This window comes from Finegoldia sp. P2-F-LR (assembly GCF_052932265.1).
Window position 1 is genome coordinate 173015 of record NZ_JBRFJF010000001.1, and the last position, 57671, is coordinate 230685.

Below are 57671 nucleotides of genomic sequence, written 5' to 3' on the forward strand. Positions count from 1 at the left end.
ATCTCTGTGGTTGATTTGTATAAGCCTGTCATCATTTGGAGCCCTAAACTAAATCCCATAGATTTTATCAGCTCAGAAGATGTTTTAACACACTGACTATCGTGACATCTTAAATTCGAATCTAATACACTATCTACCATTGACTGAACGCCTAACTCTATAGTTTCTACTTTAAATTCCTTAAGAATATTTAAAATGTGTTTATCAATATAATCAGGTCTTGTGGAAAGTCTAATCGATCGAACTTTACCGTCTTCAATGAATTCATTTGCTATTTTTAAATAGTCTATCATAGCTGTTTCTTCAATTCCTGTAAAAGATCCACCATAAAAAGCTATCTGAATATCTTCTTGACTTTTATTAGGAAAATTTGCAAGTTGATTTCTTATTTCACTTCTTATTTCATCTTTTTTAACAACTTCGATATAATTTGTAATTTTGCGTTGATTACAGAAAATGCAATCATTTGGACATCCTAAATGAGGAATGAACAATGATACAATGTAATTTTTCTTACTCATTTATTACCCTTAATTTAATCAAGGCGTTTCTTGCAGCATCTTGTTCTGCATGTTTTTTTGAAGATCCAAATCCAGATCCTATAACCAAGTTACCTTCATAAACATCAACATAGAATTTCTTGTCGTGATCTGGGCCTTCTTCTTTAACAATCTTGTACTTTAATTTATCTCTTGAATTTTTTTGATTATTTTCCTGTAACATAGTCTTATAGTCAATAAAACTAGACTTTGTTTCTATTTCAGCTATGAATAGACTTTTAAACTTATTTTCTACAATTTTAAAAGCCGATTCATAACCAGAATCCAAATATATTGCACCAAAAACTGCTTCGAAAGTGTCAGCAAGTACACTAGGTTTTTCGCTGCCACCTGAAATAAATTCACCATGACCCATCATTAAATATTTTCCTAATTCTAAATACTTGGCCATATTTGAGAAAGATTTTTCACATACCATTTGACTTCTAATCTTTGTCATAGCACCTTCTTTTAACGAAGATTTACTATTATACAAGAAGTCACTAACAATTAGATCCAAGACTGAATCTCCTAAAAATTCCAATCTTTCGTTTGAAATATCTTTATATGATTTGTTTTCATTTCCGTATGAGCTATGAAAAAAAGCCAGGTTTAACAGATTAATATCTGTAAACCTGTAATCTAATTTTTCTTCTAGTTCATGTAGTTTTTCAATTCTAGATTTGTCCACAACTATTTCCCTTGTGCCCTTTCAATTTCATTAACTACATCTTCTACATTTTTCAATGCTGATAGCTTTTCGTCATCAAGTTCAATATCAAATTCTTCTTCTACATCCATTACAATTTCCAATAATCGTACTGAATCTGCTTTAAGATCTTCTACAAATCTTGTTTTTTCGTCTATATCGTCTTTATTAAATTCATTTTTTAAGCCTTCAACAACTTTTTCATAAATTTCTTTATTCATTTACTAACTCCTTTTTTAATTTATCAGTAACATCTTCTTCAATGAATTTTACCAGAGTTAAAATTCCAGACATAATAGCGTCTCTATTAGATGACCCATGAGCTTTAAACACTGGCTTCTTCGTTCCTAGAAATGGTGCAGATCCAACACTGTTATAATCAATACCTGTACTCATTGATTTAATCATAGGAATAATAGCTTGTTGAGATTTTTCATCAAGCTTAGATAATTTTGACTTAGCTAAAGTTTTAATAAACTCAACGGAACCTTCAATTGTTTTCAGAAGAATATTTCCTGAAAAACCATCAGTTACCACGACATCAAAATCACCTTTCAAAACATCTCTTGCTTCAACATTACCTTTAAAATAAGGATATTTTGACAAACTCTTGTATGTTTCTAATCTTAATGAATCTCCCTTATGTTCTTCGACTCCAATATTTAATAGACCTACTTTGCAATCCTCTTTTCCTAAAATATTTTTGGAATATACATATCCCATTTTTGCAAATTGTTCTAATAACTCAGAAGTGACATCAACATTAGCGCCAACATCTAACACTACCACATCACCTTTTAAGCTAGGTACTGTAACCATTAAACAAGGTCTAGATACATTATCAAGCCTTTTTGTTATAAGTGTAGCTCCTGTCAATAAGGCGCCAGTTGATCCTGTCGATAAGAAACCATCGTAATCCTCGTTCAATAAATCAAAACATTTTCTCATACTGGAATCTTTTTTCGATCTTATCGCTTTCGTTGGTGATTCATTATTTTCAATGGTTTCTGTAGCATTTACAAAATCTATTTTGTCTTCAAATCTTTTATTTACAATATTTCTATTTTCTTCTTCATTTCCTACTATTGTCAAGTTAAAATCTTTTTTTTCAAGAGCCATTATAGCTCCTTCTATTAATTCTGATGCTCCTTTATCGGAACCCAAAGTATCTAATAAAATTTTCATACTTCACCTCTAGTATATTCTATCACAATATTGTATGTTATAACATAAAACAAATAAAAAAGCCGCTTAATAATAATTAAACGGCTCTCTTTTTCATTAATTTTGTTCTGAATTATCTACAACTTGTTTTCCATCGTAATACCCACATTCTTTACATACTCTGTGAGGTAATTTTGGAGATCCACAATTAGGACATGTAGTTATAGTAACTCTTGGTAATTTATACGAAGAAGCTCTTCTTTTATCTCTTCTAGTTTTAGAAGTTTTTCTCTTTGGTACTGCCATGCTACACCTCCTTAAGGACTTTAGTCCTTAAAATTTATACAAACAACGTAGTTAATTATAATATAATAATGTTAAGTTGTCAATAAAAATATTATTATTTTGCTAAGTCTAAAGTGTCTCTAGCAATCATTAATTCTTCATTAGTTGGAACAACATAAACTTTAACTTTTGAATCATCAGCTGAGATTAAAGCTTCTTCACGAGTGTTGTTCTTTTCAAGGTCTAATTTAACGCCTAATTCTTCAAATGTATTTAAGATTTCTTTTCTCATTGATGAAGAGTTTTCCCCGATACCACCAGCGAAGCAAATTGCATCAACATGACCTAATTCAGCCATATATCCACCGATATATCTCTTAACTCTTTCAATAAACATATCCAATGCTAATTGAGCTCTGTCATTTCCTTTTTCAGCTTCTTCTTCAAGATCTCTAAAGTCAGAACTAATTCCTGAAACTCCTAATACACCAGATTTTTTATTCAAAATTTGGTTCATTTCATCAGCTGAATATCCTTTTTCATTCATTAAGAATGTCATTACAGTAGGATCCAAATCTCCACTTCTAGTTCCCATTAAAAGTCCTTCCAATGGTGTAAGTCCCATTGATGTATCGTAGCATTTTCCGTCTTTAACAGCTGCTATAGATGAACCATTACCTAAGTGAACTGTAATAATATTGATATCTTCTTTATCTAATAATTGTTGAGTTCTTAAAGTAATATATCTGTGGCTTGTTCCGTGGAAGCCGAATTTTCTTAATCTGTAATCTTCATAGTATTCGTAAGGAATAGCATACATAAATGTTTTAGCTGGCATTGTTTGGTGGAAAGCAGTATCGAATACAGCGATATTTTTCTTTCCTGGAGCTAATTTTTCACATGCTTCAATTCCCATTAAGTTAGCTGGGTTGTGAAGCGGACCAAATTTGATAAATTCTCTAATCTTATCTTTTACTTTATCGTCAATAATGCAAGATTCTGTTAATTTATCTCCACCGTGTAGCACTCTGTGACCAATAGCAGATACTTCGTCTAAACTCTTGATAACACCATATTTTTCATCTAATAAAGCATCGAAAACATGGTTAATAGCTTCAGTGTGATCTTTCATTGGTTCTTCTACTACTAATTTTTCTCCATTAACTTTATGAGTTAATTTAGAACCTTCAATTCCAATTCTTTCTACTAATCCTTTACATAATACACTTTCATCAGTCATATCAAATAATTGATATTTTAATGAAGAACTACCACAATTGATTACTAATACTTTCATTTTTTCCTCCTAATTTTTACCTAATTTACTTTCTTTTCCATGAATCAATCTATTTATATTGGATCTATGCTTGAATAATGATATTATTCCTAGCAAAATATAAATTAAACCAATGTAAAAGTCTTTTCTAATGTAAATTAATCCATAAATAACAGCTGAAACACATCCTATTATGCTTCCCAATGAAACATATTTAGTTATAAGTACAACTATTAAAAACAATATTAATAAAAATAAAACTTGTAAAGGTTGGGCAAACAATAAAACACCGAAAGATGTCGCAATGCCTTTGCCACCTTTAAAATTATAAATAACTGGTAATATATGTCCTACTACACATAAAAGCCCACATACTAGTATACCTAAACTGCTGAAAAATTTAAAGCCCAAATATGCACACAATAATCCTTTTAAGAAATCTATCAAAAAAGTTGCCAAACCAAAGTTCACTCCATAAACTCTTAAAGCATTGGTTGCACCTGCATTTTTGCTTCCATAATTTCTTATATCCTGTTTATAAATCAACTTAGAAAGCATAATAGAACCACTTATATTACCTATGAAATAACATATTATTCCAAGGACGATTAAATATAAATAATTCACTATTTTCCCCTTGTCTTAAATTCAAATTGCAAAGGAACACCTTCAAAGCTAAAGTTTTCCCTTAGCTGATTTTCGATATATCTTTGGTATGAAAAATGCATCAAATCATTTCTATTTATAAACACCAAAAATTTTGGTGGTCTGGCTTCTATCTGAGTAATATAAAAGATTTTCAAACGAACACCTTTATCTGATGGTGGTGGATTTAATAAAACCGCTTTTGATATTACATCATTTAAAACACCTGTGCTAATTCTCATAGAATAATTATTATCTACTTTTTCGATTTCAGTAAACAAAGTATCGATTCTTTTATTTTCTTTTACACTTATGAACACGATAGGAACATACATTACAAATCCCAATTTAGTTCTGATATCTTTTTTGAAATCATTCATAGTGTTAGTTTGTTTTTCGACAAGATCCCATTTATTCACAAGAATAATCATAGCTTTGCCTTGATCATGAGCATATCCTAAGATTTTTGTATCTTGCTCGCTGACACCTTCAGTGGCATCTATCATTAGAACGCAAATATCAGACCTATCAATTGCTGACAAAGTCCTTACAACAGAATATCTCTCGACTTCTGTGTCAATCTTTTTTCTTTTTCTTAGACCTGCTGTATCTATAAATATATACTCATTTCCCTTGTAATTAATCTTAGAGTCTATGGCATCTCTCGTCGTTCCTGCAATATCAGTAACTATCATTCTTTCTTCGTTTAACAAGTTATTAATCAAAGAACTTTTACCAACATTTGGTTTTCCAATTAGACAAACTTTTGTAATATCCTCATCAGATTCTGTATTTGAATTATCATCAAATTTTGAAACAACAGCTTCTAGTAAATCTCCAAGCCCCATAGAATTTGAAGCACTTATAGGAAATATTTCATAAAATCCAAGATTATAAAAATCATACACATTGTCCTGTTGTTTTATATGATCAATCTTATTTACAACTAAAATTACGCTTTTTTTCGTTCTTCTAAGCATATCGGCAACTTCCATATCAATTGGAGTGATACCTTGTTTACCGTCAACCATAAACAAAATAACATCTGCAGTTTCAATAGCAAGTTCTGTTTGTTTTTTAATATTTTTAGTAATGATTTCATTACTTTTTGGTTCCAAACCACCTGTATCTACAACTGTAAAATATTTATTTTGCCACTCAGCTTCCATATACAATCTATCTCTTGTAACCCCTGGATCATCTTGAGTGATGGCGATTCTTTTTTTGATTAATTTATTGAATAATGTAGATTTTCCTACATTAGCTCTTCCTACAATAGCAACAACTGGTTTTGCCATGTTATCACCTCATTTCTCTATAAATGATACCATAAAATGTGTCAAATATACAATATTTCATCAAAAAAACAAAGCTAATACTAAACTTTTGTCTAGTATTAGCTTAAAATTTATCTATTGATTGGGAATTTTTTCATCAATTCTACAACGTCTTTTTTTATTTCTTCAGCAGGTCTACGTTTCTTTAATGCGTCTAACATAAATTCTGCTACTTTTGCAGCTTGTGCTTCTTTTAATCCTCTAGTTGTAATAGCTGGTGTACCAATTCTGATACCACTAGTTACAAATGGTGTTTCTGGATCATTCGGAATAGTGTTCTTGTTAGTTGTAATATTAACTTCACTTAATAACGCTTCTGCTTCTTTACCTGTCATTTCAAAGCTTCTGCAGTCGATTAATAATAAGTGGTTATCTGTACCACCAGAAACTAATCTTACATCGTTATCTAAGAAGACTTTTTCCATTGCTTTTGCATTCTTCAAAATTTGATGAGTGTATTCTTTAAATTCTGGTTGTAAGTCTTCTTTGAAACATACTGCTTTTGCTGCAATAATGTGTTCTAATGGACCACCTTGGAATCCTGGGAATACTGATTTGTCTAATAATTTTTTGTGTTCTTCCTTACAAAGTATAGCTCCACCTCTTGGTCCTCTTAATGTTTTATGTGTAGTTGTAGTTACAAAATCTGCATAAGGAACTGGACTTGGATGATCTCCAGTAGCAACTAAACCTGCTATGTGAGCCATATCTACCATTAAATAAGCTCCAACTTCATCTGCAATTTCTCTAAATTTTTTGAAATCTATAATTCTTGGATATGCAGAAGCACCAGCAACGATTAATTTTGGTTTGTGTTTTAAAGCTAATTCACGAACGTTTTCATAATCAATTGTTTCAGTTTCAGGATCTACACCGTAATCTACAAAATTATAATATTTACCAGACATATTTACTGGTGATCCATGAGTTAAGTGTCCACCTTCTGTTAATCTCATACCTAATACTGTATCTCCAGGTTTTAAAACTGCAACATATACAGCAATATTAGCATTTGCTCCACAGTGAGGTTGAACGTTAGCATGATCTGCATTAAATAATTCTTTTAATCTATCTATAGCTAATTGTTCTATTTTATCAACATGTTCACAACCGCCGTAATATCTTTTTCCAGGATATCCTTCAGCATACTTGTTAGTTAACTCAGTACCCATAGTTTCAAGTACTGCTTTTGAAACAAAGTTTTCTGAAGCTATCAACTCGATATGTTCTTCTTGTCTTTTGATTTCATCATTTAGATGTCCAAATACCTCTGGGTCAAAATTTTCTAAATTTTGTCTACAATTATTCATACAAACCTCCAATTATTTTCGTGATATGAACTAGGTCCTTATCAACAAATTTTTTATCTATAAATTTTACAATTATATAGCCAATTAATAATCCTACAAGTCCTATACCAAAAGATGCTAATTCAAAATTTCCTATTTTATTTTCCAAAATAGAATATGATGATATAAGAGCAATTAGGAAAAATGTTAAAGGCACTAAATACAACAATGCTGTATATTTAAGCATTGAAGAATCGTCACCTGAAATTTGCACTCTATCTCCTACCTTAGCACTTATATAGTTTGCACATTCTATAACTTGCGTTTGATGTTCACAACCTGAACATTTACTACAACCTTCACCACCGCAAGCTCCTTTTCTAGTAATTAGAACAGATGCTTTAGTGGATTCGGTTTTTATAACCATTCCTTCTTTTGCCAAAATATTACCTCAATTCTTTAATAACATACGATGCAATCATAAGTCCGACACATGAAGGTACAAAGCTTATACTTGCCGGAGCATTTCTTCCATTTGAAGATAGAACTTCTCCTGACCTTTGTTCATCAGACCAAATGCATGTAAGTTTGTCAACGTTTCTTCTTTTTAACTCTTTTCTCATTACTTTAGCCATTGGACAAGTGTGGGTCTTTTTAATATCCGTAATTCTAAAAAGAAAAGGATTTAGTTTCGATCCCGCACCCATAGAACTTATCAACTTAATATCGTTTTTATAACAATACTCAGCCAAATCTAGCTTCGCTGATATTAAATCAATAGCGTCTATAACATAATTATAATCTTTAAGATTAAATAAATCAACAGTAGAATTATCAAACTTTTCCCTAAATTTAATAACTTTGCAATTCGGATTAATTCTGTGAATTCTTTTTTCAAATTCATCTACCTTATAATTTCCAACAGTATCTTCCAAAGCTATAATTTGGCGATTGATGTTTGTTATATCGATAGTATCATAATCTACTATTGCTAATGTTCCTACTCCACATCTAACCAAAGCTTCTATTACAAAACCTCCAACTCCACCGCAGCCAATAACAGCTACTTTGGAGTTGATGATATTTTCTAGGTCATTTTCGCCTATTAGAAGTTTTGTTCTTTCAAATCTTTTATCCATACTAATCTAATTTGATGTGAATTTCTTTAAGTTGTTTCTCGTCAACATTTGATGGAGCACCAGTTAATAAATCTGTAGCAGATTGTGTTTTAGGGAATGCTATAACATCTTTGATATTATCAGTTCCAACTAATAACATCATAAGTCGATCCATACCATACGCTAATCCACCATGTGGAGGTGTTCCATAGTTAAAAGCTTCTACAAAGAAACCAAATTTGTTTTCAATCATTTCTTCAGTTAATTCTAATGCTTCGAACATTTTCTTTTGTAAATCAGAATTGTTAATTCTTATAGAGCCTCCACCAATTTCATCTCCATTACATACAATATCGTAAGCTTTAGCTCTTACTTTTTCCTTGTCAGTTAACAAATATTGAATGTCTTCTTCTTTTGGCATTGTAAATGGGTGATGCATTGCTACAAATCTGTTTTCTTCTTCGTCGAATTCAAATAATGGGAAATCAACTATCCAAACAAATTCGAATGTATCATTGTCAACCAAATTCATATCTCTTGCAATTTTGTTTCTTAATGCACTTAATCCATTAAATACAACATCATTTTTGTCTGCTAGTACAAATATTAAAGCATTTTCGTCTTCTTTTGTAGATTCAATTATTGAATTCATTTCTTCATCAGATAAGAATTTTTTAATTGAAGATTGAATTTCTCCATCGTGAACTCTTATCCAACTTAAACCTTTAGCACCGTATTCTTTTACAAATTTTTCTAATTTGTCAATTTTTTTACGTGAGTATTCACTTTCATAATTACCAATATTGATACATCTAACGCTCTTGTTTTTATCATTACAACTTGAGAATACTTTGAATTCTGAATCTTTTACTAATTCAGTGATATTTTTCAATTCAAATCCAAATCTCAAATCTGGCTTGTCGCATCCATATCTTTCCATAGCTTCTGCGTAAGTCATTCTCTTAATAGGAGTTGGAATATCAATTCCTCTAATTTCTTTGAAAAGTTTTTTAATCAAGCCTTCATTCAATGTCATTACATCTTCTTGATCAACAAAACTCATTTCCATATCCACTTGAGTGAATTCCGGTTGTCTATTCGCTCTCAAATCTTCATCTCTGAAACATTTAACGATTTGGTAGTATCTGTCCATTCCGCTAATCATAAGAAGTTGCTTCATTAACTGTGGTGATTGTGGCAGTGCGTAGAAACTGTGTTCATTTACTCTACTAGCAACCAAATAATCTCTAGCTCCTTCTGGAGTTGGCTTTCCTAAAAAAGGAGTTTCAATTTCATAAAATCCATTTTCATCTAAATAATCACGAATTAATTTATTAGTTTTGGCTCTTAATTTTAAATTATTTTGTAATTTAGGTTTTCTTAAATCCAAATATCTGTACTTTAACCTAACAGCTTCTTGAGCATTATCATCATCTTTAATGTAAATTGGTGGAACATTCGCTGTATCCAAAACAATTAGTTCACTAGCTATAACTTCAATTTCTCCAGTAGGAATGTTGTTGTTTTTTGATTCTCTTTCTCTAACATCACCTTTTACACATAAAACATATTCGCTTTTAACATCTTTTGCTTTATCGAAAATCTCTTTGTTATCATCCTTTATAGCTATTTGAGTTATTCCTGTGTTATCTCTCAAATCTATAAAGATAAGAGATCCTAAATTTCTCTCTTTTTGAACCCATCCCATAAGAATGACTTCTTTGTTTACATCACTTAATCTCAACTCCCCACACATGTGAGTACGTCTAAGATTTCCCATACTATTCATAAAAAACCTCCTAAAATATAAAAACCCGTCCTTATGATAAGGGACGAGTTAAATCGCGGTACCACCCTAATTAGGTAAACCTCACTTTAATTTATAACGCTATTAAGCGGAAAATTCGACTCAAAAATGTCTGCAATTACTATGAATAATAAGTCACACCAACCCTTATCTCTCTGAAAATCAATCATAATGCGCTCTTTTTATCTTTGTCTTTATAACAAAATTATATTCAAAAAACTTTCAATTGTCAAACCATCTATTTTTTTCTTCTGTTCTTATAAAAAGCGATAATTTCGTTTAGTTCATCGACCTTAAAAATTAAGATACAACTCAAATAACTAATTCCTGCAACAAATATAGACATCATTAATGATAATGTATTTGAAAATCTTATATTTGTCATTTTAAATGTAATGTAAGCTAAAGCTCCCATTATCAACGATGAAATCAACATCTTAAAAATATTTACAAATGATGATTTTGTAGAGCTAAAATCCCCAATTTTTTTGTGTAATCTCATTATTATCATTATTGCTCCAATTAGATTTGCAAAACTTGTTGCTACTGCTAATCCTACTAAGCCAAAAATTCTTGATAAAATAATATTTCCTATTATATTTATAGCAACCATAATAACAGAATTAATTGTAGGAGTTTTTGTATCATTCATTGCATAGAATGATTTCGACAAAATATCTCTGATAGCAGTTCCTATGATTCCCAAAGCGTAGAAGAACATACAAACTGATGTCATATCAACATCATTCATTGTGAAAGCTCCCCTAAAGAATAGCATCTTAGTAATAGGATAAGATAATACCAAAAGTCCTATTGTCGCTGGGATTACTAAAATACAAATCATAGACATTGATTTCATTATGCTATCTTTCATTTTATTCAAATCATTAGCGATAAAATTTCTAGACAATTCAGGATACACAATTACAGAAATATTTGCTATAACAATACCAGTTACAAATTCAATAAGCCTTGATGCATAATTTAGAATTGGAATACCATTAGCTGAAACTGTAGATGCTATCGACTTATCTACCATAACATTGATTTGATTTACCGATACTCCTAAAATTATCGGAATTGATAAAAGAACAATCATCTTTACATTTTTATCTGAAAAATCTAAAATCTTATGATATTTAAAATTCTTTCTTTTCGTTATAAATATGTAAGGCAAATATTGGAGTGCATTTCCCAATAGCAAACCAATTCCAACTATCATATTATTATCGTATTTATTGGAAATGACAAGAGCAAGTATAATGAAGAAATTCATTATAAAACCTTGTAAATTTTGAACTACAAAATGATTATTCGCATTCAAATATCCCTTGAATACACATGACATTATGGACGGTATCATTGACAATAAAGTCAATCGCATGAATTTTATAGTTAATTCTTTTGTATATCCAGTAAATCCTGGAGCGAAAATTTTAATTACAGATGGTGTAAAAATCTCAAGTATTACTATTAATGCTAATATTGTAATAACAACTATATTGTTGATATTTGATGTAAAAACATCGCCTTCTTCCTTTCCCTTTTCGTGTACTATTCTATTGTATATAGGAATAAAAGAAGTTGAAATTCCCGCTGAAAATAAACTTACTATTGTAATCGGCAGTATTTGTGAAACCAAAAACGCGTTAGCAACCGGTCCATTTGTAGGAAAAAAATATGCCAGTGTAGTTTCTCTTACTAATCCTAAGACTTTTGATAGTAGTGTAATTATCATCAGTATAATTGCAGTCTTTTTCATAAGTATCTCCTGTTTATATTTAAAAAATATGTTGGTTGTGATATTATTTATACTATAGATAATAACACAGGTCTAACGATAATTAAAGGTGATAAGATGAATATAAAGTTATTGGTAAAAAAAATGGATGAATTGGTTGACTCTTCGGACATAAAAATAATAAACGATATCGACAATATATCGTTAAATTGTATTTCCGATCAGAAAAACACACTATCCATAATGGAATATGGCAAAAATATTATGTGTCCTAAAAATTCTAATATTCTTTTTTTGAAAGCAGAAGATGAAATTATAGAAAACGAGAACGCAAATATTATTTATTCAAAAGAAGATGATATTTTCAAAGTTTACGAAATTGTGAATGGATTTTTGCGAGAGCATTCCGAGTTCTATAATAGAATTTATAATACAATTTCAAACCGTGAGGCCGTTAATAATTTGCTTTTAATCATAAAAGATTATTTTGATGTAAATGTATGCCTGTTGAACTCAAACAAAAAGTTGTTGCTAAATACATTTGATTTTTCAACTATAAAAAAGATTTATCCGTTGGAAATAAAAAAGAAAAGCTTGAGTAAATTGTACGGATATCTCGCTTTTGAAACTATTGAAGATGAATATGAATTTGAATTCAGAAAAATTTCCAAAATAATTTCAACATATATTTATAACAATGTAAATGGGCTGATAAATTCAAAAGAAGACATATACAGCACTATTAAGAATTTGATTTCTGGAAATATTACAGAAAAAGACGAAGAAAATATCGCAAATATAGGTTGGAAAACAGATGACAATTACGATATTAATGTAATAAAAATTGAAGGTGGTTTATTCAAATACCAAGACATGTTTTCACATGGTAACAGATTTGTTTTGGATTATCCAATGTATATGTATTCTGTATTGCAAGAAGGATACCTTGTGTTATTAACTAATAATAAAATTAAAGATGTTTCATCAGTAAAGACAAACTTAAACTTTTTTACTGAAAAATACGACTTAAAAAGCATTAAATTATCACTAAAAAACAACCTCTTCAATTTGAAAAAAGCTTATGATTTATCTAGAAGAATTTTAGAAAACAATATAGAATTAACTGAAAACCTAAACGATAATTGCTGTAAAATCATCTATGATTTGGTATGCTTGGATTCTGAAATAGTAATATTAGTTCCAGAATTCATCTATAAACTAAAATATGACGATATAAATAATGGCACAGACCTTCTCAGAACATTATACTTTTATCTTGTAGAAGAACGCTCATTGATTAAAGCATCTCAAAGACTGAATGTACACAGAAACTCCATTGTTTATAGAATAAACAAAATTAATGAATTGGTAGATATTAATTTGGATTGTTACAAAGCAAGAAAAAACATAATAAGCGCTTTGGAAATCATCGACCGATTGGACAATACGCTTAAAATAACAGAAGAAGACATTTAATTGTCTTCTTCTATTTTTTGCAATAATTGCATTGCCATATTAAAAATATCTTCGTGTACATCGTCATAAGAAACCAAAGTTGACAATGTGTCTTTTGCTTTTGCAACTCTATTTGAGTTTAGTTCAATAACTGCCTTATTGTACAATAAAATCTCATTGTCTTTATGAATTTTAAGCCCACGACTTAAAACCTGAATTGATTTTTCAAAATCATAATCGTTGAAATAAGCCACAGACATATCATTATACAAATCAACGTGATCAAATCCCATGCTTTCAGCTTTTTCAAAATATTCTATAGCTTTATCCAAATCATTCAAATTCAAGTAACATTTACCCATTAAATAAACAATTCTGGAAGTTTTTTCAAGTTCTTGGAAAATTTCAAGTGCTTTTTGTGGTTTCGAATTGATTAAAGTAGTCGCAAAATCCAAATCTCTTAAAGGCTTTATATCCTCCATTAAACGTTCAACTTCATTTATCACAATTAATACTCTTTTTTCATCGTAATCATTAGGTGAAGTTGCCATCTTATGAGTATTTTTTAAGTAATCATAAGCTTTTATATAATTATGATTTAGTAATTCTAGATTTGCAAGTTCTACATAATTTAAGAAGAAATCAGGAAAATTCAAAACATTTTCATTTAACACTCTGAAAGCTTCTTCGATAAAAATACTAGAATTAAACTCATCTTCAAACGCCATTAATCTCAAACAATACGCATAATAATACGCATTATCTGCAATATCCGATTTTAATATATCATTTGTTCTAAAATAAATAACGGCTTCTTTTGGGTTTGAAATCTTTTCAACTCCCATAGATATTATTGATTTTTCAATATCAGGAAAAATATTGTACATAATATCTGTGTAGTTTACACAGTATTTGAATGATCTATCGTAAGCTATGTTATAAATCATGCCTTTAATTATTAATTCCAAATCAAAATTTTTGACGAAATCATTGTTCTTGACTCCATCTAACAAATCTTTCTCTAAAACAGGTAGTGGAATATCTTTATCAATGTAATCATTTGATTCTAATAAATTCACATACACCAACTGGTCCATAAATTTACTGAAATATTCGTCAATCTTATTAATCATTTATTTCTCCCCCGTTTCTAAAATTCTGTACAAATTAGCCCTATACAACATGAACAACGAAATGAACATCAAAAGCAATCCAAATTTTAAAATCGACACAACTTCATTTGACATTATAAAGTCTTCAAATGTGTAATTCTTCATAATCAAATTATACAAAATTGCAAAAATCGCAACATTAGGTATATTCCATGTTAAAAAATTTTTAAAATTAAATTTTAATGATGTGCAAATCGATTTATAAAATTCTTCGTCAATCATGTAAAGTGTCTCCACTAAAGGATTAAATATTAATAAAAGAACAATTACTGCTCCCTCGTATTTTTTTAAGAAAAAATACAACAACAATAAAATTCCTCCATTAAAAGCGACCTTTAACATTAATTTGGGAATAGTAATCGGTTCTATTTGATAGTTATCTCTTGTATGAACCGAAATACTAAGCATATTTAAAAGGATACTCAACAGAAATGTAACCAAAACCGCTATTATCACACTAGATATTTCTTTAGATACAGATAATCTAAACAAAATATTATTCGACATATTTAACGATAATTTCATTACAATCATTGATGCAAAAATCAACGGAAAATATTTAATTGTATGTGCGGTTCTTGTAAAAGAATTTTTGATTATTTCTATAAATGAGTCCATTATTCTCCCTACATTCTAACTGGTGCTTCAATGCCTAACAAGCTCAAAGATAATTTCAAGCATTTGTTAACAGAATAAGTTAAATACAATCTTTGATATTTTAGTTCATCTTCTACAGTGTTGATTGGACAATTTGCATAAAATTTATTGAATAGTTTTGCTAATTCTACCGTATAACGTGTCAAGAAAGAAGGTTCGTATTTTTCAGTAGCATTTAATAAAACTTCTTCAAATTTTGATAAGTGTTTTACAATGTCGATTTCTGTATCGTCAACTAATAAATCAAATTTGCTATTGTCTTTTAATTCAAATTCTCCCTTGTCTAATATAGAACAGCTTCTTGCAAATGTATATTGTGTATATGGTCCAGTTTCTCCATCAAAATTCAAAACTTGATCCCAATCAAACGTATAATCTTTTATTCTATTATTGAATAAATCTTGGAATATTACAGCTCCAACACCAACTTGTTTTGCCACTTCTTCTTTATTTTCAAGATTAGGATTTCTTTCTTCTATGATTGATTTTGTTTTATCAATAGCTCTATTTAAAACATCTTCTAGGAAAATAACTTTACCTTCTCTCGTTTTCATAGATCCATCTTTCATGCTAACCATACCAAAAGAAACATGTTCGCAATCATTCCACCAATCAAATCCCATTTTTTTCAAAACGGCTCTTAATTGTTCAAAATGAAGTTTTTGTTGACTAGCAACAACGTATACATTTTTATAAAAATCGTAAGTTTTTTTACGATACATTGCAGTAGCAATATCTCTTGTTAAGTATGTTGAGGAACCATTTGATTTTTTTATTAAAACAGGTGGCAAGTTTTCATCATCCAAATTGATTATCATTGCACCATCAGATTCTTCTAGTAAATTTTTCTTATCTATAGCTTCTAATGCATCTCCAATAAATTGTGAGTGGAATGATTCACCATTAAAATTGTCAAACTCAACTCCTAGTAAATCATAAACTCTTTGGAATTCTTTTAGAGAAATTTCTCTAAACCATGACCATAATTTTACAGCTGTAGGATCTTTTTTTTCTAATTTATCGAACCAATCGCGTGCCTCATCCATGTAAGTTTCATCTTCTTTTGCGATTTTATTGTATTTTACATAAAGATTTAAAAGTTCTTTAATTGGATCGGCATTTATTTTATCTTCGTCACCCCATTTTAAATAGGCTGATATCATCATACCAAATTGAGTTCCATAATCACCAATGTAATTAACACCTGTTGTATTAAACCCTTGATATTTCATTATGTTTCTGATGGCATTTCCTATTACAGTGGAGCGTAAATGTCCAATATGAAATGGCTTTGCTATATTTGTAGAAGAAAAGTCAAACACAACATTTTTCCCAACGCCGATATGACTACTTCCAAAATCATCTTTAACAGCTTCTGTTAGAACACTTTCTACTAATTTTGAATTATCTACAAAAAAGTTTACGTAAGGACCTACATTTGCAATTTTATTGATATTTTCATTGTTAAATTCTTTTTTTGCTAACTCTTCTGCGATTAAATTAGGTGCTTTTCTGAAAGTTTTTGCTAATTTAAACACTGGAAACGCATAATCACCCATATCACTGTTTGGTGGAATTTCGATTAAATCTGATATTTCTTTTTCAGTTAGACCAGTGTCAAATCCAAGTATAATTTCTTTTACTTCTTCTTTAAAATTTATCATTTTAATCCCCTTATTTTAAATAAATGAAAGTAGCTCCAAGCCCGCCTTCATTGTAACCTGCATCTTCTATCTTTTTGATTCTTTTATCACTTCTTAGGTATTCTCTGATACCTTTTCTGAGCATACCAGTTCCTTTTCCGTGAATTATATTCACTTTTTTCAAACCGACAATTACACAGTCATCAATGTATTTGTCAAGTTCGTATATCGCTTCTTCGATATTCTTACCACGCAAATCAATTTCGCTTTTTATATCAGAATTAGCTTTATTTTTTATAATACTTTTAATGCTCTTTGATGATTGAATCACTTCTTGTTCTTTAATTTTCTTCAAGTTCTTAACATTGGCATTTATCTTTAAGATACCCACTTGAACCAATAAATCACCTTTTTTATCAGGCTCTGAAACAATAGTACCTTGTTGGTCAATTCCTAAGATTTCGACTTCATCTCCTAATTGAAGATTTTGTTTCTTAGAAGTTTCGTTCAATAGTTTTTTACTGGAACTCTTTTTAATTCTTTTATTAAATTTACTTTCAACATCATTAGCTACTGTTCTGGCATCAGATTCTTTCTCTAAGAATTTTAATTTATTGATAAGCTCACGTGATTCTTCCTTAGCTTGAATATAAATTTCATTTGCGTTTTCTTTTGCTTCATTAATTATTCGTTCTTTTTCTATTTTTGTCTTTTCAAGTTCTTTTTCGTATCTGTCACGAAGTTTCAATAAATCTTCTTTAAGTTCTAATTGTTTTCTTTTATCTTCGTCAATTTGTTTCTTTTCAGATTCAATATCTGATAAAACATCCTCAAAATCTTTGTCTTCTTGAGACAAGATTTCCTTTGCATTATTAATTATATCATCATCAAGACCAAGTCTTCTAGAAATTTCAAATGCATTTGATTTACCAGGAATTCCAATTCGCAATCTATAAGTTGGTGATAAAGTATTTACATCAAATTCTACTGAACCATTTTTTACGTATCTTTCTGTCAATGCAAATATTTTAAGTTGAGAATAGTGAGTTGTAGCAATTGTTCTTATAGATTTGTCTAAGAAAATTCTCAAAATTGCAATTGCTAGTGCTGCTCCTTCTGTTGGATCTGTCCCAGCTCCAAGCTCGTCGAATAAAACAAGAGAATTAAATGTAATATTATTTACAATGTGTACAATATTTTTCATATGAGCTGAAAAAGTAGACAAAGATTGTTCTATACTTTGTTCATCACCAATATCTGTGAAGATATTGTCGAAAATTGCTACTTCCGAATTTTCATCTACGGGAATTAAAATTCCAGACTGTGCCATTAAAGTTATCAGACCTACTGTTTTAAGTGTTACAGTTTTACCACCAGTATTAGGTCCAGTTATTACCAATGTATTATAATCATCACCAAGATAAATACTTATAGGCACAACTTTTTTCTTGTCCAATAAAGGATGTCTTGCATTTTTGAAATTAAAATATCCAATGGTGTTTAGTTTGGGATTTGTCGCATCAATTTCTATCGCATATTTTGCTTTAGCGAATATGAAATCTAATCTTGATAAAACATCCTGATCCACAAAAATAGAATCCTTAGCATCATAAACTCTATCAGAAATTTCTTTCAAAATTCTTATTATTTCTTCTCTTTCTTCTGCTTCAAGCATTCTCAATTCATTGTTTAATTCTACAACCTCCATCGGTTCGATGTATACTGTTTGACCCGAAGAAGAATGGTCGTGTACGATTCCTTTAAAAGATGATTTATGTGAAACTTTTACAGGAATTACATATCTATCATCTCTCATAGTTACGATGTTTTCTTGTAATGCTTGATCATTAGAAGATAAAATACTGTTAATTTTATCTCTAATATTTTCTGTCTTTTGCCTTTTAGTTTGTCTAATTCTAGCGAGATTTCTACTAGCATTATCGCTAATTTCATCTTCGGAAATTATTGCATTATTTATAGTTGCTACTAAATCGGGCTCTTCCACCAAAGAATCCATCATTGCCATAATCATAGGGTAATTTTCGTGATTTTCGTCAGATTCTCCAGCGTATCTTTTTATATCGTGAACGCTACTTAAGATTTGGCCGATTTTCAACAAAACTTCTGGAACTATGTATCCACCCTTTGATACATGCATTATACTTGCTTTAACATTTATAATCTCATATATAGGAGGATTAGAAAATTTGTAAATCATACTCATAGCTTCATAAGTTTCATCCAAACTTTGTCTGATTTCATCCTCATTTATCATAGGTTCCAATTTATTGGCTATACTTTTGCCCAATTTAGATTTGCAAAGTTTTTCAATTTTATTTTTTATTTCGTTGTATTCAAGTGTGTTTAATGTCTTTTTATCCATTTATAAAATTCCTTTTTTAAAATGAAATTCATTAGATTTTCCAGTTGCATATTTGTTTTTTCTAATTGAATATAAGTTGAAATCTATATCATTCTCATCTATCTTAATTCTATCACAAGAATAAATTAAAGAGTAATCGTCCATTCTTACAACCTTATATTTAGAAAAATCTCCTTCAATATAACAATCATTAAACTTACAGAACTCACAATTTTCCCCATTACATTTTATTATGCTCGAAAAAGGACAATAAATAGTAATCATATTAACTAAGTTTTCTTCAACAACCAATTCATAATTGTAATTTGAATTTTCTACAATTTCTTTAATTTCAGATTTGTTTAATTCAACGGATAAAGTTATTACATCTACTCCCAAATCATTTAAAACTTTTGCTGATAAAGTATTAAATACATTCATCTGATAGTCACTAACAACAAAATCAGCTCTAATATCCCTAGCTATAATAATATCTCCAATATTATTGATTAAAAGTTTGGATACATTATTTTCTCTGCACCTTTTTATAAACTTATCCGTTTTTTCTTGATTCAAAAATCTTGGAACTCTCACGATGTATTCTGATGAAATTTTATCGCTGTAACCATCCACTTCATCTACATTAACTGTTTTATAACTTGAATTATTAATTCTATTTTTTTCTATTAGTTTATCTAAATTTTTCAGATCAACATTTTTTTGTTTTCTATGATTAAAATCAGCTTTTTCGTTCAAATAGAATTCTATGAAATCTCTTCTTATCTGATTTATCTGACTTTTCGATAAAAATAATCCATCATCTAGAATAATCTCCAATTTATTAATGTTTACTGGATAGTTTCCTGTTTTTAGTACTTGATTACGAATAAAATCGTCATCTATTGGCTTATTTTTTGCGTCATCGCAAATTATATTAGTGTTATATTTTAGTCCATTAACAGATATTTGAATAGGTTGAAATTTTTTACAAATAAACTTGACTTGTAAATTAAATTTCACATTTTTTTCTTCATTTGATTCATCAACTATTTTAATGTGACTAACTCGTTTTACATCAGAATTTTCAAGAGCATCACCTATGTTTTTAAATGAAGTTATGCTATTTTTCGTATAATTTTCAGTTAATGTCAACGGAAAAGTATTTTTCCCGTTAGAAAGTATTAAAATATCTTTCTTAAATACATCTTCTGTAAATTTTATTTTTCCTTTTCCTAAAACTTTTCTACTGTGTTGCCTTTAATTTGATTTTTTCTACCAAGTTCAACGTAATTGTATCCATTTGTATTATTGATTAATCCTTTTGTAAATCCACGATTTTTAACTTCGTCTAAATAATAATCGTTTTTACCATTGTCTAATTTTTCTCTGTAAGATTTTACAATAGAGTACACATATTCCTTGGATTTCATTCTTCCTTCGATTTTCAAACTATCACAGTATTTTGCGATTTCGTCAACATTATCAATAGTACACAAATCTTTTGGACTGAGGTAAGACAGCTTTGAATTAATAGTTTCGTTGGCTAAAATAATCTTGTAATCCTTCCTACAAGGTTGAGCACATCTTCCTCTATTTGCACTTCTATCACCATTTAATGAACTCATCAAGCATTGCCCCGATTGGCACACGCATAATGATCCATGAATGAAAACTTCTATTTCAATGTCACAGTTTTTCCTAATATTTTTTAATTCTTCTAAATCAGTTTCCCTAGCCAATACAATTCTTTTGAAACCAAGTTCTTTGGCAATTAATGCCCCATTCAAATTATTAATGTTCATCTGAGTAGATGCATGTAAATCCAAATCAGGAAATAACTTGTTTACAAGATATGCCAGACCAATATCTTGCACAATTAGTGCATCAATATCGATGTTATATAATCTGTTTACATAATCAATTGCCTTGTAAATTTCTGATTGTTTTATAAGAGTGTTTAATGTTACATAAACCTTAACGTTTCTTAAATGGCAGTATTTTACAACTTCCTTAACATCTTCTACAGTAAAATTTTCAGCATAAGCCCTTGCGGAAAATTCTTTTGTTCCAAGATAAATGGCATCAGTTCCCGCACGGACACTTGCTTTTACCATGTCCCAATTTCCGCAAGGAGCTAATATTTCACTAATCAATGATTTCATCTCTTTGATAATCCATTAAAATATTTTCTAGCTTATTTTTTTCAAAAGCTAATTTATTATATTCGTCTTTTAAATCTTTGTATTTTTGAGATATATCATCATTTTCTGTTTCGTAAAATTCAATTTGTTTTTTCAAATCTTCCGTAGTTTTATTCTCTTTTTTGAGTTTTGTATTTAAATCTGATGCTTTTTGTTCATATTGCGCTTTGATTTCGTTAGCGTATTTTTCAGCTTTTTTCTTTATATCTTCTTTTTCCTTTTCAGAATTTTCTTTAATTTCATTGTATTGTTTAGTCATTTGTTTTAAGTTTGTTTCTTTAATAACCAAATTTTGATATAATTTTTCGCAATCAGATTTTAAGTTAGAATAATCCTTGATAATCGGATCATTCTCTTTTTTGTATTCATTTAATTCAGTTGTTAAATTATCGTGAGTTTCTGCCAAATTCATAAGAGCTAAGATAGTTGCATTCAAAGTCGTTAATTTTGAATTTCTGTTTTTACAATCTGCAATATCCTTGTTAATTTTTTCAACTATCTTATCTGTTTCTTCTCTAGATTTTTCAGTAACAATATTGTAAGTTGAACCTTGAATTACAACTTGTAATTTGTTCATATACATTCCTACTTTCTCAATGTTGCATTGAATTTTTGTTCTAATGAATTTAATATTTCTTCTTGTATTTTTTCAATAGTTTTGTCTTTTAATGTTTCATCTTTTGATTGATATATAATTCTGTATGCTAAGCTCTTCTTATCATTATCAACATGTTCACCTTTATATTCATCAAATAAGTAAACATCCTTGATGATACCATTAGAGTGATTTAGAATTTCTTTTTCAATTTCAATACTTTCCAATTCTCTATCCACCACAAGAGCTATATCTCTTTCAATTGAAGGATATTTACTAATTAGTGAGTAAAGCTTTTTGAAATCCATATGTTTAATTAATTCTGTAAAATGAATTTCTCCAACATAAACTCTATTATCAAAGTCAAAGTTGTCTCTTACTTCATAACTTATTTCACCAAATGTTGCGATCAATTCACCATTTACCAATATATCAGCGCACCTACCGCTGTGATAAGTTTTATTATCTTTGTTTTTTACGATTTCATAATTATCAATTCCCAATTCGTTAAATAATGCCAAAATCATAGATCTAACATCGTAGAAATCATAATCTCCATACATTCCCAAAGCTAATTTTTTAGTTTCAATCCTTTCGTTTCCAACCAAGTGGAAAGTATTGCCCAATTCATATACGCAAATATCTTTGATTTTATTTTTATAATTCTTAGATAGTATATCCAAAATATTTGGTATAATTGTGGATCTCATCACAGAGAAATCTTCTCCTAGTGGATTGATTAGTTTGATCAATTTATCATCATCCATTTCAACCATTGCTTTAGAATAGGATTTTGGGCTGATGAATGAATAAGACAACACTTCAAAAGTATTCATAGAATACAAAGCTTTTTTCGTATTATCTATGGCAATTCTTTCTTCGCTCTTAACACCTCTCTTTAGTTTTCCGATAAGAGGTTTAGCGCCAATTTTCTCAAATGTGTAAATTCTTCCAACTTCCTCAATTAAATCTTGATAAATTGAAACGTCTTGTCTGTGGAATGGAACTTTAACTTTGATTCTCTCGTCGTCTTCTGACACAATTTTAAATTCCAATAATTGTAATATATTTTTAATTTCTTCATTTGAAATATCTGATCCTAATAAATCATTGCATTTTTTGTAAGATAGCTCTACATCTTCTAATTTTTCTTTACATGTAATCACATCTATAGAATTATTAATCACAGTGGCATTTGTAATATCTTCAATTAATTTACAAACTCTCAATGATGCTAAATCACATAATTGTTGGCTTACACCCTTTTCAAATCTTGTGGAGGCATCAGTTCTTAAAGATAATCTTCTTGATGAAAGTCTAATTGTATCGCTATCAAAACTTGCAGCTTCAATAAGCACATTTGTAGTATCTAATGTTATCTCTGAATCAAAACCACCCATAATTCCAGCGATACCTAATGAGTTTTCACCGTCACAAATTATTATATCATCTGATAATTCACGTTCAACATCGTCTAGTGTTGTAAATTTTTGTGAACCAGATTCTTTTACTATAATTTTCTTATCTGCGATTTTATCCAAATCGTAGGCGTGAATTGGTTGACCAGTTTCCAACATTACAAAATTTGTAATATCAACAATATTGTTAATAGGTCTAATTCCAGATTGAATAAGTCTATTTTTTAGCCATTGTGGACTATCTCCTATTTTTACATTTTTTACAACTCTTGCTACATAACGTGTGCACTTGTTAGTTTGAATATCAACAGAATTTACGTAATCATTGATATCTTCATCAAAGTTTTTGATTTCAATAGAAGGATATTTGATTTTTTTGCCAAAAGATGCAGCATATTCTCTTGCCATTCCTAAAACGGATAAGCAATCCGGTCTGTTTGGTGTGATTTCAAACTCAATTATAGGTTCATTAATTTCAAGTGCATTAGTAACAGTTTCGCCAATTTCGTTTTCAGATAAAACAGCGATTCCATCTTTGGAGTTTTTATCTACAACTGAAGTTTCAAATCCCATTTCTTCAAAACTTGTCAACATTCCAGGGCTCATAATTCCTTTAAGATCAGCTTCTTTTAAAACAATATCTCCAGGAAGAGTTGCCCCTACCTGTGCATAACAAACAAACATATCTTCTTTGATGTTTTTTGCACCTGTTACTACTTCTATTTCTGAATTGCCAGTATCTAACGTGACTATGGATAATCTATCTGCATTTGGATGCTTATCAATTTTCTTTATTTGAGATACAATTAATTTATCGTTTAAATATTTACTTTTATCTATAACCGATTCAACGTGACTTCCTGTTTCTGAAAGTCTATCTGTAATAGTTTTTATCGATTCGTCTACATCGACGTAATCTTTAAGCCAATTAATAGGTAATAACATATTTCCTCCTAGAATTGTTCCAAAAATCTCTTATCGTTATCGTACAACAATCTTATATTGTCGATTTTGTGTTTTACCATTGTAATCCTGTCAACTCCCATACCAAATGCAAATCCAGTATAAACTTCAGGATCTATTCCACAATTTCTTAAAACATTAGGATGAACCATTCCACATCCTAAAAGCTCCATGCTCCAACCTGTATCATTGCAACTTGGGCATCCTTCGCCTTTACAATCGAAGCAAGTGACATCTACTTCCATTGAAGGTTCTGTAAATGGAAAATAATGTGGTCTAAATCTTGTTTCTATTTCTTCTCCAAATAAGTTTTTGATGAAAATATTGATTGTATCCATTAAGTTAGCCATAGTAACGCCTTTATCCACAACCAATCCTTCGATTTGATGGAACATTGGTGAATGTGTATCATCTACATCATCAAATCTAAAAGTTCTTCCCGCAGAAACCATTCTAATAGGTGGTTTTTGAGCTTTCATTGTTCGGATTTGTACACTTGATGTGTGTGGTCTAAGTACAGTTTTATCATCCAAATAAAAAGTATCAGATAAAGATCTTGAAGGATGATATTTTGGTGAATTTAATAAATCGAATGTATTTTCCACTGTATCAATTTCAGGACCATCCACAATATCAAATCCCATTGTTTGGAATAAATTTTCCAATTGGATTATTGTTTCATTAAGTGGATGTCTGTGAGAGATTTCTCTGACACCTCTATTTGCAGTTACATCTATTTCTTCTTCTTTTAATTTTATCTTTTTTTGTTCTTGTTTTAATTGTTCAAATTTATTGGACAATAATTCTTCAATTTCAGATCTAACTTCATTTGCTAATTGTCCCATAATCGGTCTTTCTTCTTTAGAAAGTTTACCCATATTTCTTAGAACAAGTGTCAAATCACCTTTTTTACCAAGAACTTTTACTCTAATATCTTCTAAAGATTTTAAATCACTGGCATTATCGATTAAACCAACAGTTTCTTCTTTAATTTTCAAAATTTCTTCTTTCATTATTTTCTCCTTAAACAATAAAAAAATCCCTCATCCCCTATGGGACGAAAGATTGTATTTCCGCGGTACCACCCAAATTATGATAACATCACTCGCAAGCTTAACGCACTCTACACGGCTATATTAGCAACTTCAAAGCGAACCAACAAAATTCGATAAATATGTCACACCAAACCATATCTCTCTTTGTATCTAGTTTTGTATTTTCTTCTTCAACATTTTTAATTATTGTATAATATAACTACTAATTTGTCAATTTTGATAGGTAAAACATGCTCAAACTAGCAGCTATGGAAGCATTTAATGATTCGGTTACATTGTCCATAGGAATTATTAAAAATTCATCAGCGTATTTTTTTATTTCATTACTAATTCCATTTGCTTCATTTCCAATTATTAAAACATGTTTTTCTTTGTCCTTAACCTCAAGAATACTTTTAGAATTTTTCTCCAAAGATGTCTCATAAATTTTAAATCCATTTGATTTATAATTCTCTAAGACACCTATACTTTCATAAGAAATATTTATTCTGAATAAGCTACCCATAGCACTTCTAATAGTTTTCAAATTATAAATATCGCAACTATTGTCAGATAAAATAATTTTATTATAATCAAAAGCTTCCGCGCTTCTTATTATTGTTCCCAAATTTCCTGGATCGTTTATACATTCAAGAAATAGAATTTTATCTGTATCCTTATCTTTGTTCTCTATAAAATCAACTACACAAATTATACCTTCAGGATTGTTCATTTCGCTGAGACTGTTGAAAGTTTTTGAATCAAAACATACACAGCCATCAATAATTTCTTCCCCTTCTCTTAGTATTATTTGCTTGATATTTAAATTTGATTTAATCGCTTCTTCATAAAGCTTATAACCTTCTATTATAAATTCGTTACACTTGTACCTATATTTTTTCTTATAAAGTGATTTTACGTGTTTGTATATTTTATTTGAAGTAGAGGTTATCATCTTTGTCACCCGTCTCAGTAATTTTGTCCAAATCTTTATTTGATCCAATTACTATCAAGTAATCTTCAAACTTTACTGTATATTCTGGTGAAGGGTTGATATTCATTTCTCCATTATTCTTAACAGCAACTACGTTAATACCGTATTTACTTCTAATACCAATATCAATGAAGTTCTTTCCTATCCATTCTTTTTTTGGGGTAATCTCTGCAATTGAATAATCATCTGTAAATTCAATATAATCGAAAATTTGATCACTTATCAAACTCTTAGCAAGTCTTACCGCTGAGTCATTTTCTGGAATTATTGCTCTATCTGCCCCTACTTTGAGCAATATATTACCGTGAAGAGTATCTTTAGCTTTTGTGATTACTTTTTTTACCCCTAATTTTTTACAAACTACAGTAGATAGAATTGATGCTTCAAAATTTGAAGATATAGCAACTATTGCCACATCGAAATTTCCAACACCGACTGAACTCAATGAATTTTCTGTCAAATGTTCAATATACACTGCGTGAGTTACAATACGACTCATTTCATCTACAGTATCTTCATTATTATCTATTAATAATACTTCGTGACCAGTATTGGATAATTCAATAGCACATGCTCTACCAAATCTACCACAGCCAACTACTACAAATTGTTTCATATTTAAAACCTAACCTATTATAATATTTTCGTGAGCTTCTTTATAAGCTTTTTTGTTTTTTGTATTGGATAGAGCATAAAGTATTGTTAAAGATCCAACTCTTCCAATATACATAGTTGAAATTATTAAAATTTTAGAAATACTATTGATTCCTGGAGTTAAGCTTCTGGTTAGTCCTACTGTACCAAAAGCACTTACTACTTCGAACACTACATCCAAGTATTTTGCTTTATCTATAACTAAAATTGCAAATGTAACAAAAATTACCCAAACCATTGATAAAGTAATTATAGCTAAAGCTTTTTTTACTTGTGAGAATCTAATTCTACGATTGAACACTTCTACATCTTCTTGACCTTTGATTTCGCTCAATGCAACAATAATTAACAGCGCAAATGTTGTCGTTTTAATACCTCCGGCTGTACCTGCTGGAGATCCCCCAATAAACATATTCAATATAGATAAAACACTTGAGCTGTCTAATAATTTTGATTGATCAATTGATGCAAAACCAGCCGTTCTCAATGTCACAGCTTGAAAAACCGAATTAGATATCTTGTCTGCCAAGCTTAAATTGCCTATTGTTTCTGGATTCAAAAATTCCATAGCTAAAATTAAAACTGATGTTATAGATAACATCAACACAGTTGTTGTAAGTACAATTTTTGAATGCAATGAATATTTCTTAAAATCTAATCCATTGTGCAACACATCAAGTATTACGTTAAAACCAATACCACCTATTACAATTAAAAGTCCAATTACTAACAAAATAAAAAAGTTAGTATTAATATCAATTAATGAATTTGGTCCCAAAATATCGAATCCCGCATTGCAAAAAGCAGAAATTGAATGGAAGAAACTATAAAATATTCCCTTAAATCCATACATTGGTATAAATTTCGTCATTAACAAAAAAGCACCAATTGTTTCAATAGTGAAAGTAGATATCAGTATATATCTTATGAGTTTTACCATTCCTTTCATATCAATACTATTTGTTTGCTCTTTAATAATTAATCTATCTTTTAAGGTAATTCTTCTACCCATGACAAGTGCAATCAAGGTTGCAAATGTCATAAAACCAAGTCCACCCATTTGGATTAAAATGATTATAATTAGTTTTCCTAAAACGCTCCAAGCGCTATACGTTGCAACTGTAACAAGACCTGTTACACATACGGCAGATGTTGCTGTAAACAAACAATCAATGTATGGAACTTTTGTTGCATTTTGACTTATAGGAAGTGACAATAATAACGACCCTACTATAATCAAAAAAAGAAAACTTAGAATCAATACCAATGGCGGATTGTCTTCTAAATATTTTTTTAAATGTTTCATAAACAAATCATACTACAAAAGAATTTAAAAGTAAAACATATATTGAACATTTTACAAAAAAAGAGTTACTTATTTATTGAAATAAATAACTCTCTTATAAAACTAATTTTATAACTCTAAATTATAATAATTTAATTCCCAACTTGTCACATTCTTCAAGCATTTTCTTCGGCCAAATCGATGATTGAACTTCTCCTATATGTGCTTTTTGTAAGAAGAACATACAAATTCTAGATTGACCAATACCTCCGCCTATAGATTGGGGAAGTGTATCATTAATCAGCATTTGATGATATTCTAAATTTTTCCTATCATTATTTTGTTTCTTGTCTAATTGATAAATCAATCTATCCTTATCAACTCTAATTCCCATAGAGCTTAATTCAAGGCAATTGTCTAAAACAGGATTATAAACTAATATATCTCCATTTAAGCTCCAGTCGTCGTAATCGGGAGATCTGTCAGAATGAGATTTTCCCGATTTTAAAGAATCACCAATTCCAATCAAAAACACAGATCCGTATTTTTTAGTAATCAAAGTTTCTCTTTCATCTGAAGTATTATCCGGATACATTTCTTCTAACTCTTCAGTAGTTACAAAAGTAATTTCATCTCTAAGTATTTTTTTGTAATCATCATAAGAATTAATCAACATTGTTTGAGTTTCTAAGAAACATTGATATATATTTCTTACTGTATCTTTTAAAAATCCGACATTTCTGTCTTCTTTTGAAATTACTTTTTCCCAATCCCACTGATCCACATACAATGAATGTGTGTTGTCACAAACTTCTGAAGGTCTGATAGCATTCATATCCGTATAAATCCCTTCTCCTACTGGAATCTCGTAGTTTTTTAATGCTATTCTCTTCCATTTTGCAAGTGATTGTACGATTTCCAACCTACTCATTGAACCGTCTTCCAAGAATTCAAAACCTACAGGTTTTTCGATACCATTTAAATTATCGTTAATTCCTGTATTAGCTCTAACAAATAACGGAGCAGAAACTCTAGTCAAATTTAAAGTCTCAGACAACCTATATTGAAAAAAATCTTTGATAATTTTAATAGCTTTCTGTGTTTCTAATAAATCCAAAGAGGATTTGTATCCTTTCGGTACTTTTAATTCCATAAAATATCTCCTTTATTAAAAATTAACCATATTTAATTATTATATCAAACAAACGAAATATGTAAAATATTTTTTGAATTCGGATTTACAAGAACTAAAAAAAGCACCTTGTCAGATGCTTTTTGTGTTATTCATTTTCATTTTCTGCAGTTTCTATATTTTCTTCAGTCACTGGCTCAGTTTCTTCAGAAGATTGTTTTTCAAATTCTTCATTGTATTTATTGATAACTGCTACTTCAATTTTTTCTCTGGCTGGAGAACTAATTGGATGAGCTATGTCACGATATTTATTATTACCGATTTTTCTACTAGGCATAGCTAAGAATAACCCTTCTTCGCCTTCTATAACTTTGATGTCATGAATTACTATTTCGTCATCAAAAGTAACAGAAGCAATAGCTTTTAATCTGTTATCAATATTTAGTATTTTAACTCTAACATCTGTAATTTGCATAACCTCACCACCTTGTGTTTTATATATATAATTATACCGCTAAAAAATTCTTTTGTAAATAAATGTAAATATTAAACAAAACATTTATATATAATATACTTTTGTGAGATTAAGATGTCACTAAAAATTAACCATCTTCTAATTTTAAATAAATACTTTTCAATTTTTCTCCAATTTTCTGAACACTTCGTTCTTTAACATATCTATATGCTTCCTCAACAGTAGAATATTTGCCATTTATTATATTAACAATTTTGTTTTTAAACTCATCATTGGTTTTTGCTTTGATAACTTCTTTACCATCAGTAAACATATTTTCGTAAATCTTAATGTCTCTTACCAAAACCTTTATTTTAGAAGCGAAAGCCTCTAATAGTACAATTCCTTCTGTCTCTTCTCTGGTCATAAATAGGAACAAATCACTACCTCTATAACAATCTACCAGTTCTTTTTGATCAACATATCCAGCCATAATTACATTATCTGGTTTGTTTTTAATGGCTTTTTTGATGTGAGAAGTCAATAGTTTAGGATTAGTGTGACCAAACCAAATAAATTTGTATTGCGGAAGCTCCCTTGCAACTTCTAGGAAATCATCCAGACCCTTTCTCTTCATCAAATGACCTACAGAAATAATAACTTTATCATCATCTTTCAAATTATACTTATTTCGAAATCTCTTTCTGCTATCTTTGTCGCCCTTAAATTTATCAAGGTCAATACCATTCGATAGGCTGTATATTTTCTTATTAATTCCATATCCTTCAAGTATGTTTTTCGAATATTGTGATGGAGTTATAATAATATCTCCAATATTGTAGCAACTAATAATCCATTTTTTAAAAAGTCTGCTCAATAAATTCGCTCCGCGAAAAGAATTTCTAAAATCTTCCATCGTGGAATGCCCATAATAAATAACTTTCTTACCTTGTTTCTTTGCTTTTCGTCCGAATTTTTTTGATTTTGGCATTATAGTATTTATATGAACAATATCATAATCGTCAGTTTCATCGGTTGTGTAGTCAATATTATTTAGTTTCAAAGCTTTTTCCTGGTGTTCAATCGTTTGACCTACTCCACTTTGCTTTACTAAATCATAATCACCTTTATATATCAAAATTTTCATTTATTCTTAAATCCTTAATACTAGTTTCTTAAATAATACTTCCAATCCTAATGAATAAAGAGCTATAGACATAGGCTTTCCTAATATAATTATCCAAAAATATTTTTTGAATTTCATTTTTGTTGTTCCAGCTATGTAACATAGCATATCATCTGGTGCAATTGGAAAAAATATCAAAGCCGCAAATGCATGATCAAATCTGTTCTTTTTGGTAAGAATTTTGATGTATTTGTTATATGCCCTTTCTCCAAAAATTGCTATAATCAATGGAGTACCATATTTTCTGCCAATAAAAAATACAATTATTGACCCTATACAAATACTTACATAATTGTATACAAATCCCATCCAAGATCCAAATAAAATTACACCACCCAGGCAAGTTATACCACCGGGAATTATTGGGATAATTACTTGCATAATCTGAAATAAGATAAATATCAGAACAGCTAATTTCCCAAACTGATTCATAAATTCTTGAAACTTATCGATATCTTTAAGTATTCCTGTTTTCCATGCGTAAATCATAACGCATATACTAAGTAATATTCCAATTGCATTTAGCACATGGATAATAATCTGAAATTTTTTGTTGTCAGCCTCGAGTATCTTATTGAACAGATTTTGCATGATTTTCAATTACCTTTTTATATATCTGCTCAATTTTATTTGCAAAAGAATCTTCAGTATAGTTTTCATCTACTAATTGTTTACAATTTTTACCCATTTTATCTCTAAGTTTTTCATTGTCCAGAATTTGATTTAGATAATCGATAAATTCTTCTTCTGTATCGTAACCGAATCCTGTTTTACCTTCAATCAACATCCCGTCCAAGCAGTCATCGTGCCTACAAATTATTGGTGTAGAACATGCCATTGACTCAATAAATGTCAATCCTTGTGTTTCGGATGTCGATGCAGATACGAATACATCTGCTTTGGAGTAAAAGTTTCCTACTTTTGAAGAGTCAATCATTCCTGTAAATATCAATCTATCTCTTATTTTTGAATTTGAACAAATATCTTTTAATTCTGAAAGAAATGGTCCTGCACCTGCAATAATGAACACAATATCATCTCTATCAATGTTTTCAAGATATTGAAGAATCTCGGTGATATTTTTTTCTTTACCTATTCTTCCGAGAAACAATACTATATGCTTATCTTCAGGAATTTTATAGCCACTTCGTATATCAAAATCGTCACATTCAGATAACTTATTAACATTAATTCCAGTTGGTGCCACATATATATCTTCGTGTATATTGTAATCTGTTAACAAATTATATATTTTATTAGTTGGAACTACTACACCGTCAGTAGTTTTAATAATTTGTTTCGTAAATTGTTTTGCAAGTTCCTTGCCAATCTTTTTATTCAAAGAAAAATAATGAGTGTAATCTTCGTAAACAGTGTGGTAAGTATGCAAAAGTGGAATATCCAAATCTTTCGCAATCTTTTTTGCTTGGATAAACATAGTGAATTCTGTTTGTGAATGAACTATATCTGGTTTCCAATCCATAATATCTTCATAAAATCTATTATAAAATAACTTATTCATTCTAGCGTCTGGATAAAATTTTCCAGCTCCTAAAGAGCCCATATAATAAATGTTGCCTTCTTGTTTTGAATTAAAACTATCTGAAAAAGTTAAAATCCTAACATCGTGTCCCAATCTATCCAAAGCTTTTTTTAAAGATTCAATAGATGTTACAACTCCATTTATTGTCGGTCTGTATGTATCTGTAGTTATTAATATTTTCATAAAACACCTTCCACCTTAAATTATAACATAAATGAAAGGTGTGTATTTGTTACAATAATATTACATTTTATGCAAATAAAAAAGGAATTATTACCTAATTCCTCTCATACATTACATATTAAATAATTTGTCAATTTTCTCCATCAAATTATTATGAACTTCTTTATTTTCCTCCAAAAATTTTATAGTTTCATCTTCAACTTCTTTTAATCTATCATCAGATAGATTGTTCTTTCCATAAGGATACACCACTGTATTTTCTTTTTCAATGTGTTTTTGTAAATGTCTTCTGTATCCCATTAGATTTCCTATTACTTCAACAAAATTTTCATCCGATCTGTCTTTTTCGTATTCTTTAATACTTTGACCAAGGTCAAAAATTATACCTCTTGCTATTTCATGTTCAACTAACATTCCATTCAAAACCATAACTTCACCAATTCTACCCAAATCTTCTTGCATCTTTTTAAACAATATTTCTTCTTCTTTTCTGTGGTGAAATTTATCTGCGTATTCTTTTAAAATATAAATCAATAATTCTACGAATTCAACATTTATATCCTTATTATTTATGAATTCAATTGACTTTTCTTTCATTAAATCTATTATCTTACTTATATTTTCGTGTTCTTTTTCTAAAACTAAAATACTATCCATATTACCACTCCTTTTATACAACAATTATATTATAAATAAGAAAAAAAATTTGTAACATTCGTTACAATAAAAAACGGCGTTATAAAACGCCGAATATAATTAATTTTTAGTTCCTGGATAATCTGCCAAATTATTCATGTAGTATGTTAATGTGTACAAGCTTTCATCAAGATGTACATTTTCCAATACAACATTTTTTGGTAATTTCAAATCCAATGAAGCAAAATTCCAAATACCTTTTATGCCACCCTCAACTAGCTTATCACAAACATCTTGAGCTACATCTGTTGGTAGGGCAATAACAGCTATTTCTGGTTTCTTTTCTTTTAGATACTCTTCAATTTTATCAATATCTTTGATTTCATAATCTGAAATTTTTGTACCTACCTTTTTGCCGTGGTCAAATACATCAACAATATTAAAACCTGAAGATTTAAATCCTCTGTAGTTCATTATGGCTTTTCCAATATTACCACAACCCAAAATAATTGCTTTGTAAGATTTGTTTATCCCCATAATTTTTTCAATTTCTGATTTCAATTCTTCGACATTGTATCCGTATCCTTGTTGACCAAAACCACCGAAATGATTTAAATCTTGTCTAATTTGAGAAGCAGTTAAACCTGTAATGCTGCTCAATTCTTGACTTGATACTCTTATTATTCCCTTTTGCTCGATCATTCCTAAATATCTGTAATATTTTGGAAGTCTCTTAACAACAGCTAATGATACTCTTGCCCTTGCCATATTATCACTCCATTCATTGTTATTAATATAATTATATCAAAAAAATATTTTAATTTCAATAATTCTGAAATTAATTTGAATAACAAAAAATCAAGCAGACTTAGCTGCTTGATTTTTAAAATTATCCTATTAATTCTGATTTAGTTTGTCCAATTTTACCTTTTTTAATAACAAATACTGTAAATAAAACTACGAATATGAAACCTACAATATAACTTGCCAAGTATCCATCCATTCCTAATCTCTTATCAAGTGAGAATCCTAAATCAGCATGCGCAATATAACTTGAAACTATAAATGCATAAAACATTCCTGGTATCATTGTTATAAAGTAATTTTTCTTATTGATATATAAATATACTGTAATCAACATTAAAGCAAATACAGCTACCAATTGATTAGTAAAACCGAAGTATCTCCATAATAAGTTAAATCCATTTCCATTTGTCTTGGCAAAATAAAGAATAGCGATAGCAAAAACATAAATGAGTAAGCTTAACAAAATTCTATTTTTAACATATTTCTGACTTATATTGAATTGTTCACCTATCATTAAACGAAGCGATCTAAATGCAGTATCTCCACTTGTAATTGGTAATACAATTACTCCTATAATTGCAAACAAGCCACCAATTTTGCCCATAAAAGTTTTAGAAATTATACCAACCATTAAAGTAGCGTTAGTATCCAGTGCTGTACCTCTATTGAAAAGTACCATGGCACCTGAAGCCCAACACATAGCTATAAGTCCTTCTGCAATCATCATATTGTAGAATGTGGATCTTCCTTCATGTTCATTTTTTACAGTTCTAGAAATCAATGTAATTTGTGAACCGTGAAATCCTGAAAGTATACCACATGCAACAGTTATGAAAAAAACCGGAATAAAACTTTGACCAAGAGGGTGTTTACTTAGTAAAACACCTTCTGTAATATTATGCAAATTGACTCCACCATCTAGTAAAACTCCACCTAAAACTCCAATAGCACTTATTATCAAAATAGCACCAAAAACAGGGTAGATTCTACCAATGATTTTATCAATAGGAAAAAGAGTGGCTAATAAATAGTATATAAGAATAATTCCATAAACTACCCAAATTACACTTCCATTTACATCCATATTTAAAATATCATTAACAATCAAATCACCAGGAGTATAAATAAAAACTACTCCTACTAATAGCATAAGTATCCAAATAATAATATTATAAACTTTATTTGTTGTAGATCCCATATATTTTTTTATCATTTTAGGAACTTGAGCTCCTTCATTCCTCATAGACATCATACCTATGAAATAATCATGAGTTGCTCCTGCTAAAACACAACCTATTGGAATTGTAATAAAAGCTATCGGACCAAATAAAATACCTTGAATTGGCCCCAAAATCGGTCCAGTTCCGGCTATGTTTAAAAGCTCAATAAGTTGATTTTTCCATTTTTTCATTTCTACAAAATCAACACCATCAGCAAGAGATGTTGCTGGTGTTATTCTGTCATCTGGTTTAAATACTTTTTCACAATACTTACCGTAAAAGTATCCACCAACGAATAAAATTATTATTCCAATTAAAAATAATATCATATTTTCCCCCTAATTAAAAATTTACTATGATATTATAATAATATAAATCCTATTAAAATTCAAAGAAAAATTTTTAATTGAAACTTACTCATCACGATTTCATCTTATTTTTTATGTGATAATTTCAAGTTTTCATTTATCGTATTTTTAAATAAAAAACAACGACTTAAAAATCGTTGTTTTTACAAATTTTCTATTTGCTTTCTAATTCATTCAGCAATTGCTTGAGTGTTTTATTTAAGACAGGATGTATCAAAAATTCAGCAAAATCATTCAAAGGTTCCAACACAAATTTTCTATCTTGAACATAAGGATGTGGAATTTTCAAATCATCATTATATATTATTTCATCATCACAAAATAGAATGTCGATATCTATAGTTCTAGGTCCCCATTTTTCGTGTCTTTCTCTGCCAAGATCCAACTCAATTTGTTGAGTTATTTTAAGCAAATCTTCAGGTTCTTCGTAAGATTCTATTTCAACAGCACAATTGAGAAAATCTTCCTGATCAGTTTTCCCCCAAGCTTTTGTAGTGTACATTTCAGACACGTTTTTTAATTCAATACTATTTGTGTTTTTCAATCGATCAATTGCAGAATCAACATATTCTTGTTTATCTCCAATGTTGGATCCTATTCCCAGAAAATATCTTCTTTTTTTTCTATTTATTGTCACTTTAACAGTATCAAGTGGCAAATTTATTGGAGCCCATGGTTTTTTAATTTCTACAGTAAGTTCTTGTACAATTTTGTATTTTTCAAATATAAACTCAACCAATTTATAAGCGACTGTTTCTATTAAATCTATGGATTCTGAACGAAAATAATCGTAAATTTCTTTACTCAAAACCCCATAGTGTATTGAATCTTCTAAATTATTGGAAGTTGCACCTTTTTTCATATTGTATCCCATCTTCAAAGTAACCAAAAATTTTTGTCCCAATTCTTTTTCAGATTGAAATACTCCATGGTTAGCGTATATTTCCAAATCTTTTACTAAAAGGTAGTCCATTATTTTCCTTCTCTTTTTATAGCCAAAGCCATTCTCATAGCATCATAACTTTCTTTTACATTGTGAACTCTAAAAATTGAACATCCATTCATTACACCAATAGCAGTAGTTATAGCTGTTCCAAAATCTCTTTCAGTAGCTACATCTATTCCCATAGCTTTACCAATAAATCTTTTTCTACTCGTTCCCAATAAAACAGGATATCCCAAATCGACAAATTCTCTGATTCTGTTTACTACAGTTAAATCTTTTTCGTAATCTAGTGCAAATCCAACTCCCGGATCCAATATAATTAATTCATCTTTGATTCCCGCTTTTTTTGCTAATTCAGCTGATTCTAATGTTTCTCTGTTTAAGTCCTTCATTAAGTCATTGTAATTATTATTATCTTTGTTGTGCATCAATATTACAGGAACATCTAGTTCCTTAGCGGTTTTAGCTATTTCTGGATCCGATTTCAATCCCCAAACATCATTTAAAATATCTGCCCCTTCTTTCACAACTTCTCTTAAAGTATTAGCTTTATATGTGTCTAAAGAAATTGGAATATCGAAGTTTTCTCTTATTTTTCTAATGATAGGAATAACTCTTTCAAGTTCTTCTTCAGAAGATACAGGAGTATGTCCTGGTCTTGTGGATTCAGCACCAATATCAATGATACTAGCTCCTTCGTTTATCATATCTTCGACATGTTTTACAGCTCTGTCAACTTCATTCCATTTTCCTCCGTCTGAAAAAGAATCTGGAGTGACATTCAAAATTCCCATTATATAAGCATTATTTTTAAAATCAAATTCTTTGTTTCTAATTAACATATTGTATCCTTTCAATAAATAACTGTTTTATTTTTCTTTTCTTCTGGCCAATTACAAATACTTCTAGCAGGACATCTGAAACACATCCTCGATAACTTGTCTGCTTTGTAAAAAATCTCTATAAATCTATCATCATTTTCTTCATTAGTTCTATGATGTTTAATCGCACTTATTATTCGTTTTTTTGACTCATCATTAAAATCTAAATCTTTCAAAATTTCTTGTGCAATTTCTTGTGATAATATACTGTGGTTAATCCCTGTATCTACTTCGTCAGCTCTTCCCAAATCATGCAATAGCGCTGTAACATATATTAAATCCTTATCAATATTAAGATTCTCTTCTAAGTTTATAATATAGCATATCCTAGCTACATCCATAAGATGAGAGAAATCATGTTTGCAAAATACACGAGTTTTCTCATCATCTTCAATTTTATTTATTTTTTCATTAAATAAATTGTGATTAAGGACAATGTCGGTATTTTTCATTATAATCCCATTAATCTGTATGCTTCGTTTTTCAAATCCAAATCTTCTTCAAAAGCTCCTCTTGCTACTGAAGTCATTGTTGAAGTACCTGGTTTTTTAACTCCTCTCATATTCATGCACATGTGTTCAGCTTCAATAGTAACCAAACACCCTTTACAATTTAAATATTTCATTAATGCATCAGCTATTTCTATATTTAAACGTTCTTGTAATTGTGGTTTTTTTGAATAAACGTCAACAGTTCTAGCTAATTTTGATAAACCAGCAACTCTTTTATCAGGAATATAAGCAATATTAACTTTTCCCCAGAATGGTAGTAAATGATGTTCACACATAGAATAGAAAGGAATATCCTTTTCTATAACCATATTATCATCAACTATTTCAAAAGATTTTGACAAATGCACTTTCGCATCTTGGTTTAGTCCACTAAAAATTTCTTCGTACATTCTAGCTACTCTTTGAGGTGTTTCCAATAATCCTTCTCTGTTTGGATTTTCACCAATAGCTTCTATTATCATTGACACTGCTTGTTCAATTTTTTCTTTATCCATTTAAATCCCTCTCATTTATAAAAATATAAGAGCACCCGAGAGTGCTCCAAAAAAAGCATTATCCTATATTTCAAAGATAATGCTCCCACTAATTCATATTATCAGCGGAAGCGGCATTGATATCGCAATAATTTCGTTAATGGGCAACTCCCTATCCCATTACACTAAACGCATCAACCCTACTCTGTAATTATTATTATACCACACTTATGTGATTTTTAATCTTGATATTTTAACCCATCAAAGTGAAAATAGTCAATCATATCATCATCTTCATAGATAATGATATCAGATGGTTCTCTATTTCTTTCAGCTACATTGAAACAGTCTTCAAGCTTTGCGTATTCAACAGCTCTGCAAGTATTTTGAACTGCAAAATCAAATTTTCCATCTTTGTATTTTTCAATAAAATCTTTTTTAGTTAAATCATTCATCGTCTTTCTTCTTCCTATTCTTCAAATATTCTGTGTAAGTTTTTTGCATTAATTTTTCAATTTCAGAAAAATCCATGTTAATTCCTAGCTTTTCTCTTTTAGCAATATAACTCAACACTTCTATATAGCTCATGGCTAATGCAGTAGTCATTATAGATGCAGTCGCTGCAGAAATTAATCCACCAGCCAAGCTACCTATTCCTGGAATAAACTTCAAAGCATTTGTTACTATAAATCTTCCTGCAAAAGTAGCCCCTCCAGTCCCTCCAATCGCCGCTATGATTGAAGCAACTCTTTGTTTATCCATCGATATTCCAAATATAGAATTAATATGAGCTATCATTCCAATTTGCATAGGCACTAAAATCGATGCATCTGAGAAAGGTATAGGAACAAATCCAATACCAAAAGCTGTTTTTATATATCTTTTTGCCCAACGTCTTGCCGTTTTTGTTTTTAAATCAATATCGACATGTTGGGCATTAATAAAAGAATTTTTAATTTCCTCATCTAAAAGTTCAAAACTTTTAGTCATCAGCTCTTTTAATCCTTTTTCTTCAATGACCATATCGTTAATTCGGTATGGCTTTGCAAGTATTTCAATAACATCTGCCACGTCTAAATCCAAATCTTGAATGTATTCTTTTAATTTTTCAGAATTTTCTCCTAGAGATTGTGTTAAGACTATAATTACTGGTGCGAACTGTTTTAAGGAGTTAATAAGAGATATTTCAGAATCTTCTATCCTAGACCCATTTGAGTTAATACAATAATATACCAAATGAATTCTATCTTTTTCGCCTTGACGTTTTAAATCTTTTAATAAAGTTGTTATTTCTGTAAGAACTTCTCTTTGATTTTGTGAGTTAAGTTCAAGTCCTTGAGTGTCGTATAAATTAATAGCAATATTTTCTTTAGTAATTTTTTGCAAATATTTAGTGACAGGCTTTCCAACTCCAGTCTCCACTAAATTATCTCTAAACATTCCATTAATTAAAGTCGATTTGCCAACTCCAGATTTTCCAACCAATAATATATTTATTGGACTCATTTTTTGTATTTCTTCACTTGTTTTTCCAAGCACTTCATTTATTAAATCGTAATTATTCATTATCTCACCAACTTATTGTATATATACCCGATATCCATTTTCAACTAACATTTTTAGTTCCTTGCAAAAAAAGATGAGGAATATATCCTCACCTTTGATTTGTCTACATATACGCGCCAGGACCTGGTTGAGGCATAGCTGGTTCGTCTTCTTTTATAGAAACTACTGCTGCTTCTGTTGTCAATAATAAACTTGCAACAGATGCTGCATTTTGTAATGCAGATAATGTTACTTTTGTTGGATCTACAATACCAGCTTTTAACATATCTACATATTCACCTTTGTATGCATCAAATCCAATTCCTTTGTCTTTATTTTTAACATTTTCAACTATAACAGATCCGTCGATTCCAGCATTAATTGCGATTTGTTTTACTGGTTCTTCTAAAGCTTTTAGAATTATCTTAACTCCTGTTTTTTCATCGCCTTCAACTTCATCGACAAGTTTTTCAACTTCTTCTAGAACATCTAATAGAACTGTTCCACCACCAGCTACAATACCTTCTTCAACGGCTGCTCTTGTTGCTGCAAGTGCATCTTCTATTCTCAATTTTCTTTCTTTTAATTCTGTTTCTGTAGCTGCTCCAACTTCAATTACAGCAACTCCACCAGATAATTTCGCTAATCTTTCTTGAAGTTTTTCTCTATCATATTCAGAATCAGTTTCAGGAATTCTGTTTTGAATTTGGTTAATTCTTTCTTCAATCTTAGATTGTTCACCATTTCCGTCAACAATAGTTGTCTTGTCTTTTGATACATTGACTTTTCTAGCTCTACCAAGCATATCAAATGATGCATCTTTTAGTTCGATTCCCAAATCTTCTGCGATCAATTGAGCTCCAGTTAAAATACATATATCTTCAAGCATTTCTTTTCTTCTGTCCCCAAAGCCTGGCGCCTTCACTGCTACACAGTTGAATGTTCCTCTGATTTTATTTAAAACTAATGTTGCTAATGCTTCACCTTCAACATCTTCAGCAATTATAAATAATGGCTTACCTTGTTGAACAACTTGTTCAAGTAATGGTAATATATCTTGAATGTTTGTAATCTTTCTGTCAGTAACTAAAATGAATGGATCTTCCATTGCTGCTACCATTTTGTCTGAATCAGAAACCATATAAGGAGATACATATCCTCTGTCGAATTCCATACCTTCTACAACATTTAATATTGTTCCCATAGATTTTGATTCTTCAACAGTAATTACACCATTATTTCCAACTTTTTCCATAGCTTCTGCAATTAGTTTACCAATAGTTTCATCAGCTGCTGATACGCTACCAACATTTGCTATTTCTTCTTTAGTTGTAACACTGTGACTTCTAGATTTAATAGCTTCCACGGATTTTTCAACAGCTTTTCTGATACCTTTTTGTAAAACAATTGGATTAGCACCAGCTGCTAAGTTTTTCAAGCCTTCTCTAATAATTGCTTGTGCTAAAAGTGTTGCAGTAGTTGTACCATCACCTGCTACATCATTAGTTTTAGTAGCAACTTCTTTTACTAATTGTGCACCCATGTTTTCGTATTCATCTTCAAGTTCGATTTCTCTTGCGATTGAAACACCGTCATTTGTAATCAAAGGTGCGCCATATTCTTTATCCAAAACTACATTACGACCTTTTGGTCCCAATGTAACTTTAACTGTATCTGATAATTTATTAATACCTTCTACCATGCTTTTACGAGCATCGTCTGAAAATTTGATTTGTTTTGCCATAAAATTTATCCTCCTATTCTACAACTGCTAGAATATCTTCATATTTAACTAATATATATTCTGTGTCTTCTAGTTTTATTTCTGTTCCAGCGTATTTTGAGTATATAACTTTATCTCCAACTTTAATATTGCCTTTCATTTTTTCGTCTTCTTCTACTTCAGATCCAATAGCTAAAACTTCTGCATAAACAGGAGCTTCTTTGGCTGAAGATGGGAGAACTATTCCAGAGAATGTTTTTTCTTCTTCTTTTTCTTGTTTTTTTAATACTAATCTATCACCAATAGGTTTTAAATTCATGATATCCTCCTTCAGAATCTTTTGTTAGCACTCTGACCCGTTGAGTGTTAATCCTCTTATATAATAAACCACAGTTTTGTTTTTATCAAACGTATTTATTAGCATTTAAAAGCAAATAACTCAATTTATTTTGATATTTCTTGCTTTAATTCTATTTTCTATGATGAAATTCTCAAAGTTATTTTCCGATAGTATTTTCTCTTCCATAGTAGAATAAATATTGCTGTGCATATCCAGCATAATCTCCAAACAAATCGTCCGCATATTTTGCAATTAAATTTTTATTTGTTTCTTCTTTAATAAACAAATATTCCATAACTCGTTTTATCCACACATCAACTGGAAATGTGTTGTGTCTGTTGTATGAAAAAAGCATAATACAATCAGCAACTTTTGGTCCTACTCCTGGAAGTTTAATTAATTCTTTTCTTAATTCTTCGTTTGATAAGTTATCAATTTTCAAAATATCAAACTCGTTATTTGCAACCATTTTTGACACATCTACAATTCTTTTATCTCTGAATCCAACACGGCACACTTCTCTCATTTCTTCCACTGGTACTTTTGCTAAATCTTCAGGCTTAGGAAAAGAATATAATTTTCTACCGTTAAATTCGCCCAAAAATTTTCCGTAATTTTCACAAATTATATTTACAGATTTCATAATTCTAGGTATTTGATTGTTTGCTGAGATTATGAATGAAATTATTGTAGAAAATTTATCTTGATTTAATATTCTGATTCCATCACCATATTCTAATGCGTTTTTTAAAGTTTCATTGAAAGATAATTTTTCTTTGATTTCTGAATAATCTGTTTTCAAATCAAAATAATTTTCCCATTTTTTATAGTAATCTTCTTCTGTACAGTTTTTGATATAAACGTAATCTCCAATCAAACTTACATTACAGTACATGTCACCATCAACAGTTGTATAGGACATATCGTCTTCTTTGTACCATCTAAACGCCTGTCCACATTCAAAAATGTGGGTAGGGTTAAAAGATGATTGTTCAATTTTAGTAAGTTTTAATTCATCATTAAATTCTATTTGTGTTTGCATTAATACCATCCGCGTATTTTCATTGTCTCGCTAATCTTTTTGATTGAATGTACATAAGCAGCTTGTCTCAATGTTATATTAAGCTTTTCAGATAATTCCCAAATTTCATCAAATGATTTATTAATCAATTGATATTCTTTGTCTATGACTTCTTCCTCAGACCAATAATATCCTGCTTTATTTTGTACCCATTCAAAATAAGATACAGTAACTCCACCAGAGTTTGCCAAAATATCTGGAACAATAACTACATTTTTTTCATTTAAGATTTCATCTGCATCCTTTGTTATAGGTCCATTTGCACCTTCTACAATTATTTTCGCTTTAATTGAATTAACATTTTCAGTTGTAATTGCATTTTCCAAAGCTGCAGGTATAATAACATCAACATCAGCCGCAAAAAAATCCTCATTTGAAATTACTTCGCATCCTTCAATGCTAGCAAAGTCTTTTTCTTTTGTTTGAGCAATTTCGTAGCATTCTTCAAAGTTGAATCCGTCTTCCTTGTGAATTGCAAATACTCCTCTTTGCTTATTGTATTCCATGATGTATTTGACTTTCATACCATGTTCAAGCACGTATTTTAAAGTATAAATACCAACATTACCTAATCCTTGTAATGCAACAGTCGTTTCTTCTAGTTTTTTATTCAAATTTAAAACAGCTTTTTTTGCACTTAGAGCTACTGAAAATCCTGTAGCTTCTGTTCTTCCCAATGATCCCCCAAACTCAATTGGTTTACCAGTGAAAGTTCCCATTTGATTAGTACCAGTTAATTTGTTGTACTCATCAGCCATCCAACTCATAATTTTCCCATTTGTATTAACATCTGGGGCCGGGATATCAAAATCTTCTCCTAAATATTTGTACATTCCATCAACGAATCCTCTGGATAATCTTTCCAATTCCCCTTCAGAAAGCTTTGATGGATCTACAATTATTCCACCTTTTCCTCCACCATAAGGTAGATTAGTTACTTGACATTTAAAGGTCATCCATATAGACAAAGCTTTAACTTCATCCAAGTTAACATCTTCTCTAAATCTCAAACCACCTTTTGTAGGACCCATTGCATTATTATGTTGTGATCTATATCCTTTAAATACTTTCATTGATCCATCATCCATTTTCACTGGAATATTTATTTCAATGACTCTGTAGGGATCTTTTAATAATTCATAAACGCTATCGTCTAATTTTAAAATTTCGCAAGCTTTTTTAATTTGATATCTTGCGTTTTCCAACGGATTTAATGTTTCTGTCATATAATTAAAACTCCATTTCTTTATTAACAAATTCTATAATTTCTTCAACTGTCATTCTTTTTTGTTCCATAGTATCTCTATCTCTGATAGTAACGGTATTATCTTCTAGAGTATCAAAATCTATCGTTACACAATATGGAGTTCCTGCTTCGTCTTCTCTTCTGTATCTCTTACCAATTGAACCAGCATCATCAAAATGAGTCATGAAATTCTTAGCTAATTCGTTATAAACTTCCATTGCCTTATCATTTAATTTTTTAGTTAAAGGAAGAACTGCAACTTTATATGCCGCTAATGCAGGATGAATCTTTAAAACAGTTCTTGTAGAATTGTCTTCTAATTGCTCTTCTTCATAAGCATCACACAAGAAAGATAAAAACATTCTGTCTACACCTACAGATGGTTCTATACAATATGGAGTGTATTTTTCATTTGTAGTTGGATCCATATATTCTAGCTTTTCTCCAGAACCTTCGCTGTGTTTTGACAAATCGTAATCAGTTCTGTCTGCAATTCCCCATAATTCTCCCCATCCAAATGGGAATAGATATTCAAAGTCTGTTGTAGCTTTTGAGTAGAATGATAGTTCTTCTTGTTCGTGATCTCTAAGTCTTAAGTTTTCTTCTTTCATTCCCAAATTCAATAAGAATTCTTTACAGAAATTTCTCCAATATTCGAACCATTCCAAATCAGTTCCTGGTTCACAGAAGAATTCTAATTCCATTTGTTCAAATTCTCTTGTTCTGAAAATAAAGTTACCTGGAGTGATTTCGTTTCTGAATGATTTACCTATTTGACCAATTCCAAAAGGAATTTTCTTTCTTGAAGTTCTTTGAACATTCTTAAAATTCACAAAAATACCTTGTGCAGTTTCCGGTCTCAAATAAATTTCTGATTTGTTATCTTCAGTAACACCTTGGAAAGTTTTGAACATCAAATTGAATTTTCTGATATCTGTAAAATTGTGTTTACCACACTCTGGACATTTTATGTTTTCTTTTTCAATAATATCCAATAATTCTTGTTCTGATTTTCCGTCTAATCCAGTTATTTCTTCATTTTTTTCATCCATGAAATAGTCTTCAATTAATTTATCAGCTCTAAATCTAGATTTACATTCTTTACAGTCGATTAATGGGTCTGAGAATCCACCAACATGACCAGATACTACCCAAGTTTGAGGATTCATAAGGATAGCTGCATCCAAACCAACATTGTAAGGGCTTTGTTGGATAAATTTTTTCCACCAAGCTCTTTTTATATTATTTTTGATTTCAACACCTAATGAACCGTAGTCCCAAGTATTTGATAATCCTCCATAGATTTCACTACCAGGAAATATTATTCCCCTTGATTTACATAAGCTTACTATTTTCTCCATAGTCTTTTCTTCGTTTTTCATAAAACCCTCCATTTTTTTGAATAATAAAAAATCCCCGAAGTAAAACTTCAGGGACGAAATGTAATTTCCGCGGTTCCACCCTAATTATGATAAAACATCACTCTTAGAATTATTAGCTCCAGACTGCCGTTATAACTTGTTAATTCTCACCACACATTAACTCTCTGTAATTGTTATATTATTTATCTTTCTTCGCTTTTCAATATTCATATAAATTATATCATAAATTTACAAAAATGTTAATTGACTGTCTGATAAATTTTCCATATCTAAGTTAATAAAATTATCCAACAAAAACTCGTGAATTTCTTTTGAATTTTCTCCGTGCAAATATGTTTGTTCAAAAGATTGCGGCAATATAATTGGCATTCTAGTATGAATTTCAGCTATTAATCCTTTTGCTTCTGTGGTAAGCATACTCACATGTCTTATAGTTGTTTCTTGACTTTTGTATTCTCTGAAAATACCTGCGATAGAAAATATTTGTTGATTCGCAACAGTTAATCTATACTTATCTTTGTTTTTCTGATTCCACTCAAAAAAAGCAGTTGCAGGAATCAAGCATCTTCTGCATTCGAAATCTTCCTTGAAAAACTTTGAAGTATAAATCTTTTCAATTCTAGAATTTATTATAGATTTTTTCATAAAATCAACATCTATTCCCCACCTCATATAATCAAATTCGTCACATAAAGTTAAAATTTGTTGACCAGGAAATACTTCTGTTTTCGGATTAAATTTTGTGATTTGTTTTTTATTGTATCTTTTCAATAAATCAAGTTTACTTATATTCAGTTCAAATCTAGAACACAAATATATCACCTCTTTTATATTTGTAAAAAGCCAGATGAGTTACTTTTCATCTGACTTAATAATTTGCTTTTTGTATTTAATTTGTAAAATTATTCCTGCAATTACAATTGCAATACTCACTAATTGACTCACTCTTAATGCTCCAATGTACAAGCTATCAGTTCTGAGTCCTTCTACAAAAAACCTCAATATTCCGTATAAAATCATGTACAAACTTGTTATTTGTCCATCGAATTTTTTCTTGTTTTTAAATATATACACCAATAATAAAAATATTATAAAATCTCCTAATGATTCATATAAGAATGTAGGATGAACTTTTACACCATCTATTGTAATTGCCCAAGGAAGATTAGTTGGAGTACCATAGGCTTCTTTGTTAATAAAATTACCCCATCTACCAATTGCTTGTCCCAATGCAATCGCAGGCATAAAAATATCCAGCAACTTCAAAAATTTAAGATTTTTCTTTTTACAAATAACGTAACAAGTAATAACTGCGGCAATTATTCCTCCATAAATCGCTAATCCACCACCGCGAATATCGATGATTTCTCCTAAATTTTTGGAATAATAATCCCATTCGAATATCACATAATATACCCTCGCTCCTACAATTGCAAGAGGAAGTGCCCAAACTAAAATGTCCAATATGGTATTTTCTGAAATATTTTCTAATTTGGCTAACTTTACAGCTACTACATAGCCCAAAATTACCCCTAAAGTAATCAATATTCCATACCACATTATATCTATTCCCAAAATAGAAAAAGCTACCCTGTCCATTTTTATTCGTTATCCCAGTTATGACTTACTTGTTGAACGTCATCACTATCTTCCAGATTATCGATTAATTTTTCCATTTTATCTACATTTGATTCGTCGTTAATTTTAACGTAATTTGATGGTTCATAAACCAAATCAGATTTTACGAATTTATATCCCTTATCTAACAAAGTATCTCTTACTTGTGCAAAATCTTCCATTGCTGTGTTGATTACAAAAATTCCATCATCAGCTTCAAAATCTTCTGCTCCAGCATCTAAACTGTCCATCATTACTTCTTCTTCATCCAAAGATTCTGCGTCAATTAATAATATACCTTTTCTTTGGAACATAAATGATACAGAACCATTTTGTCCAAGATTTCCACCAAATTTATCAAAATAATGTCTTACATCTGAAGCAGTTCTATTTCTATTGTCTGTCAAACATTCAACTATAACTGCAACTCCTTCTGGACCATATCCTTCGTATACTATGTTTTCGTAGTTTGCAGAATCTCCGTCGCCACTCGCTTTTTTAATTGCTCTGTCTATGTTATCGTTAGGCATATTTTCAGCACGAGCTTTTTCTATAACAGATTTTAAGCTAGGATTGTATTCAGGATCAGCTCCACCTTCTCTAACAGCAACAGTTATCGCTCTTGCCATTTTTGTGAACACTTTACCTCTTCTAGCATCTTCACTACCCTTTTTGTTTTTTATTTTGCTCCATTTATTATGTCCTGACATAAAATCACATCCTTAATATTTATTTCTATCGAACTCAAATGATTTCGCAAATTTTCTTTTATGTTCGCTTTGTTTAATTTTTTTATCAATCAAATTTTTAGACTTAGTTTCAGAATTATTCATCAAATAATTATCTAGCTCTTCGTAAGTAAATCCAAACTCATCTTCATCTGTTTGACCTTCCCACAAACCAGCGCTAGGTTTTTTATTAATAATTACATCTGGAACGCCCAAAACTTTTGCCATCTCAAAAATTTCTGTTTTGTATAAATTCAAAAGTGGCATAAGATCAGCTCCACTGTCGCCGTATTTTGTAAAATATCCAGTCATAAATTCGGAACGATTTGATCCAGATAATACCATATATCCATTATTTTGTGCATAATAGTACAACGTCAACATTCTAAGTCTTGGCTTAATATTTGATACTGCCATTTCTACAGAAGTTTTTTCAAAAGTTTGTATCAATGCATCAAAACCATCATTCAAATCGACTTTTTTACAATTCAAATCAATCGCTTCTGCTAATATTCTAGCATCTTCTTCATCTTTTGGATTGCTTTTTATCGGCATAATCAAACCTAGGGCGTTATCTCCAAAAGCTTTTTTGCACAAACACGCTAATACAGCGCTGTCGATTCCACCGCTAATTCCAAAAACCGCTCCTTTTAAATTAGCTGATTCGACTTCTTCTTTTATCCATTTTGTTATATCTTCACATAATTTTGCGTAATTCATTTTAATCCACCTTCAAATTTTATCACAATTTACATCATTTTAAAATATTAACTTACCATTTAAAGATGATTGGTAAGTAAATTCAATCATTGTAAACTTTATGTTATCGCTTGTTAAATCAATTAACTTATTTTCTATTTCTTCGTATTTATCTTCATCTAATAAAATATCAAAAACAACTTTGTCTGAATATTGCTTGTCAGCTACGTAAATATCATTATTCATCAAAAAATTTTCAATACTTCCAACATTGGTGTAGTCAAATTCTATCTGAAAATTTCTAAATATTTTCTTATCTACAATAACCGACTCATTCAAACACTCACTAGAAGCTTTTGTGTATGCTCTTATAAGACCACCAGCTCCAAGTTTAATTCCGCCGTAGTATCTTGTAACAACTACACAAACATTAGTCAAATCTTCTTTTTTAATTACTTCAAGAATTGGAATCCCTGCTGTTTGGGAAGGCTCACCGTCGTCATCAAATCTCTGAATTAATTTGTCCTCTCCAATGATATATGCAGAACAATTGTGAGTTGCGTCACTGTATTTTGTTTTTATACTATCCACAAATTCTAAAGCCTCTTCTTCTGTTTCCACGAACTTACAATTTCCGATAAATTCCGATTTGTTAATTACAAAAGAAAAAGGTATGCTTTTGTGAATACTTCTATAATTTTTCATATATAAATTCCTCGTATTTTTCTATCTCTGATTCAGAAATCTCAACCTTAAGACGTACATCTTCATTGTTGTATGACACATCTTCACATTTAAAATTTTGTAAAATTGTGTTCAGAACGTCCTGATGATCGTAGTCAAATCTCATTTTAACACATTTGTAATTGCCATATAATTCTTCTTGAATTTTGTACAATAACATTTCGATGTCTTCATCGTTAAAAGCTGATATCTTAACTTTATTTTCCAAATTATACGGGAAAATCACGTTAGGATTATTATCAGATTTATTAAATACCGTAACCATGGGTTTGTCCAATACTTTTAATTCTTTTAATATATCCATCGTTGTAGTTATTTGATTGTCCAAATCAGAACTTGAAGAATCTAATATAAATAAAATCAAGTCAGAATGTTTCAAATCCAACAACGTTGACTTAAATGCTTCGATTAAATCTGTTGGAATATCTTTAATAAATCCAACGGTATCTATTACAAGGCATTGTTTTTTATTTGGTAATGTACATTTTCTCAAAGTAGTATCCAGTGTTTTAAATAATAAATCCTCTGTTTCAAACTCCTCCGTGTACTTATCTTTGTAGAAATTCACCAATTTATTAGACAAAGTAGACTTACCAGCATTTGTGTAACCAACCATACTCACCATTTTTATATCAGATTTTAGTCTTTGTTTTCTCATATTTTCTTGGCTTTTATCAATACTTTTTAATTCTCGTTTTATATTGTTAATTTTGTTTTGGATAGTTCTTCTATCTACTTCAAGTTTTGTTTCCCCAGGACCTCTAGTTCCAATTCCACCACCAGTTCTGGATAAGTGATCTCTGAATCCAATTAATCTTGGAAGTCTGTATTTATATTCTGCAAGTTCAACTTGTAGCACACTTTGCTTTGTTTTCGCTCTACTTGCAAATATATCTAAAATTAAATTTGTTTTGTCTACTATTTTAAGTCCAGTTATATCTTCCAAGCTTTTTATATTTGAACCAGATAGTTCTACATTAAATATCAAAGTTGTTACGTCCATTTTTTCTGCAGCATCTTTTATCTCCAGACATTTCCCTTTTCCTATGTAATATTTTGAATCAATAAAGTTTTTTCTAACTTCTGAAATTGCGCAAACTTCACCGCCAGAAGATTCAATCAAACTTTCCATTTCTTTTATATCTTCATCGTTTATTTTTTTGTTTTTAAATTCAAAATAAACTAAAATTGTTTTTTCTTTCATTGTTGCTCCTTTATTTATATTATATAATAATCTGTCTTTAAGTAAAATGTACTTCGTATTTCTAGGAATATATGTTGAATCTACACTTTGTGGTATAATAGTGTATATACATTTTATGGAGGAATTTATGAATAAAGATAAAAATATAATATTGAAATCCATAAAAATTTTAATATTATGTTTGATTTGTATATTTGCATTTGTAGGTGGATTAATCGGAGTAGCTGGAGTTCGAGCTATGCAATTAGCTCCAAAGGTTAATCCCGAAGAAATAAATAATATGATGAATCAAACATCAGAAATTTTGGATCAGGATGGAAATTTAATCGAGAAAATCAAAACCACTGAATATAGAGAGGTTGTTAAATTAGATAAGATACCAAAATACATGATGGATGCTTTCACATCTGTGGAAGATGAAAGATTTTACAAACACAATGGTGTGGATCCTATCGGTATCACATCAGCTATTTTTGATAATTTAAAATCTGGTTCTATGAAACGTGGAGCAAGTACTCTAGCTCAACAATTAGCTCGTAATTTGTACTTAACGAATGAAAGGTCATTTGATAGAAAATTCAAAGAAGCTTATTTGGCAATGGAATTGACAAACTACTTAGGCAGAGAAAAATTATTGGAAACATATATGAATACTGTTTTCTTGGGACAAAATGCTTACGGAGTTCAAGCTGCCGCCGAAATTTACTTCAAAAAAAACATAGATGAATTAACTTTATCAGAATGCGCTACCCTTGCAGGAATCGTGAAGAGTCCTACTAACTTAGCATTATACAAGGCGATTGAACCAGGTCAAGTAAAAGATCAGTCAAAAATCGTCGGAGAAGTTACTTTAAGCGGTGAAACATACAAAGCTGTCTACAATCAACAAACTATCGACAGAAGAGATTACGTTCTTAAAAAAATGCTAGATAACAATAAAATCACAAAAGAAGAATACGACAAAGCTCTTCAAGAAAACATCGCAGCTAATATAAAACCAGGAATTAAAAACGTAGATAACCTGTCAAACTACTATTCAGATATTATCTACGAACAAGTTATTGCAAAACTTATCGAAAAAGGATACTCACAACAAGAAGCTAAAAGCAAACTAATCAATGGTGGACTAAAGATATATTCATGTGTTGATATGAATATGCAAAGTAATTTGGAAAAATTATACGATAAAAAAGTCGATGATATTATCGCAGATGGTTCATCAGCAAATTTATTAAAATGGTCAAGCGATGACGGCAGAAACATTACAAACGCTTTAAATGAAGTCATTTATTTTAGAAAGAAAAATATAATCAATGACAACGATGAGTTCTTTATTTCCCCAGAACAATACACTAAAAACCCAGATGGTTCTGTCACTTTTAATTATTCAAAATCAATCAAAGTAAAACAATTTGGAAACTATTTGGATTTGAAGGATTATTACTCAGTAAATGACAATAATAATTTGGTAACTCATAAAATATCTTCAATCAATATTGGTAGCAAAAATTTGAATACAGATGGTGAAGGTAACATCACAATCTTAAACAAATATATAAAAGAAAATCCAAATTTAATCAAATACGACAACAATGACAATTTGATTTTTGCTAAGGATTTCTACACTATAAATGAAGATGGAATCAAACAACCACAATCATCAAGTGTTGTTGTTGATAAAACAACTGGACAAATCAAAGCATTGGTTGGTGGAAGATATTCAGATAATAAAGATACTACTAACAGAGCATCCGATATTCCTAGACAAGTTGGTTCTAGCATGAAACCATTAGGTGTATATACTCCTGCATTGGATAATGGGTACTCCCCTGCATCAGGCTTAGATGATTTGCCACACTATAACGAAAAACACGAATTGTGGCCTCAAAACTGGTATGAAGGTTATGAAGGGCTGGTTTCTCTTAGATATGCTGTAGAAAATTCAATTAACGTTACTGCAGTAAAAGTTTTAGAAGATATTGGAATTGAAAAATCAAAAAGTTATTTAGAAAAATTTGGATTAATTAATGCAAAAAATCCTAAAGCTGATAACTATATTAGTGCTGCTGAAAATACTTCTGAAAATGATGAAAACACATCAGCAATGGCACTTGGTTCATTAACTAAAGGATTTACTCCTGTTGAAATGGCGGGAGCATATAATGCTATTAATAACAGTGGACAATACAGAGAGCCTATTTCATTTACAAAAGTTACTGATAGTTTGGGTAAAGTGATCATAGAAAATCCACAAAAGCAAAACGAAGTTGTAAGTCCTCAAATTGCATACATTATGAGAGACATACTAAGAACATCTACTGACTACAACTATTCCAAATATGCAAGGTTAGACGGTTTTGATATTGGTGGAAAAACAGGTACTACAAACGACTACCAAGATGTTTGGTTTGTTGGAATGAGTCCATATTATACTATTAGTACATGGCTAGGTTTTGACAATCAACAATTAAAAATGACTCAAATTAGCCAGAAAAAAGTTGTACAAATTTGGAGTGCAGTAAATAGATATACTTTAGAAGATAAAATTCCAATTAAATTTGAAGAACCAGATGGAATAGTAAGAGTTAAAGTTGATACTTTAGCAAATAAACTTCCAAGCAAATATAGTTGGAGAGATCCTCGAGGAATTGTAAAAGAAGAAGTCTACAAAGCAGGCACAGAACCAACTGAAGTTTCCGATTTGTATGAATCTAGGAGAATTGACGTTGTAGATGGAAAATTAGCAACGGACAAAACTCCTCCATGGGAATTAGGATGGGGAGTTTTCATAAAAAGAGACCCTCCTTACAAGCCATCAGAACATAACAATATAATTCCAAAAGACTGGAAATACAGTATGCCTGGTTATTCAGACAGAACAATCTTCAATATTTTTAAACCTAAGTACAAAGATGACGAAGACAAGGATGACAAGAACAAAGACGATAAAGAGGACAAAGACGATAAAGATAACGACAAGAAAGACGACGAAAAAGAAAACAATAGAAATAACAGAAATGGCAACAATAGAAAGCGAAACAATAACGATTCATCGAACAATAATGATAACTAACACTCGATTATAAAACTTTATAATCTTTATTCAAAAAACCACCTGATTAGAACATATTTCCAATCAGGTGGTTTATCTTTTAAAACAAATAGATTTAATCAAAAAATAAGGTAATACTTTTACTTCATTATATTTGGTAACAATTTATTATCGAAGCTTATTATGATTATCTATTACAGATAATATATCGCATGGTGATTTTACAACTACGTCAGCAGAATTCAACAACATTTTTTCTGTTCCGACACCAGATAAAACACCTATTGAAAGTCCAGCGTGTTTTCCTAATTGCATATCTATGTCAGAGTCACCAACAACTGCAACTTCATTTATATCTAGAGAAAATTTTTTACAAAAAGCTTGTAACGCTTGTGGATTCGGCTTATTCAAATATCTATCTCCACTCCCTAAGAATTCAATATATTTTTCTAATTTAAGAATTTGAAAGCAAAACCTAGCTTGACGGTAATTATCTGCAGTAATTACACCGATTTTTATGCCATCATTTTTTAATTCATTGAATAATCCATCTAAATCACAGGTCTCCTTAATCATGTTAGAATGACTTTTTAAATATTCAGAAAAAAATTCTTCCATATTTTCATAAATTTCATCCTCAGAATTTAAAATATACATACTAATCACTTCAAATAATTCATCCATCGTCCCCGATGCTAGAATACTATTTTCTCTAATTGTCGAATCACTTTTTATTCCGATTTTTTCTCTTATATCTTCTTTTACTTCTTCAGATAATGAATATTCATTGAATAGTTCTTCAACTGCACATCGCCATATATCTGAAAACTCCATCAACGTACCATCTTTATCAAAAATTATCCCTCTAATTTTCATATTTTTTTACCATTAAGTCTTTCCAGTATTTCATACTTTGAGTTTTTTTATCTCGATTAAAGAATATCGGATTAGTAAACCCATACAAATTATCATCTTCGTCAGTTATATCAAGTCTAATCCAATGATATTTTAAATCTATTTCTTGATTCAATTTTGATACTAATCCTTTTTCTTTCAAAATTGTCTTTCCATCGATAATCCAATTATGGTATAGATCGAGATCATGAAATGTTTCGTTAGTTAGTTTGCTTTCTAACAATACTTTTCCCTCAAAAGAGTTATTTTCTCTATTCAAGCCGTGTATATTAAGGTCAATAAAATCTTTTCTCGATACTACGACATCTCCTTGTATAAGAGCTTGTTTTAAATCATTCCAAGAATTACCTTTTGAATATAAATATGTTTTTGGATCTCCCAATATAGAAGGATATTCAGAATTTGCATATTTTTCATTTGGTCTCAAATGCGAGTCACTACCTCCTATTCCCACAACCTTGAATCCATCATTCAGTAGACAATTCCATTTGTCTTTTGCATCATTAGTTGCATTTATGGATGTTTTATATGTTGGATCATTAATTATTTCCAAGATTTTAACATATTCAAGCGGCAAATCACCTAACAAAAAATCCCAAGGAGGCATGAATGGATGATTTATTGATACTATAGAGTATTTCTCAGCCTCCTTAATTATTTCTATAAGTGAAGTTTTATTCTCTATCTCAAATATAGAATGTTCTTCAAACGGATTTTTTTCTGAAAACAATAAGTTAATATGACCATAACTTGATGTAATCTCAACGCCTGGATATATAAATACATCATCAGATTTGGGCCATTTATAATGAAAAATATTATGGTCTGTTGGAATAAAAAAATCAAGATCCTGTTTTTTAGCTATATCATTATTCTCTTCTCTAGTCATTTTACCGTCTGAAAATATAGTATGTGTATGAAAATCACCTGCATACCATTTCATTTCATCATATATGGTATGTTCAGATATTTTTGGTCGTTCAATTAAACTTATTTCTTTTAATTTATGGTTAAATTCATCCTCTTCTTTTACTAGTATACTTGCTGTATTAGACTCAACCTCTCCATAAATTGCGTATTCTATTGTCCATTCACCTTGAAAAGTTTCACTTGATTTTAGTGTTTTGCAACAAGGAGAAGTATAATCGCTTATTGTAGATATGCATCTTGTGCCATCTTTTGAATTAGTAACAATCTGTCCATACAAATTCTTGTCCGGTCCAAATAAATACATAAATAATAAATTTTTATTGTTTTTCCAACTTATCGATATTGTGATTACATTACATTTTATATTGAAAGTAATTTTATCATATTTTTTTTTGAGATTTGTTTCTAAGAAATTATTCCTATCATTATTAAACAATAATCTATCTTTCATTAGTTATCTCCAAAAATTATCATCTTTCATTCAAATTTCTATTCGAACAATCTATTTATTAATCTTATCTAGTGCTTCTTGAGCTACTTTTTGAGCTTCATCCAATGCTTGTTTTGTTGGAATATTTTGTAACTCGATTTTATCTGCTGCAATACTCAAAGCATCAGTAATCTTTCCTTTTGTTGGATCAATAAATACTGGTGTAGCTTTAAGTGCTTGTTGATATGGTACAATTGCATAAGGATTTTCTTTTGTAAAAGCTTTGTAATCCTCATCCTCCATAGCGCTTTTTCTAACTGGAATGTATCCTGTTTTCATTGACCATTTTGCAGAAATTTTTGGACTAGTAAAGTATGATATCCATTCAAATGCAGCTTGTTGTTGTTCTTTAGAGGCTGCTTGTGGTACAACTAAATAATGTCCTCCAGCTTGTGGCTTTCCGGGCTTTCCATTCAATCCTGGTTGAGGACATGATCCAATAATTTTAAAATCCAAATCACCTTTGTCCCCTGAAGATCCTGTATAACTCATAGCTTGTCCGCCCATCACATTATCAATTGTTCTGTACCAGTATTCCCATCCTTGTCCTCCGGATTCTATCTTTGCAGTTTTGTTTTCAAAAATTTGTTTTCTAATAAAATCCCAAGATTCAATCCATTCAGGTGAATTTATTGTAACTTTTTTTCCATCTTCACTAAGGATTGATCCTCCATTGCTCAAAGCTATATCGATAAGATTATCAGCACCCCACATTGGAAGATGTCCCCATTTTGTAACAACTTTTTTTTGTATTTCTTTAGATGCTTCATATACTTTTTCCCAAGAAGAATAAGCATCTTCTGGCTTAATGCCCGCTTTATTCAATAAATCTTTTCTATAATACATTACTTGTGTTGTTCCATATGCAGGTATCGCATAAATTTTACCATTAATCTTTGCCGGTTTCATTAGTACATCAAGATAATCAGATTCTGGTGTCTTATCATTCATAAATGTGGATAAATCTACAGCTATTTGTGATTCTGCCATTTCAGAGATTTTACTTCCTATAAAAACTGCTGGTGGTTGTTTAGCAGCTATTGCAGCTTGAACTTTTTGATACGTTTCGTTGTAATCGGCTTGTTGTACCCCTACAACCTTGACTTTATCTTGTGATGCATTAAAATCTGCAATAATTGATTCCATTGTCTGACCTGCAACAGACCCTAATCCATACCAAAATTGAATTTCAACCTTTTCCTTTTTGCTGCTATCTTCTGATGCAACATTAGAACCACTGCTATTTTCATTTTGTGCTTTTTTAGCAGATTCTGAACAACCTGTAAGCATT

55 protein-coding genes, 1 riboswitch and 2 other annotated features (2 of these 58 running past the window's edge) are annotated in these 57671 nt (G+C 30.1%); of the genes, 2 read left to right on the plus strand and 53 right to left on the minus strand.

Annotated features, from left to right (window positions below):
* The 13 genes from ACU68W_RS00855 to murJ form a co-directional block, all read right to left on the minus strand.
* Nucleotides 1-521, minus strand: the 5' portion of a protein-coding gene (locus tag ACU68W_RS00855; protein ID WP_094223512.1) for an elongator complex protein 3. Its footprint begins 544 nt before the window's first position; only the first 521 of its 1065 coding nucleotides appear in the window; the start codon lies at nt 519-521; the stop codon falls past the left edge of the window.
* Entirely contained in the window at nt 514-1230 is a 717-nt protein-coding gene (gene rnc, locus ACU68W_RS00860; RefSeq protein WP_094223513.1) for a ribonuclease III, read from the minus strand. Before rnc ends, ACU68W_RS00855 begins: the two co-directional genes overlap by 8 nt.
* 2 nt (nt 1231-1232) lie before the next feature.
* A complete protein-coding gene (locus tag ACU68W_RS00865; RefSeq protein WP_094205753.1) occupies nt 1233-1469 on the minus strand; it encodes an acyl carrier protein in 237 nt (78 codons plus the stop codon).
* Nucleotides 1462-2433 carry a phosphate acyltransferase PlsX gene (gene plsX, locus ACU68W_RS00870; RefSeq protein WP_094223514.1) on the minus strand — a complete coding sequence of 324 codons (972 nt, stop codon included), beginning with the start codon at nt 2431-2433 and terminating at the stop codon, nt 1462-1464. The genes ACU68W_RS00865 and plsX overlap by 8 nt, the downstream gene beginning before the upstream one ends.
* A gap of 96 nt (nt 2434-2529) precedes the next feature.
* Nucleotides 2530-2718 (minus strand): 50S ribosomal protein L32, encoded by a 189-nt coding sequence (rpmF, locus tag ACU68W_RS00875; RefSeq protein WP_002836538.1) that lies wholly within the window; start codon nt 2716-2718, stop codon nt 2530-2532.
* 94 nt (nt 2719-2812) lie between these two features.
* Entirely contained in the window at nt 2813-3994 is a 1182-nt protein-coding gene (locus ACU68W_RS00880) for an acetate/propionate family kinase (RefSeq protein ID WP_094205755.1), read from the minus strand.
* A gap of 9 nt (nt 3995-4003) precedes the next feature.
* Nucleotides 4004-4600, minus strand: coding sequence for a glycerol-3-phosphate 1-O-acyltransferase PlsY (plsY, locus tag ACU68W_RS00885; protein WP_094223515.1), 597 nt, complete (start codon nt 4598-4600; stop codon nt 4004-4006).
* Entirely contained in the window at nt 4600-5916 is a 1317-nt protein-coding gene (gene der / locus ACU68W_RS00890; protein ID WP_094205757.1) for a ribosome biogenesis GTPase Der, read from the minus strand. Before der ends, plsY begins: the two co-directional genes overlap by 1 nt.
* Nucleotides 5917-6026: 110 nt before the next feature.
* Nucleotides 6027-7265, minus strand: a complete 1239-nt coding sequence (locus ACU68W_RS00895) for a serine hydroxymethyltransferase (RefSeq protein WP_094223516.1) — start codon at nt 7263-7265, stop codon at nt 6027-6029.
* Complete coding sequence (locus ACU68W_RS00900) at nt 7258-7686, minus strand: SoxR reducing system RseC family protein (RefSeq protein ID WP_002837908.1); 429 nt, start codon at nt 7684-7686, stop codon at nt 7258-7260. Before ACU68W_RS00900 ends, ACU68W_RS00895 begins: the two co-directional genes overlap by 8 nt.
* Nucleotides 7687-7690: 4 nt before the next feature.
* Nucleotides 7691-8383, minus strand: a complete 693-nt coding sequence (locus tag ACU68W_RS00905) for a tRNA threonylcarbamoyladenosine dehydratase (protein WP_094208671.1) — start codon at nt 8381-8383, stop codon at nt 7691-7693.
* Between the two features lies 1 nt (nt 8384).
* A complete protein-coding gene (gene aspS / locus ACU68W_RS00910; protein WP_094208672.1) occupies nt 8385-10151 on the minus strand; it encodes an aspartate--tRNA ligase in 1767 nt (588 codons plus the stop codon).
* Nucleotides 10152-10187: 36 nt separating this feature from the next.
* Nucleotides 10188-10367, minus strand: a binding site (T-box leader).
* Nucleotides 10368-10407: 40 nt separating this feature from the next.
* A complete protein-coding gene (gene murJ, locus ACU68W_RS00915; protein ID WP_094208673.1) occupies nt 10408-11931 on the minus strand; it encodes a murein biosynthesis integral membrane protein MurJ in 1524 nt (507 codons plus the stop codon).
* Between the two features lie 96 nt (nt 11932-12027).
* On the opposite strand from murJ, the gene ACU68W_RS00920 reads away from it, so the two are divergent.
* The gene (locus ACU68W_RS00920) at nt 12028-13386 is read left to right on the plus strand and encodes a PucR family transcriptional regulator (protein ID WP_446755951.1); all 1359 of its coding nucleotides are present in this window, start codon (nt 12028-12030) and stop codon (nt 13384-13386) included.
* Here the strand turns inward: ACU68W_RS00920 and ACU68W_RS00925 are convergent.
* The 37 genes from ACU68W_RS00925 to hflX all read right to left on the minus strand — a co-directional run bounded on the left by ACU68W_RS00925 (nt 13383) and on the right by hflX (nt 50993).
* Nucleotides 13383-14498 (minus strand): tetratricopeptide repeat protein, encoded by a 1116-nt coding sequence (locus ACU68W_RS00925; protein WP_094223517.1) that lies wholly within the window; start codon nt 14496-14498, stop codon nt 13383-13385. The two genes, ACU68W_RS00920 and ACU68W_RS00925, sit on opposite strands and share 4 nt — an antisense overlap.
* Entirely contained in the window at nt 14499-15155 is a 657-nt protein-coding gene (locus ACU68W_RS00930) for a hypothetical protein (protein WP_094208676.1), read from the minus strand.
* Between the two features lie 8 nt (nt 15156-15163).
* A complete protein-coding gene (gene argS / locus ACU68W_RS00935) occupies nt 15164-16858 on the minus strand; it encodes an arginine--tRNA ligase (protein WP_102163913.1) in 1695 nt (564 codons plus the stop codon).
* A 10-nt stretch (nt 16859-16868) separates the two neighbouring features.
* Nucleotides 16869-19220: an endonuclease MutS2 gene (locus ACU68W_RS00940; protein ID WP_094208678.1), complete on the minus strand. Its 2352-nt coding sequence runs from the start codon at nt 19218-19220 to the stop codon at nt 16869-16871.
* Nucleotides 19221-20351 carry a DUF3656 domain-containing U32 family peptidase gene (locus tag ACU68W_RS00945; RefSeq protein WP_446755952.1) on the minus strand — a complete coding sequence of 377 codons (1131 nt, stop codon included), beginning with the start codon at nt 20349-20351 and terminating at the stop codon, nt 19221-19223. It lies immediately after the preceding gene.
* An 80-nt stretch (nt 20352-20431) separates the two neighbouring features.
* On the minus strand, nt 20432-21352 hold the full coding sequence (locus ACU68W_RS00950; RefSeq protein ID WP_446755953.1) for a peptidase U32 family protein: 921 nt from the start codon (nt 21350-21352) through the stop codon (nt 20432-20434).
* Nucleotides 21345-21977 carry a cell division protein ZapA gene (locus ACU68W_RS00955; RefSeq protein WP_094223519.1) on the minus strand — a complete coding sequence of 211 codons (633 nt, stop codon included), beginning with the start codon at nt 21975-21977 and terminating at the stop codon, nt 21345-21347. Before ACU68W_RS00955 ends, ACU68W_RS00950 begins: the two co-directional genes overlap by 8 nt.
* Before the next feature lie 8 nt (nt 21978-21985).
* The gene (pheT, locus tag ACU68W_RS00960) at nt 21986-24358 is read right to left on the minus strand and encodes a phenylalanine--tRNA ligase subunit beta (protein ID WP_094223520.1); all 2373 of its coding nucleotides are present in this window, start codon (nt 24356-24358) and stop codon (nt 21986-21988) included.
* A gap of 8 nt (nt 24359-24366) precedes the next feature.
* On the minus strand, nt 24367-25389 hold the full coding sequence (gene pheS / locus ACU68W_RS00965) for a phenylalanine--tRNA ligase subunit alpha (RefSeq protein ID WP_002836559.1): 1023 nt from the start codon (nt 25387-25389) through the stop codon (nt 24367-24369).
* A gap of 37 nt (nt 25390-25426) precedes the next feature.
* Nucleotides 25427-25614 (minus strand) — a binding site (T-box leader).
* A gap of 19 nt (nt 25615-25633) precedes the next feature.
* On the minus strand, nt 25634-26365 hold the full coding sequence (locus tag ACU68W_RS00970) for a TrmH family RNA methyltransferase (protein WP_094223521.1): 732 nt from the start codon (nt 26363-26365) through the stop codon (nt 25634-25636).
* Nucleotides 26343-27020 carry a potassium channel family protein gene (locus ACU68W_RS00975; protein ID WP_094205770.1) on the minus strand — a complete coding sequence of 226 codons (678 nt, stop codon included), beginning with the start codon at nt 27018-27020 and terminating at the stop codon, nt 26343-26345. Before ACU68W_RS00975 ends, ACU68W_RS00970 begins: the two co-directional genes overlap by 23 nt.
* A 9-nt stretch (nt 27021-27029) precedes the next feature.
* Complete coding sequence (locus ACU68W_RS00980) at nt 27030-28364, minus strand: TrkH family potassium uptake protein (protein WP_094205771.1); 1335 nt, start codon at nt 28362-28364, stop codon at nt 27030-27032.
* A 121-nt stretch (nt 28365-28485) separates the two neighbouring features.
* Nucleotides 28486-29496, minus strand: coding sequence for an aspartate--ammonia ligase (asnA, locus tag ACU68W_RS00985; RefSeq protein ID WP_094208681.1), 1011 nt, complete (start codon nt 29494-29496; stop codon nt 28486-28488).
* Nucleotides 29497-29623: 127 nt separating this feature from the next.
* On the minus strand, nt 29624-29950 hold the full coding sequence (spoVG, locus tag ACU68W_RS00990; protein WP_094205773.1) for a septation regulator SpoVG: 327 nt from the start codon (nt 29948-29950) through the stop codon (nt 29624-29626).
* A gap of 127 nt (nt 29951-30077) precedes the next feature.
* Nucleotides 30078-31076, minus strand: a complete 999-nt coding sequence (locus ACU68W_RS00995) for a glycosyltransferase (RefSeq protein ID WP_446755954.1) — start codon at nt 31074-31076, stop codon at nt 30078-30080.
* Between the two features lie 6 nt (nt 31077-31082).
* Nucleotides 31083-31604 (minus strand): TVP38/TMEM64 family protein, encoded by a 522-nt coding sequence (locus ACU68W_RS01000; RefSeq protein WP_242427990.1) that lies wholly within the window; start codon nt 31602-31604, stop codon nt 31083-31085.
* Nucleotides 31605-31686: 82 nt separating this feature from the next.
* Nucleotides 31687-32841 carry a glycosyltransferase family 4 protein gene (locus ACU68W_RS01005; protein WP_446755955.1) on the minus strand — a complete coding sequence of 385 codons (1155 nt, stop codon included), beginning with the start codon at nt 32839-32841 and terminating at the stop codon, nt 31687-31689.
* A gap of 111 nt (nt 32842-32952) precedes the next feature.
* On the minus strand, nt 32953-33498 hold the full coding sequence (locus ACU68W_RS01010) for a hemerythrin domain-containing protein (protein WP_094205777.1): 546 nt from the start codon (nt 33496-33498) through the stop codon (nt 32953-32955).
* Nucleotides 33499-33597: 99 nt separating this feature from the next.
* Nucleotides 33598-34245 carry a redox-sensing transcriptional repressor Rex gene (locus ACU68W_RS01015; RefSeq protein ID WP_306478696.1) on the minus strand — a complete coding sequence of 216 codons (648 nt, stop codon included), beginning with the start codon at nt 34243-34245 and terminating at the stop codon, nt 33598-33600.
* A gap of 121 nt (nt 34246-34366) precedes the next feature.
* The gene (locus ACU68W_RS01020; RefSeq protein ID WP_094208689.1) at nt 34367-35833 is read right to left on the minus strand and encodes a carbon starvation CstA family protein; all 1467 of its coding nucleotides are present in this window, start codon (nt 35831-35833) and stop codon (nt 34367-34369) included.
* Between the two features lie 193 nt (nt 35834-36026).
* On the minus strand, nt 36027-36845 hold the full coding sequence (folK, locus tag ACU68W_RS01025; RefSeq protein ID WP_094223526.1) for a 2-amino-4-hydroxy-6-hydroxymethyldihydropteridine diphosphokinase: 819 nt from the start codon (nt 36843-36845) through the stop codon (nt 36027-36029).
* On the minus strand, nt 36845-37660 hold the full coding sequence (gene folP / locus ACU68W_RS01030) for a dihydropteroate synthase (protein ID WP_094208691.1): 816 nt from the start codon (nt 37658-37660) through the stop codon (nt 36845-36847). Before folP ends, folK begins: the two co-directional genes overlap by 1 nt.
* Nucleotides 37661-37671: 11 nt before the next feature.
* Nucleotides 37672-38151: an HD domain-containing protein gene (locus tag ACU68W_RS01035; protein WP_094208692.1), complete on the minus strand. Its 480-nt coding sequence runs from the start codon at nt 38149-38151 to the stop codon at nt 37672-37674.
* Complete coding sequence (gene folE / locus ACU68W_RS01040; protein WP_094223527.1) at nt 38151-38705, minus strand: GTP cyclohydrolase I FolE; 555 nt, start codon at nt 38703-38705, stop codon at nt 38151-38153. The genes ACU68W_RS01035 and folE overlap by 1 nt, the downstream gene beginning before the upstream one ends.
* 100 nt (nt 38706-38805) lie before the next feature.
* Nucleotides 38806-38894: riboswitch (THF riboswitch) on the minus strand.
* Between the two features lie 29 nt (nt 38895-38923).
* Nucleotides 38924-39139 (minus strand): hypothetical protein, encoded by a 216-nt coding sequence (locus ACU68W_RS01045; protein ID WP_094205784.1) that lies wholly within the window; start codon nt 39137-39139, stop codon nt 38924-38926.
* Nucleotides 39132-40250, minus strand: a complete 1119-nt coding sequence (locus tag ACU68W_RS01050) for a GTPase (RefSeq protein ID WP_446755956.1) — start codon at nt 40248-40250, stop codon at nt 39132-39134. Before ACU68W_RS01050 ends, ACU68W_RS01045 begins: the two co-directional genes overlap by 8 nt.
* A 103-nt stretch (nt 40251-40353) precedes the next feature.
* The gene (groL, locus tag ACU68W_RS01055) at nt 40354-41973 is read right to left on the minus strand and encodes a chaperonin GroEL (RefSeq protein WP_094223529.1); all 1620 of its coding nucleotides are present in this window, start codon (nt 41971-41973) and stop codon (nt 40354-40356) included.
* Between the two features lie 13 nt (nt 41974-41986).
* The gene (locus ACU68W_RS01060) at nt 41987-42271 is read right to left on the minus strand and encodes a co-chaperone GroES (RefSeq protein ID WP_002836581.1); all 285 of its coding nucleotides are present in this window, start codon (nt 42269-42271) and stop codon (nt 41987-41989) included.
* 178 nt (nt 42272-42449) lie between these two features.
* On the minus strand, nt 42450-43334 hold the full coding sequence (locus tag ACU68W_RS01065; protein WP_094223530.1) for a DNA-3-methyladenine glycosylase family protein: 885 nt from the start codon (nt 43332-43334) through the stop codon (nt 42450-42452).
* Nucleotides 43334-44599, minus strand: coding sequence for a Glu/Leu/Phe/Val family dehydrogenase (locus ACU68W_RS01070; RefSeq protein WP_446755957.1), 1266 nt, complete (start codon nt 44597-44599; stop codon nt 43334-43336). The genes ACU68W_RS01065 and ACU68W_RS01070 overlap by 1 nt, the downstream gene beginning before the upstream one ends.
* A gap of 4 nt (nt 44600-44603) precedes the next feature.
* Nucleotides 44604-46001 (minus strand): glycine--tRNA ligase, encoded by a 1398-nt coding sequence (locus ACU68W_RS01075; RefSeq protein ID WP_094208699.1) that lies wholly within the window; start codon nt 45999-46001, stop codon nt 44604-44606.
* 228 nt (nt 46002-46229) lie between these two features.
* Nucleotides 46230-46823: an SOS response-associated peptidase gene (locus ACU68W_RS01080; RefSeq protein ID WP_242427991.1), complete on the minus strand. Its 594-nt coding sequence runs from the start codon at nt 46821-46823 to the stop codon at nt 46230-46232.
* 30 nt (nt 46824-46853) lie between these two features.
* Nucleotides 46854-47600 (minus strand): prolipoprotein diacylglyceryl transferase, encoded by a 747-nt coding sequence (gene lgt / locus ACU68W_RS01085; protein WP_094208701.1) that lies wholly within the window; start codon nt 47598-47600, stop codon nt 46854-46856.
* Between the two features lie 2 nt (nt 47601-47602).
* Nucleotides 47603-48328, minus strand: coding sequence for a YebC/PmpR family DNA-binding transcriptional regulator (locus ACU68W_RS01090; protein ID WP_094208702.1), 726 nt, complete (start codon nt 48326-48328; stop codon nt 47603-47605).
* A 12-nt stretch (nt 48329-48340) separates the two neighbouring features.
* A complete protein-coding gene (locus ACU68W_RS01095) occupies nt 48341-49066 on the minus strand; it encodes an NAD+ synthase (protein ID WP_094223532.1) in 726 nt (241 codons plus the stop codon).
* Between the two features lie 39 nt (nt 49067-49105).
* Complete coding sequence (locus ACU68W_RS01100) at nt 49106-49750, minus strand: YigZ family protein (protein WP_094223533.1); 645 nt, start codon at nt 49748-49750, stop codon at nt 49106-49108.
* Nucleotides 49737-50993 (minus strand): GTPase HflX, encoded by a 1257-nt coding sequence (gene hflX / locus ACU68W_RS01105; RefSeq protein WP_094223534.1) that lies wholly within the window; start codon nt 50991-50993, stop codon nt 49737-49739. The genes ACU68W_RS01100 and hflX overlap by 14 nt, the downstream gene beginning before the upstream one ends.
* A gap of 127 nt (nt 50994-51120) precedes the next feature.
* Between hflX and ACU68W_RS01110 the strand changes: the two genes are divergently transcribed.
* Nucleotides 51121-54066: a penicillin-binding protein 1A gene (locus tag ACU68W_RS01110; RefSeq protein ID WP_094223535.1), complete on the plus strand. Its 2946-nt coding sequence runs from the start codon at nt 51121-51123 to the stop codon at nt 54064-54066.
* Nucleotides 54067-54213: 147 nt separating this feature from the next.
* Here ACU68W_RS01110 and ACU68W_RS01115 read toward each other — a convergent pair whose 3' ends face one another.
* The 3 genes in view from ACU68W_RS01115 to ACU68W_RS01125 are tightly spaced (at most 51 nt apart) and all read right to left on the minus strand, a layout consistent with a single transcriptional unit that may run on beyond the window.
* The gene (locus tag ACU68W_RS01115; RefSeq protein ID WP_094223536.1) at nt 54214-54921 is read right to left on the minus strand and encodes an HAD family hydrolase; all 708 of its coding nucleotides are present in this window, start codon (nt 54919-54921) and stop codon (nt 54214-54216) included.
* The gene (locus tag ACU68W_RS01120) at nt 54911-56341 is read right to left on the minus strand and encodes a CehA/McbA family metallohydrolase (RefSeq protein ID WP_094223537.1); all 1431 of its coding nucleotides are present in this window, start codon (nt 56339-56341) and stop codon (nt 54911-54913) included. Before ACU68W_RS01120 ends, ACU68W_RS01115 begins: the two co-directional genes overlap by 11 nt.
* A 51-nt stretch (nt 56342-56392) precedes the next feature.
* Nucleotides 56393-57671 carry the 3' portion of an ABC transporter substrate-binding protein gene (locus ACU68W_RS01125; protein WP_446755958.1) on the minus strand. It continues 47 nt past the right edge of the window, so 1279 of the gene's 1326 nt are visible here — the last part of the coding sequence; its start codon lies off the right edge, out of view; the stop codon is at nt 56393-56395.

Bases quoted from the DNA above. Each gene is read 5' to 3' on its own strand.
- ACU68W_RS00865 (WP_094205753.1), bottom strand. From the start codon at position 1,469: ATGAATAAAGAAATTTATGAAAAAGTTGTTGAAGGCTTAAAAAATGAA.
- plsX (WP_094223514.1), bottom strand. From the start codon at position 2,433: ATGAAAATTTTATTAGATACTTTGGGTTCCGATAAAGGAGCATCAGAA.
- rpmF (WP_002836538.1), bottom strand. From the start codon at position 2,718: ATGGCAGTACCAAAGAGAAAAACTTCTAAAACTAGAAGAGATAAAAGA.
- ACU68W_RS00880 (WP_094205755.1), bottom strand. From the start codon at position 3,994: ATGAAAGTATTAGTAATCAATTGTGGTAGTTCTTCATTAAAATATCAA.
- der (WP_094205757.1), bottom strand. From the start codon at position 5,916: ATGGCAAAACCAGTTGTTGCTATTGTAGGAAGAGCTAATGTAGGAAAA.
- ACU68W_RS00895 (WP_094223516.1), bottom strand. From the start codon at position 7,265: ATGAATAATTGTAGACAAAATTTAGAAAATTTTGACCCAGAGGTATTT.
- ACU68W_RS00905 (WP_094208671.1), bottom strand. From the start codon at position 8,383: ATGGATAAAAGATTTGAAAGAACAAAACTTCTAATAGGCGAAAATGAC.
- aspS (WP_094208672.1), bottom strand. From the start codon at position 10,151: ATGAATAGTATGGGAAATCTTAGACGTACTCACATGTGTGGGGAGTTG.
- murJ (WP_094208673.1), bottom strand. From the start codon at position 11,931: ATGAAAAAGACTGCAATTATACTGATGATAATTACACTACTATCAAAA.
- ACU68W_RS00920 (WP_446755951.1), top strand. From the start codon at position 12,028: ATGAATATAAAGTTATTGGTAAAAAAAATGGATGAATTGGTTGACTCT.
- ACU68W_RS00925 (WP_094223517.1), bottom strand. From the start codon at position 14,498: ATGATTAATAAGATTGACGAATATTTCAGTAAATTTATGGACCAGTTG.
- ACU68W_RS00930 (WP_094208676.1), bottom strand. From the start codon at position 15,155: ATGGACTCATTTATAGAAATAATCAAAAATTCTTTTACAAGAACCGCA.
- argS (WP_102163913.1), bottom strand. From the start codon at position 16,858: ATGATAAATTTTAAAGAAGAAGTAAAAGAAATTATACTTGGATTTGAC.
- ACU68W_RS00940 (WP_094208678.1), bottom strand. From the start codon at position 19,220: ATGGATAAAAAGACATTAAACACACTTGAATACAACGAAATAAAAAAT.
- ACU68W_RS00955 (WP_094223519.1), bottom strand. From the start codon at position 21,977: ATGAACAAATTACAAGTTGTAATTCAAGGTTCAACTTACAATATTGTT.
- pheT (WP_094223520.1), bottom strand. From the start codon at position 24,358: ATGTTATTACCTATTAATTGGCTTAAAGATTACGTCGATGTAGACGAA.
- pheS (WP_002836559.1), bottom strand. From the start codon at position 25,389: ATGAAAGAAGAAATTTTGAAAATTAAAGAAGAAACTGTTGGTTTAATC.
- ACU68W_RS00970 (WP_094223521.1), bottom strand. From the start codon at position 26,365: ATGATAACCTCTACTTCAAATAAAATATACAAACACGTAAAATCACTT.
- ACU68W_RS00975 (WP_094205770.1), bottom strand. From the start codon at position 27,020: ATGAAACAATTTGTAGTAGTTGGCTGTGGTAGATTTGGTAGAGCATGT.
- ACU68W_RS00980 (WP_094205771.1), bottom strand. From the start codon at position 28,364: ATGAAACATTTAAAAAAATATTTAGAAGACAATCCGCCATTGGTATTG.
- asnA (WP_094208681.1), bottom strand. From the start codon at position 29,496: ATGGAATTAAAAGTACCGAAAGGATACAAATCCTCTTTGGATTTATTA.
- spoVG (WP_094205773.1), bottom strand. From the start codon at position 29,950: ATGCAAATTACAGATGTTAGAGTTAAAATACTAAATATTGATAACAGA.
- ACU68W_RS00995 (WP_446755954.1), bottom strand. From the start codon at position 31,076: ATGAAAATTTTGATATATAAAGGTGATTATGATTTAGTAAAGCAAAGT.
- ACU68W_RS01000 (WP_242427990.1), bottom strand. From the start codon at position 31,604: ATGATTTACGCATGGAAAACAGGAATACTTAAAGATATCGATAAGTTT.
- ACU68W_RS01005 (WP_446755955.1), bottom strand. From the start codon at position 32,841: ATGAAAATATTAATAACTACAGATACATACAGACCGACAATAAATGGA.
- ACU68W_RS01010 (WP_094205777.1), bottom strand. From the start codon at position 33,498: ATGGATAGTATTTTAGTTTTAGAAAAAGAACACGAAAATATAAGTAAG.
- ACU68W_RS01015 (WP_306478696.1), bottom strand. From the start codon at position 34,245: ATGGCAAGGGCAAGAGTATCATTAGCTGTTGTTAAGAGACTTCCAAAA.
- ACU68W_RS01020 (WP_094208689.1), bottom strand. From the start codon at position 35,833: ATGATATTATTTTTAATTGGAATAATAATTTTATTCGTTGGTGGATAC.
- folK (WP_094223526.1), bottom strand. From the start codon at position 36,845: ATGGACTACCTTTTAGTAAAAGATTTGGAAATATACGCTAACCATGGA.
- folP (WP_094208691.1), bottom strand. From the start codon at position 37,660: ATGTTAATTAGAAACAAAGAATTTGATTTTAAAAATAATGCTTATATA.
- ACU68W_RS01035 (WP_094208692.1), bottom strand. From the start codon at position 38,151: ATGAAAAATACCGACATTGTCCTTAATCACAATTTATTTAATGAAAAA.
- folE (WP_094223527.1), bottom strand. From the start codon at position 38,705: ATGGATAAAGAAAAAATTGAACAAGCAGTGTCAATGATAATAGAAGCT.
- ACU68W_RS01045 (WP_094205784.1), bottom strand. From the start codon at position 39,139: ATGAATGATTTAACTAAAAAAGATTTTATTGAAAAATACAAAGATGGA.
- ACU68W_RS01050 (WP_446755956.1), bottom strand. From the start codon at position 40,250: ATGAATAATTACGATTTAATAAATGAAGTGCTTGGAAAAACAAGTGAA.
- groL (WP_094223529.1), bottom strand. From the start codon at position 41,973: ATGGCAAAACAAATCAAATTTTCAGACGATGCTCGTAAAAGCATGGTA.
- ACU68W_RS01060 (WP_002836581.1), bottom strand. From the start codon at position 42,271: ATGAATTTAAAACCTATTGGTGATAGATTAGTATTAAAAAAACAAGAA.
- ACU68W_RS01065 (WP_094223530.1), bottom strand. From the start codon at position 43,334: ATGCAAACACAAATAGAATTTAATGATGAATTAAAACTTACTAAAATT.
- ACU68W_RS01070 (WP_446755957.1), bottom strand. From the start codon at position 44,599: ATGACAGAAACATTAAATCCGTTGGAAAACGCAAGATATCAAATTAAA.
- ACU68W_RS01075 (WP_094208699.1), bottom strand. From the start codon at position 46,001: ATGAAAAACGAAGAAAAGACTATGGAGAAAATAGTAAGCTTATGTAAA.
- lgt (WP_094208701.1), bottom strand. From the start codon at position 47,600: ATGGACAGGGTAGCTTTTTCTATTTTGGGAATAGATATAATGTGGTAT.
- ACU68W_RS01090 (WP_094208702.1), bottom strand. From the start codon at position 48,328: ATGTCAGGACATAATAAATGGAGCAAAATAAAAAACAAAAAGGGTAGT.
- ACU68W_RS01095 (WP_094223532.1), bottom strand. From the start codon at position 49,066: ATGAATTACGCAAAATTATGTGAAGATATAACAAAATGGATAAAAGAA.
- ACU68W_RS01100 (WP_094223533.1), bottom strand. From the start codon at position 49,750: ATGAAAAATTATAGAAGTATTCACAAAAGCATACCTTTTTCTTTTGTA.
- hflX (WP_094223534.1), bottom strand. From the start codon at position 50,993: ATGAAAGAAAAAACAATTTTAGTTTATTTTGAATTTAAAAACAAAAAA.
- ACU68W_RS01110 (WP_094223535.1), top strand. From the start codon at position 51,121: ATGAATAAAGATAAAAATATAATATTGAAATCCATAAAAATTTTAATA.
- ACU68W_RS01115 (WP_094223536.1), bottom strand. From the start codon at position 54,921: ATGAAAATTAGAGGGATAATTTTTGATAAAGATGGTACGTTGATGGAG.
- ACU68W_RS01120 (WP_094223537.1), bottom strand. From the start codon at position 56,341: ATGAAAGATAGATTATTGTTTAATAATGATAGGAATAATTTCTTAGAA.